Annotated in this window: 50 protein-coding genes and 2 pseudogenes (1 of these 52 running past the window's edge); 30 read left to right on the forward strand and 22 right to left on the reverse strand. The window is 59.9% G+C overall.

The genetic code is table 11. The features are described 5' to 3' along the window. Positions 1-6: 6 nt before the first annotated feature. The 3 genes and pseudogenes from EC915_RS00005 to istB all read left to right on the forward strand — a co-directional run bounded on the left by EC915_RS00005 (position 7) and on the right by istB (position 3102). Entirely contained in the window at positions 7-1707 is a 1701-nt protein-coding gene (locus EC915_RS00005) for an IS66 family transposase (RefSeq protein WP_133749375.1), read from the forward strand. A gap of 40 nt (positions 1708-1747) precedes the next feature. Beyond that, positions 1748-2326 (forward strand): annotated as a pseudogene (locus EC915_RS00010) (IS21 family transposase); the annotation flags it as partial. 20 nt (positions 2327-2346) lie between these two features. After that, a complete protein-coding gene (istB, locus tag EC915_RS00015) occupies positions 2347-3102 on the forward strand; it encodes an IS21-like element ISPsy14 family helper ATPase IstB (RefSeq protein WP_133748490.1) in 756 nt (251 codons plus the stop codon). 1921 nt (positions 3103-5023) lie between these two features. On the opposite strand, the gene EC915_RS00035 is transcribed toward istB, so the two are convergent. Both EC915_RS00035 and EC915_RS00040 read right to left on the reverse strand, forming a co-directional pair. Beyond that, on the reverse strand, positions 5024-5383 hold the full coding sequence (locus EC915_RS00035) for a type II toxin-antitoxin system RelE/ParE family toxin (protein ID WP_133748491.1): 360 nt from the start codon (positions 5381-5383) through the stop codon (positions 5024-5026). A gap of 20 nt (positions 5384-5403) precedes the next feature. Next, a complete protein-coding gene (locus EC915_RS00040; protein WP_133748492.1) occupies positions 5404-5649 on the reverse strand; it encodes a type II toxin-antitoxin system Phd/YefM family antitoxin in 246 nt (81 codons plus the stop codon). Positions 5650-6011: 362 nt separating this feature from the next. Here EC915_RS00040 and EC915_RS00050 point away from each other — a divergent pair. From EC915_RS00050 to EC915_RS00060, 3 genes and pseudogenes are all read left to right on the forward strand, one after another. Then, positions 6012-6465, forward strand: a pseudogene (locus tag EC915_RS00050) (DNA polymerase V subunit UmuC); the annotation flags it as partial. A 77-nt stretch (positions 6466-6542) separates the two neighbouring features. Continuing rightward, positions 6543-7037, forward strand: coding sequence for a GNAT family N-acetyltransferase (locus tag EC915_RS00055; RefSeq protein ID WP_133748493.1), 495 nt, complete (start codon positions 6543-6545; stop codon positions 7035-7037). Positions 7038-7138: 101 nt separating this feature from the next. Beyond that, positions 7139-7531, forward strand: coding sequence for a VOC family protein (locus tag EC915_RS00060; protein WP_133749377.1), 393 nt, complete (start codon positions 7139-7141; stop codon positions 7529-7531). Between the two features lie 154 nt (positions 7532-7685). Here EC915_RS00060 and EC915_RS00065 read toward each other — a convergent pair whose 3' ends face one another. Together EC915_RS00065 and EC915_RS00070 are read right to left on the reverse strand one after the other, a co-directional pair. Next, complete coding sequence (locus EC915_RS00065) at positions 7686-8126, reverse strand: TspO/MBR family protein (protein WP_133748494.1); 441 nt, start codon at positions 8124-8126, stop codon at positions 7686-7688. A 93-nt stretch (positions 8127-8219) separates the two neighbouring features. Continuing rightward, the gene (locus EC915_RS00070) at positions 8220-8543 is read right to left on the reverse strand and encodes a hypothetical protein (RefSeq protein WP_133748495.1); all 324 of its coding nucleotides are present in this window, start codon (positions 8541-8543) and stop codon (positions 8220-8222) included. A 146-nt stretch (positions 8544-8689) separates the two neighbouring features. On the opposite strand from EC915_RS00070, the gene EC915_RS00075 reads away from it, so the two are divergent. After that, positions 8690-8938, forward strand: a complete 249-nt coding sequence (locus EC915_RS00075; RefSeq protein WP_133748496.1) for a hypothetical protein — start codon at positions 8690-8692, stop codon at positions 8936-8938. A gap of 37 nt (positions 8939-8975) precedes the next feature. Here the strand turns inward: EC915_RS00075 and EC915_RS00080 are convergent, their stop codons facing one another. Next, positions 8976-9389, reverse strand: a complete 414-nt coding sequence (locus tag EC915_RS00080; protein WP_133748497.1) for a response regulator — start codon at positions 9387-9389, stop codon at positions 8976-8978. A gap of 350 nt (positions 9390-9739) precedes the next feature. Then, entirely contained in the window at positions 9740-10831 is a 1092-nt protein-coding gene (locus EC915_RS00090) for an NADH:flavin oxidoreductase/NADH oxidase (protein WP_133748499.1), read from the reverse strand. Between the two features lie 85 nt (positions 10832-10916). On the opposite strand from EC915_RS00090, the gene EC915_RS00095 reads away from it, so the two are divergent. Continuing rightward, the gene (locus EC915_RS00095; protein ID WP_133748500.1) at positions 10917-11216 is read left to right on the forward strand and encodes a helix-turn-helix transcriptional regulator; all 300 of its coding nucleotides are present in this window, start codon (positions 10917-10919) and stop codon (positions 11214-11216) included. A gap of 30 nt (positions 11217-11246) precedes the next feature. Here the strand turns inward: EC915_RS00095 and EC915_RS00100 are convergent, their stop codons facing one another. Genes EC915_RS00100 through EC915_RS00115 form a run of 4 tightly spaced genes read right to left on the reverse strand, consistent with a single transcriptional unit; the run spans position 11247 to position 16196 of the window. Continuing rightward, complete coding sequence (locus tag EC915_RS00100) at positions 11247-12239, reverse strand: ABC transporter substrate-binding protein (RefSeq protein ID WP_133748501.1); 993 nt, start codon at positions 12237-12239, stop codon at positions 11247-11249. A 53-nt stretch (positions 12240-12292) separates the two neighbouring features. Beyond that, complete coding sequence (locus tag EC915_RS00105; RefSeq protein WP_256658616.1) at positions 12293-14404, reverse strand: TonB-dependent siderophore receptor; 2112 nt, start codon at positions 14402-14404, stop codon at positions 12293-12295. An 11-nt stretch (positions 14405-14415) separates the two neighbouring features. Further along, positions 14416-15180, reverse strand: coding sequence for an ABC transporter ATP-binding protein (locus EC915_RS00110; protein ID WP_256658617.1), 765 nt, complete (start codon positions 15178-15180; stop codon positions 14416-14418). After that, the gene (locus EC915_RS00115) at positions 15177-16196 is read right to left on the reverse strand and encodes an iron ABC transporter permease (RefSeq protein ID WP_133748503.1); all 1020 of its coding nucleotides are present in this window, start codon (positions 16194-16196) and stop codon (positions 15177-15179) included. The genes EC915_RS00110 and EC915_RS00115 overlap by 4 nt, the downstream gene beginning before the upstream one ends. A gap of 295 nt (positions 16197-16491) precedes the next feature. Here EC915_RS00115 and EC915_RS00120 point away from each other — a divergent pair, with 295 nt between their 5' ends. Together EC915_RS00120 and EC915_RS00125 are read left to right on the forward strand one after the other, a co-directional pair. Further along, positions 16492-16722: a hypothetical protein gene (locus EC915_RS00120; RefSeq protein ID WP_133748504.1), complete on the forward strand. Its 231-nt coding sequence runs from the start codon at positions 16492-16494 to the stop codon at positions 16720-16722. A 106-nt stretch (positions 16723-16828) separates the two neighbouring features. Beyond that, positions 16829-17827: a bile acid:sodium symporter family protein gene (locus EC915_RS00125; protein WP_133748505.1), complete on the forward strand. Its 999-nt coding sequence runs from the start codon at positions 16829-16831 to the stop codon at positions 17825-17827. A gap of 72 nt (positions 17828-17899) precedes the next feature. Here EC915_RS00125 and EC915_RS00130 read toward each other — a convergent pair whose 3' ends face one another. Then, positions 17900-18343 carry a hemerythrin domain-containing protein gene (locus EC915_RS00130; RefSeq protein ID WP_133749379.1) on the reverse strand — a complete coding sequence of 148 codons (444 nt, stop codon included), beginning with the start codon at positions 18341-18343 and terminating at the stop codon, positions 17900-17902. Between the two features lie 219 nt (positions 18344-18562). On the opposite strand from EC915_RS00130, the gene EC915_RS00135 reads away from it, so the two are divergent. From EC915_RS00135 to EC915_RS00145, 3 genes are all read left to right on the forward strand, one after another. Next, entirely contained in the window at positions 18563-19516 is a 954-nt protein-coding gene (locus EC915_RS00135; RefSeq protein ID WP_133748506.1) for an aliphatic sulfonate ABC transporter substrate-binding protein, read from the forward strand. 15 nt (positions 19517-19531) lie between these two features. Beyond that, positions 19532-20857 (forward strand): LLM class flavin-dependent oxidoreductase, encoded by a 1326-nt coding sequence (locus tag EC915_RS00140; protein ID WP_133748507.1) that lies wholly within the window; start codon positions 19532-19534, stop codon positions 20855-20857. Between the two features lie 291 nt (positions 20858-21148). Beyond that, the gene (locus EC915_RS00145; protein ID WP_133748508.1) at positions 21149-21874 is read left to right on the forward strand and encodes an alpha/beta hydrolase; all 726 of its coding nucleotides are present in this window, start codon (positions 21149-21151) and stop codon (positions 21872-21874) included. A gap of 145 nt (positions 21875-22019) precedes the next feature. Here EC915_RS00145 and EC915_RS00150 read toward each other — a convergent pair whose 3' ends face one another. Further along, complete coding sequence (locus tag EC915_RS00150; protein ID WP_133748509.1) at positions 22020-22874, reverse strand: LysR substrate-binding domain-containing protein; 855 nt, start codon at positions 22872-22874, stop codon at positions 22020-22022. A gap of 435 nt (positions 22875-23309) precedes the next feature. Here EC915_RS00150 and EC915_RS00155 point away from each other — a divergent pair, with 435 nt between their 5' ends. From EC915_RS00155 to metC, 10 genes are all read left to right on the forward strand, one after another. Further along, positions 23310-24152: a transporter substrate-binding domain-containing protein gene (locus tag EC915_RS00155; RefSeq protein ID WP_133748510.1), complete on the forward strand. Its 843-nt coding sequence runs from the start codon at positions 23310-23312 to the stop codon at positions 24150-24152. A 40-nt stretch (positions 24153-24192) separates the two neighbouring features. Next, positions 24193-25041, forward strand: a complete 849-nt coding sequence (locus EC915_RS00160) for a transporter substrate-binding domain-containing protein (RefSeq protein WP_133748511.1) — start codon at positions 24193-24195, stop codon at positions 25039-25041. A gap of 12 nt (positions 25042-25053) precedes the next feature. Further along, positions 25054-26493, forward strand: a complete 1440-nt coding sequence (locus tag EC915_RS00165) for an FAD-binding oxidoreductase (RefSeq protein WP_133748512.1) — start codon at positions 25054-25056, stop codon at positions 26491-26493. Next, the gene (locus tag EC915_RS00170; protein WP_133748513.1) at positions 26490-27707 is read left to right on the forward strand and encodes an aminotransferase class I/II-fold pyridoxal phosphate-dependent enzyme; all 1218 of its coding nucleotides are present in this window, start codon (positions 26490-26492) and stop codon (positions 27705-27707) included. The genes EC915_RS00165 and EC915_RS00170 overlap by 4 nt, the downstream gene beginning before the upstream one ends. Continuing rightward, positions 27704-28438, forward strand: a complete 735-nt coding sequence (locus tag EC915_RS00175) for an amino acid ABC transporter permease (RefSeq protein ID WP_133748514.1) — start codon at positions 27704-27706, stop codon at positions 28436-28438. Before EC915_RS00170 ends, EC915_RS00175 begins: the two co-directional genes overlap by 4 nt. Further along, positions 28428-29216 carry an amino acid ABC transporter permease gene (locus tag EC915_RS00180; protein WP_133748515.1) on the forward strand — a complete coding sequence of 263 codons (789 nt, stop codon included), beginning with the start codon at positions 28428-28430 and terminating at the stop codon, positions 29214-29216. The genes EC915_RS00175 and EC915_RS00180 overlap by 11 nt, the downstream gene beginning before the upstream one ends. Further along, entirely contained in the window at positions 29203-30042 is an 840-nt protein-coding gene (locus EC915_RS00185; RefSeq protein ID WP_133748516.1) for an amino acid ABC transporter ATP-binding protein, read from the forward strand. Before EC915_RS00180 ends, EC915_RS00185 begins: the two co-directional genes overlap by 14 nt. A 112-nt stretch (positions 30043-30154) precedes the next feature. Further along, positions 30155-30751: a cysteine dioxygenase gene (locus EC915_RS00190; RefSeq protein ID WP_133748517.1), complete on the forward strand. Its 597-nt coding sequence runs from the start codon at positions 30155-30157 to the stop codon at positions 30749-30751. Next, a complete protein-coding gene (locus EC915_RS00195) occupies positions 30748-31404 on the forward strand; it encodes a glutathione binding-like protein (RefSeq protein WP_133748518.1) in 657 nt (218 codons plus the stop codon). The genes EC915_RS00190 and EC915_RS00195 overlap by 4 nt, the downstream gene beginning before the upstream one ends. Before the next feature lie 194 nt (positions 31405-31598). Continuing rightward, complete coding sequence (gene metC, locus EC915_RS00200; RefSeq protein WP_133748519.1) at positions 31599-34340, forward strand: cystathionine beta-lyase; 2742 nt, start codon at positions 31599-31601, stop codon at positions 34338-34340. Between the two features lie 132 nt (positions 34341-34472). Here metC and EC915_RS00205 read toward each other — a convergent pair whose 3' ends face one another. Then, positions 34473-35681, reverse strand: coding sequence for an MFS transporter (locus tag EC915_RS00205; RefSeq protein WP_372237823.1), 1209 nt, complete (start codon positions 35679-35681; stop codon positions 34473-34475). A 234-nt stretch (positions 35682-35915) separates the two neighbouring features. Here EC915_RS00205 and EC915_RS00210 point away from each other — a divergent pair, with 234 nt between their 5' ends. Together EC915_RS00210 and ligD are read left to right on the forward strand one after the other, a co-directional pair. Then, a complete protein-coding gene (locus tag EC915_RS00210; RefSeq protein WP_133748520.1) occupies positions 35916-36836 on the forward strand; it encodes a Ku protein in 921 nt (306 codons plus the stop codon). 76 nt (positions 36837-36912) lie between these two features. After that, positions 36913-39531 carry a DNA ligase D gene (gene ligD / locus EC915_RS00215; protein WP_133748521.1) on the forward strand — a complete coding sequence of 873 codons (2619 nt, stop codon included), beginning with the start codon at positions 36913-36915 and terminating at the stop codon, positions 39529-39531. A 173-nt stretch (positions 39532-39704) separates the two neighbouring features. Here ligD and EC915_RS00220 read toward each other — a convergent pair whose 3' ends face one another. The 5 genes from EC915_RS00220 to EC915_RS00240 form a co-directional block, all read right to left on the reverse strand. After that, positions 39705-40040 carry a hypothetical protein gene (locus EC915_RS00220; RefSeq protein ID WP_133748522.1) on the reverse strand — a complete coding sequence of 112 codons (336 nt, stop codon included), beginning with the start codon at positions 40038-40040 and terminating at the stop codon, positions 39705-39707. 372 nt (positions 40041-40412) lie between these two features. Continuing rightward, entirely contained in the window at positions 40413-41726 is a 1314-nt protein-coding gene (locus EC915_RS00225) for an MFS transporter (protein WP_133748523.1), read from the reverse strand. Positions 41727-42051: 325 nt separating this feature from the next. Next, the gene (locus tag EC915_RS00230) at positions 42052-42696 is read right to left on the reverse strand and encodes an N-carbamoylsarcosine amidohydrolase (RefSeq protein ID WP_133748524.1); all 645 of its coding nucleotides are present in this window, start codon (positions 42694-42696) and stop codon (positions 42052-42054) included. 106 nt (positions 42697-42802) lie between these two features. After that, positions 42803-43621, reverse strand: a complete 819-nt coding sequence (locus tag EC915_RS00235; RefSeq protein ID WP_133748525.1) for an alpha/beta fold hydrolase — start codon at positions 43619-43621, stop codon at positions 42803-42805. Beyond that, positions 43618-44784 (reverse strand): FAD-dependent monooxygenase, encoded by a 1167-nt coding sequence (locus EC915_RS00240; RefSeq protein ID WP_133748526.1) that lies wholly within the window; start codon positions 44782-44784, stop codon positions 43618-43620. Before EC915_RS00240 ends, EC915_RS00235 begins: the two co-directional genes overlap by 4 nt. A 341-nt stretch (positions 44785-45125) precedes the next feature. On the opposite strand from EC915_RS00240, the gene EC915_RS00245 reads away from it, so the two are divergent. The 4 genes from EC915_RS00245 to EC915_RS00260 all read left to right on the forward strand — a co-directional run bounded on the left by EC915_RS00245 (position 45126) and on the right by EC915_RS00260 (position 51194). Then, a complete protein-coding gene (locus tag EC915_RS00245) occupies positions 45126-46175 on the forward strand; it encodes a 2,5-dihydroxypyridine 5,6-dioxygenase (protein WP_133748527.1) in 1050 nt (349 codons plus the stop codon). Between the two features lie 212 nt (positions 46176-46387). Then, a complete protein-coding gene (locus EC915_RS00250; protein ID WP_305955369.1) occupies positions 46388-46846 on the forward strand; it encodes a MarR family winged helix-turn-helix transcriptional regulator in 459 nt (152 codons plus the stop codon). A gap of 239 nt (positions 46847-47085) precedes the next feature. Then, on the forward strand, positions 47086-47574 hold the full coding sequence (locus EC915_RS00255) for a (2Fe-2S)-binding protein (RefSeq protein ID WP_133748529.1): 489 nt from the start codon (positions 47086-47088) through the stop codon (positions 47572-47574). Between the two features lie 38 nt (positions 47575-47612). Beyond that, positions 47613-51194, forward strand: a complete 3582-nt coding sequence (locus EC915_RS00260; RefSeq protein WP_133748530.1) for a molybdopterin cofactor-binding domain-containing protein — start codon at positions 47613-47615, stop codon at positions 51192-51194. Positions 51195-51270: 76 nt separating this feature from the next. Here the strand turns inward: EC915_RS00260 and EC915_RS00265 are convergent, their stop codons facing one another. From EC915_RS00265 to EC915_RS00280, 4 genes are all read right to left on the reverse strand, one after another. Next, positions 51271-51924: a TetR/AcrR family transcriptional regulator gene (locus tag EC915_RS00265; protein WP_133748531.1), complete on the reverse strand. Its 654-nt coding sequence runs from the start codon at positions 51922-51924 to the stop codon at positions 51271-51273. A gap of 5 nt (positions 51925-51929) precedes the next feature. Next, positions 51930-53273: a CDP-diacylglycerol--serine O-phosphatidyltransferase gene (gene pssA / locus EC915_RS00270; RefSeq protein WP_133748532.1), complete on the reverse strand. Its 1344-nt coding sequence runs from the start codon at positions 53271-53273 to the stop codon at positions 51930-51932. Positions 53274-53570: 297 nt separating this feature from the next. After that, positions 53571-55769, reverse strand: coding sequence for a TonB-dependent siderophore receptor (locus tag EC915_RS00275; protein WP_133748533.1), 2199 nt, complete (start codon positions 55767-55769; stop codon positions 53571-53573). 268 nt (positions 55770-56037) lie between these two features. Beyond that, positions 56038-57042: an NADP-dependent oxidoreductase gene (locus tag EC915_RS00280; RefSeq protein WP_133748534.1), complete on the reverse strand. Its 1005-nt coding sequence runs from the start codon at positions 57040-57042 to the stop codon at positions 56038-56040. 247 nt (positions 57043-57289) lie between these two features. Between EC915_RS00280 and EC915_RS00285 the strand changes: the two genes are divergently transcribed. Continuing rightward, positions 57290-57671, forward strand: partial view of an SDR family oxidoreductase gene (locus EC915_RS00285; protein WP_133748535.1) — the 5' portion only. It continues 380 nt past the right edge of the window; 382 of the gene's 762 nt are visible here — the first part of the coding sequence; it begins with the start codon at positions 57290-57292; its stop codon lies off the right edge, out of view.

Genomic DNA, 57671 nt, shown 5'->3' on the forward strand with positions numbered 1-57671 from the left:
CCTACTGTGGCTGATCGGGTGGCTCAGACTGTTGTTAAGCTGCTTATAGAGCCGCGACTAGACTGTCTTTTTCATTCGGATTCCTATGGATACCGGCCAGGAAAGTCAGCCAAACAAGCAGCTGAGATCACTCGCAGGCGCTGTTGGAATATGAATTGGGTGGTGGAGTTTGATATCAAGGGAGCTTTTGATCATATCGATCATAAGTTGCTGCTCAAAGCGGTAAGGCATCATGTGAAGGATGACTGGATTCTGTTGTATATCGAACGGTGGCTTAAAGCGCCGTTTGAGACTGCTGACGGCGTTCGGGTATCGTTTGGCCGAAAATCAGAGCAGGCCGTCGATCCGGCAACGCCTCAAATGGCGTTGTTCAATGAAGCGGAGCACGAGGTCGAGTTGGCGTGCGAGACCACTCAAGAAGAGGTCGTCCCACCCGCCAAGCGCCGTGGCAAGCGTAACCCATTGCCTGCCGATCTACCGCGCATCGAAGTCATCCACGAACTGCCCGAGCATGAACTGAACTGCATCTGCGGCTGCCGCAAACACGCCATTGGCGAGGAAATCTGCGAGCAACTTGAAATTGTCCGGATGCAGATACGGGTGATCAAACACGTTCGTAAAGTGTACGGTTGTCGCGACTGCAAGACAGCACCGGTCACTGCGGACAAACCGGCTCAGGTGATTGAAAAAAGCATGGCCAGCCCGAGCGTTCTGGCGATGCTGCTGACCACTAAATATGTGGATGGTTTACCGCTGCACAGCTTTGAAAAAGTACTGGGCCGCCACGGCATCGATATCCCTCGCCAGACCCTGGCACGCTGGGTTATCCAGTGTGGTGAACACTTCCAGCCGCTGCTGAATTTAATGCGCGATAGCCTGTTGGCCAGCCGCGTCATCCACTGCGATGAAACGCGGGTGCAGGTATTGAAGGAGCCTGATCGCGAGCCGAGCAGCCAATCATGGATGTGGGTGCAAACCGGCGGGCCACCGGATCAGCCGGTCATCCTTTTTGACTACTCCACCAGCCGAGCGCAGGAGGTGCCTACGCGCCTGCTCGATGGCTATCGTGGCTACGTCATGACCGATGATTATGCCGGTTACAACGCGTTGGGCGCCCAAGCCGGGGTTGAGCGTTTAGGATGCTGTGCCCATGTGCGTCGCAAATTCGTTGAAGCACAGAAAGTGCAGCCCAAAGGTAAGACGGGACGCGCGGATATCGCGCTGAATCTGATCAACAAGCTTTACGGCATCGAACGCGACCTAAAAGCTTGCGGCGACGCTGAACGTAAGATCGGTCGTCACGAACAAAGTCTGCCGGTACTGGCTCAGTTGAAAAGCTGGATCGAAAAGACGCAGCCACAGGTAACCGCTAAGAATGCCCTGGGTAAAGCCATCAGTTACCTCGCAAGCAACTGGAGCAAGCTGGAACGATACGTCGAGGAAGGCTACCTGCCGATCGACAATAACGCCGCAGAGCGCGCGATCCGCCCCTTCGTGATTGAAAGGAAGAACTGGTTGTTCAGCGATACGCCCAAAGGCGCAACGGCCAGTGCTCAACTGTACAGCCTGGTCGAGACCGCCAAAGCCAACGGCCAGGAGCCTTATGCGTGGCTGCGCCACGCACTTGAGCGCTTGCCACTGGCATCCTCGGTTGAAAATTACGAAGCCTTGCTGCCGTGGAACTGCGCACCCCAACCTCACGGCTAAACGCTCTGCCTGCCTTTGGCTAGGTGGGGTTTATGGAGCGCTTACGGAGCATCCGTACGTCTACGCCGAATGGAAAAAAGTGCGAGTCCATATCGACTACCACGTTGAGGTCGACGGCCACTTTTACTCGGTGCCGTACCAGTTAGTGAAACATCAACTCGAAGTGCGGCTCACCGGCCAGACCGTCGAGTGCTTCCACGCCAACCAGCGCGTGGCCAGTCATCTGCGCTCGCTGCACAAAGGCCGCCACACCACGCAAACCGAACACATGCCCAAGAGCCACCGCGAACATGCTGAGTGGACACCGCAACGACTGATCCGCTGGGCAGAGCAGACCGGGCCGAACACCGCAGGCGTCATCGCCTACATCCTCGGGCGCCGAATCCATCCGCAGCACGGCTTCCGCGCCTGCCTGGGCATCCTGCGCCTGAGCAAACAGCACGGCGAAGCGCGGCTGGAGGCCGCGTGCCAGCGTGCGCTGGCACTGGGCGCATGCAGTTACAAAAGCCTTGAATCGATCCTGCGCCAAGGACTAGAGCGGCTGCCGCTGGCCCAGCAAAACCTGCCGCTGCTGCCCGACGAGCACATCAATCTGCGCGGCCCTGGCTACTACCACTGACCTGAAAAAGGAGCTTCGAAATGCTACCGAACCCGACCCTGGACAAGCTGCAAACCCTGCGCCTGCACGGCATGATCAAGGCGCTTGGCGAGCAACACGCAACGCCCGACATCAACGATCTCAGCTTCGACGAACGCCTGGGCCTGATGGTCGATCGCGAGCTGACCGAGCGCGAAGACGCACGCCTGACGACGCGCCTCAAAGCGGCGCGGATACGTCACAACGCCTGCCTGGAGGACATTGATTACCGCAGCCCACGTGGCCTGGACAAAGCCCTGATCCTGCAATTGAGCAGCGGCCAATGGCTGCGCGACGGCCTGAACCTGATCATCGGCGGGCCAAAGGGCGTAGGCAAAACCTGGCTCGCCTGCGCGCTGGCCCACAAGGCCTGCCGCGACGGCCACAGCGTGCGTTACCTGCGTCTGCCGCGCTTGATGGAGGAGCTGGGCCTGGCTCATGGCGACGGCCGCTTCGTCAAACTGATGGCGGGTTATGCCAAGACCGACTTGCTGATCCTGGACGACTGGGGCCTGGCGCCGTTTACCGCTGCGCAACGGCGCGACATGCTTGAACTGCTGGACGACCGCTACGGCAACCGCTCGACACTAGTGACCAGCCAGATGCCAGTGGACAAATGGCACGCACTGATCGGCGATCCGACCTTGGGCGACGCGATCCTCGACCGGCTGGTGCACAACGCTTACCGGATCGAACTGAAGGGCGAATCGATGCGCAGACGCGCAACGAAATTGACGGTAACAGGGACTTCAGACTAACAATGCAAACCTGCGTCGCTGCGCTCCGACTGCCTGGCCGGATGAGCGTGGAACAGGTGGCCGGATGTTGGCGGGCTGGGTGGCCTGATGGCGTGGAATGCGCAAGCGCGACTTCATCATTAGAAAAAACAAGCATGATATTCGTTTGGTACATTACGAATTTGCTTGTACCAGCGACCCCGTCCCATAGGCGGTTGAGTGCAAGGATTCCTTCAAGCATGGCTCTTGTATGGCGAACAATCTCGTCGCGAGGCATCCCTGGATCATTTTTGACGAGGCGTCGAAGCAAACCGATGTCGCTTTGTGTATCCACATACTCTTGGATGAACTGCCGGGGAGGCATGTGTGTTAGGCGACCCTCCATGTCCTTGCTCTGGCGGACGAGATCAGCTTCTTTCTGAGAGGTGACCTTGTTTAGAGCCTGCTCACGGATAAACACGACCGTGAGTGCAACGATCGTGAGGACAAACGCCCAGATTGAATGGCTGAAGTTTCCTGTGAAATCCCATGCTGCTATGGCTTTTAGCTGATCCAGGATGGGTGTGCTGCATACTGAGATAAACGATGCGCTCACCACGCTGGTGAGAGCTAGGAAGAAAGAACCTTTAGCGGTTGCCATGAACGGCTTCGCTTCTTTCACCTTCACGGCGGGCCGGGTGTCCAAGCCCTGCGAAGCGACTTCAGGCGCCGACATTCCATCTGCATCTTTGGGGGCGTCATTGTTCATACAATCTTCCTCAGGTAGCACTCAGCGTCTACTCAAGAACGTGGGCACTGACATGCTCAGGCTCGCGTAAGCCCGGCGATAGTTGGCTGCGGTGACGGACACGCCTCAGCAACAGGGGCGCGAATCTTATCAGTGCTGGCAAGCTGATGTCATTCAGTTGGTCCACGGCAAGCTAGCCGTGGAGCCCAAAACAGCACATGCCTGATTTCTTTTTTTTCGCACTGACTGCTCGGCGCTGACGTTAACTCGAATTGTCGCGCATTGGCAGAACACTAAGGGGGGCGTGCGCATGCAGAAAAATGGACACCATCGGCACGAAGGATTGATTTGGGAGGTGAGCGCCCGGCTACATCCGACTGAACATAAGTTGTAGCCACCAGATTTTGTTCAACGATTCAACCGCCGCGTTGGCGACTGGATGGGCGGGGCTGGGCATACTCTCGGCTTATATGTTCTTGGTGAAAGCCCGTCTTGAGTCAGGTGCACTGGTGGCGGCCTGTCCTGAATGGGAGGGAGAGCGGATCCCGGCGCATATCGCGTTTTTCGAGAACCGTCATGTCGAATCAACGGTGCGAGTATTCATGGAGTGGATTCGGGAGCTGTGTTCGCGGTACCGATAGGAATGCGGGGCTTATGGTTCCAAGAAGGTCTTGAAGCATGCAGTTGGCTGCACTCTTGGAGGATTTTTGAAACTTGCGCGAAAGGCCCGGTTTGGTTACTGTTCGTGGACTGAGCGACGTAGAGCAACTGATCAAAAACTCTGCCTTTTGGGAGGGTACCTTAGATAAGGGTTCGAATCTCTGCGCCTCCGCCATACTTTTTACGCCAAAGCCCTGATTTTTCAGGGCTTTTTCGTTTCTGGCGTTTGGCGGCGGATGTCGCATGATCGGGCACCGTTTCCGCATCATCGGCATCGTTTCCGCAACTGCCCCTCAGCGAGTGGGTTCTACGACCTCACTACCCGGCGATACACGGTCTCGGTGATCCGTTTATCATCGTGGCCCAAGAGGCGGCTGGCATGGGCCAGGTCCTCTATGTCGCTTGCCGCTTTCGAACGGACGTCGAACCTGAAAGCTCCTTATGTGCACTGCAAGTTTTTTCCAGTTGAGGCCTACACCGTCGCGTGACAAATGCAAATGCTCGCCGCCTAGTGTGCAACGCTGCATTGCACGAACCACGGCGAGCGGGCAGTTATCAGAAGATGGGACCGATGAGGCAGTAGCGGATCAATGCCTGTTCTGAGCTTTGTTTATGCCTGAGTACCATGTGGACGACGACGTCGCGCTGCTCTTCATAGATCTCGAAGAAGATGCGGTACCGGCCAATGATCATCTTGCGGTACTGGAGAATTCCCAGCGAGCTGGCCTCTTCACTCACAGCCCAGCGCATGGGAAATTCGACCAGCTTGATTGATATCTCGTCCAGCAGCTCATTGATTGCGGATAAGGCTGTTGCCTGGCCATGGTACCCGGCCAGGAAAACGATCTGGTCTTCAATGCTTTGGTATGCGGCGTTGGTGAATCGTACGGTATAGCGAAGCGGGGGATTGGGCATTCAGTTTCCTTACTATCTGCCTATTGACCAAACTTTTCCGCGAGTCGTGCTTTCAGGTCGTCGGTCGTACAGTGCTTGCCTTCGCTGTACTCCCGCGATCCGATTGCAAGCAGCTTTACGAGAGCAATTGCTTCGTCGCGGCTTTTGCGTTCAGCGAAAGATTCGACGACATAGGCCGGAATGCCGTTCTGAGTGATCACCATGGGCTCTTCCAGATCAAGATCGGCAGCATGGCGTTTCAGGTAGCTAATGGTCTCAACTCTCATTGAGCTTGCCTCCGTGACCAGATTGTTGGGTATCCAGCATGTTCAGGGATGAATGCCTGAATGGGCCATCAGCTTAGCCTGGCAACGGTCTAAATTAAACCTAAATTTAGACTAGGGTGTGCATGGGCTGCGGATCGACGCTCACTGATCACTCATCAGGGAAAAGGTCCATTACGATATCCTGTTCGATAAGCTGGGGACCCTGATTTCTCACATTACCCACCGCCTTGCTGACTGTGAACCATTGGAACTCATCTGTCGGGCGGCTACCTTCTCGGGCGATTTCTTCTGCCCTTGCTGGAGCGATACACCTGGTTCAAGCCATTCTCTGGCCATCTCCGGTGACAGCACCAAAGGCCTATGGCTGCGTCATTGCGCGCAGCTTCGACGCCAAACCGTTCGTTAGGATGGGGGCGCCTTACTTCCAGATCCATGACCACCTGCGACGTAACGGCGTTGTGCATTCAGCAGCAACTACGCGTTGTACGGTCAAATGTCTGCACGCGTGATGACCATTATTGAGTCCTCAAGACTGCCATGGACCTGGCCCAGGCAGATGCGTGGACGCTGCGACAGAAATTCAGCGTAGTGATCGAGAAGGCCGCGCGTGAGCTTGCCGGAACGCCATGCCTGGAACTGAGCGAAGCCGATCCGCCAAAGCAGGAGATCTGCTGCAGCCGGATGTTTGGAAGCCGATTGACCGAAATCGAGCCGATCAAGGAAGCGGTGCCCACCTACACCCAGCGCGCCGCCGAGAAGCTGCGGGCACAGAATTCACTCTGCAAAAAAATCCGCGTCAGCATTCGCACAGGCATTCTATGCTAGCCCTTAGCTTTACCCCCAATGGCATCACGCGCAATATTCAGCACTTTGCGCCGCTTCAGGAGGCAGTCTTGACCATGTCCGAAATCAGCATCGACCGTTACACGCCCGGTGATGAGAACGCCATTGTGGAATTGATCGTGCCCATTCAACGAGAGGAGTACGGTGTTGCGATCACCGCTGAAGATCAGCCCGATTTGCTTCATATCGAGTCGTTTTATCAGGTAGGCACCGGCGATTTTTGGGTGGCGCGTAAGGATGGCGTAGTGCTCGGGAGCATTGGTTTGAAGGACATTGGCAATGGCGAGGCCGCACTGCGCAAGATGTTTGTGGCCGCTGCGTGGCGCGGGCGGGAGTTCGGTGTGGCGAGCAAACTGCTTGAGTGTCTGGTCGAGGCTTCAAGAGCGCGCGGCGTGCGCAGGATTTATCTGGGGACTACCGCACAGTTTTTGGCTGCACACCGTTTTTACGAAAAGCATGGCTTCACACTGATTGATCCGCAGGACCTGCCTACCGGTTTTCCGCTCATGGCGGTCGACACACGGTTCTATGCTTTGGTCGTGTGAAAGGGCGACGCCTGATCGCGGGGGAATCCCCCCTTGAACGTATGGTCTGTTGCTCAGGGCGCTCATAAAATTCTTCCGTACGAGCGCCCTTGGAGGAGACCATGCTTAGCTACCTGTTCATCGGCGCGAATGATATCGCCGCTTCAGCTCGCTTCTACGACGCAATCTTGTTGCCGTTGGGTTACGAGAAGGAATCGGTGGACGACCAGCACAGCTACTCGCTGGCAGGCACTGAAGATAAATCCAATGGGCCGGGTACTGTCCATGTCGCCAGGCCTTTCGATGGGCAGCGCGCCACGGCTGGGAATGGAATGATGCCAGCGTTCCGCGCAGCCTCCAGAGCCAAGGTCGACGTGGTGCACGCGGCTGGCGTGGCCAATTGCGGAACGAACGAAGGCCTTCCCGGAACACGGGCTGCTTACACGGCCGGGTTTTATGTCGCTTATCTGCGTGATCCGGTCGGAAACAAAGTGGCGGTTTTTTTCAGCGATTGAATGCGGCTGAGGTGAGTGGCGGATATGCACAAGCGAATTTTTACGAGCCGCATTCCGAGGTGTTTGGCGAGCAGGGCGTGCGTGATCTGGTGGGCCGTAAGTAGCCGATCTATACACTCGTGATCGACCAGCACGGCCCACCTTGTTCATCCACTTACCGGTTATGCCGCAGGATGGAGAAATTCAACGCGGCCGCGATGCTGAGCCAGATCAAGTAAGGGAACAGGATCAGCCCTGTCACCAGGTCCAGTTGCAGTGCCATGACCACCATGGTCGCAACAGTGAGCCAGAGGAGCGTGAGAATCGCCATACCGGCGAAGATGCGATGCGCGCCGAAAAACACGGGTGTCCACAGCGTATTGAGCGCAATCTGGGCTGCCCACAACGCCAGCACCAACTGACTGCCCGGCAACAGGGTCAGGCGATACCCGGCCCAAGCCAGAAGCAGGTAGATCGTGGTCCAAGCGACGGGGAAGACCCAGTTCGGCGGAGTGAATCCGGGTTTTTGCAGGGCAGCGTACCAATCGCCGGGCTTGAAAATAATGCCGGTACTCGCCGCTGCACAGCAGGCAATCAGGAAAATATAAAAGGTCATCTGTGGTCCTTGGCTTGAGGAGTCTGGATCAGGAGGGCCCAACGGCCGTCTGAGGATTGGATGCCGATCGCGTGGAAAAGTCCGCCCGCGCGGTCAAGTATCGGTTTCGTTCAGGGACGCGTACCACTGTGCATACAGCGTATGAGTCACCTTGTGTCTGTTGAGATCGGGCGAGCCGTCATCCCACCAGACTGGTCCACGCTCTCCTAGCGCCACTTTGGCGGTGTTGACAGCGCCCCTTGCCGCCTTGAGTTGCGCCGGGTCACCTGAGGCCTTTGCCGACTTCACCGCCCGCCGCGCAGTCATGAGCTCGTTTACCCATCGCTGACGTTCGTCGTCATTTAGCCCAGGATTGGAGCAGCGCCACAGCTGATCCTTGACGACAAAATATCGCCCGTCTGGGGTAGTAGGGTTCATTTCAGTGGCTCCTCGCGACGTCGGTGCATGCACCTTTTTAAAGATACACAGGTACTCGGCCTGATCGTCTACCCTTTGTGCCATTCGAATGAACTGTATAGCGACTGCGAGGCCTTATCCGTACATCCAGTAAGGGAGCGATTCAGATGAACAACGATCAATTCGGTCAAGACGACGTGCAGCGCTTGCATCAGCGGGTTGCGCAAGAACTGGGTATCACCCCCGACGAGCTGAAAACCTGGATGATCAACGACATCGAACGAGTAACCGAGGGCGGGAAGGACGTAGGCCATATGGTGGTGTTCCGCGAGTCGACCCCATCTGACATCCTCGACAAGCTGCAGCACCGGCAAAGCCAGTTCACCGCTATGACGGGCGTCATCCAGCTGGATTGACCTGTCCCGGCAGACCTATGTGATGACCGCCCCGGCGTTAATTAGTTGGTTCGACTGCCGGACGCTTGCCTAGCGGCAGCTTCGCTATCATCGCCAGTACATGTTCTTCGACCTGCTCAAGGGTCCACGGCTTGTCCACGCACATGACGTTGTTTTCGACAAGGCCTTCGTAGTGGTCGACGAGAACGAAGGGAAGCGTGGGATAGGCATGGGAGAGCGTGGTGGTGAGGTCTACACCATTCATTACACCGGGGAGAGTTGCACAGGCCACCACAACGCTGATTGAAGACTGCGGATGCTGCACATATTCCATGCCTCGATGGACGTCCGCGAAAGCCTCTACTCGCAGCCCCAAGCCGCGCATGGCCTCTCTGATCCGCTGCAGCATTGCCGATTCGAACACCACCACTGCCGTGCCTGGGGCGTCGGAAGTATCCGTTGAGCGTCTCATATCAGTGCCTGCCATTGTGCGTCTGGGGTTGAGCATGGCACGTGTTTGGCGAAACCGTTTTTTAATTTCAGTTAACTCATCAATCGGCCAATGTCGCACGTGCGAACCCTCAACGGGGCCCCTCGGTTCCGGAGGCACTCTGATGAATCGGATCAGGACCGCCCGCATTGGGATGAACTGCAACACAGGATCAATGCCCAACGTGATACCCAACGCAGGACACTTGTCATGAGCGAAGAAAAAGAAGCCCCAACGAAAGAAGACGTTCCAGCTCACTCCACTGAGGAGGAGAAGGAACGTCTCAAGGATTTCAACAAGGACGGCATTCCGCCCGGGTCGAGCTGATCAACTCAGCGATAGCGCTCCAGCCAGTGCGCGTAAGGTGCGGGCAGCGTCCAGGACGCGTTGTCCACGCCCAGCTCCTTGGCTGCGAAGTATGCCCAGTGCGGGTCGGCCAAATGGGCGCGTCCCACCGACACCAGGTCCAGCTGGCCGGCTTCGACTGCAGCGTGCGCGAGTTGCGGTGTGCCGAAGCCCCACGCGGAGGTGACTGGCAGTCCCGCTTCGCGTCGAACGCGCTCGGCCACAGGCCCCATGAATGCCGGGCCCCATGGGATGTTGGTGTCCGGAATCGTGAAACCTACGCTGACGCTCAGCAGGTCCAGCCCCCCCTCCTTGAAACGGCGGGCCAGTTCGATCGACTCAGTCAATGTCTGCTCATCCCGCCCGTCGTATTCGATGACCCCAAAGCGCGCGGTCAGTGGCAGGTTCTCAGGCCACACCTCACGAACAGCTGCCAGGGTTTCCAGCAGGAAGCGGCTGCGGTTTTCAAAGCTGCCACCGTAGGCATCGGTGCGCTGATTGGAATGTTCGGAGAAGAAGCTTTGACCCAGATAGCCGTGGGCGAAATGCAACTCGATCCATTCGAAGCCTGCTTCACGAGCGCGGCGTGCTGCATCGACGAAGTCCTGACGTACCCGAGCGATATCGGCCAGGGTCATTTCTTGCGGCACCTTCGGCAGGTTGGCACCGAACGCGATTGGAGAAGGGGCGATGGTTTTCCATCCACGAGGGTCGTTCTCAGCGATGTGATCATCGCCTTCCCAAGGGCGATTGGCGCTGGCCTTGCGACCTGCGTGGGCGATCTGGATGCCGGGCACGGCGCCTGCGGCCTTAATGGCTTTTACCGCCGGGACGAAGGCCTGGGCATGCTCGTCGCTCCAGATACCGGCACAGCCCGGGGTGATACGGCCCTCGGGGGAAACGGCTGTGGCCTCGACCACGATCAGACCCGCACCGCCGCGCGCCATGCTTGCCAGATGCACATGGTGCCAGTCGTTGATAATGCCGTCGTCAGCCATGTACTGACACATCGGCGGGATGGCAATGCGGTTTCGCAGGGTGACGTCTTTGAGCGTGAAGGGTTCGAACAGTGCTGACATGGGAAGATTCCTCGTGTGAGTGTTTCGCTTGTTCGATAGTATTCGAAATATAGCGTTTTTTGAACCCCCCCGCTATCATGCCCTCATGCGTGCCTTCAAACATCCCATCCCCTCCGACGTCACCCTCGAGCGCCTGCTTTATGCGCTGAGTGACCCCGTTCGGCTGGAAATCGTTCGCTGCCTGGCAGGGGTAGAGGAGGCGTCGTGTGGAGAACTGGATGGCGGTCGACCGAAGTCAACGATGTCCCATCACTTCCGTGTATTACGCGACGCAGGGCTGGTTCATACCCGCAACGTTGGCACGACGCACATGAACTCCCTGCGCGCCGAGGATCTGGATCAACGGTTTCCCGGGCTCTTGTACAGCATTCTTGCCCAAGCCTGAGCGGTCTCGCAATGGTCAGCTTGAATCGCTTTATTCTGGGGGCAATCCCTGCACTATCCGCCCGGCGTCGGAACGGGTCAGCGAGTAATCGAAAAATTGTCGATAGAAGTCCATCGTCTGGCGTTCGATATCGACGTCCCCGAACAGCGTTGGATGCAGCTGCTTCGCCGCCCACTGGATCTGTAGCGCAACTTCGGTGCCATAGCGATCCCATGGAAATACACCCGCAGGATTGCGCAACACGTGCTGATTCTTCACCGCCGTCAGTTGTTGCAGTAATGACGCTTGCGCTGCCTGATCAAGGTGACCCGCGCCGGCGGCCAGTATCAGCACGTCAGGCTGCCAGTCGAGTAGCTGCTCGGCCGAAACGATTTGCATGTTGCCCCGCAAACCAACGGCGGCATTGCGGCCACCGGCAATCTTTATCCATTCATTGATCAGCGTATCGCTGCCGTCTACCTTCAGTGGGTTGATCGAAGCGATGTGCAGCACGCGTGGACGTTGCTCCATGGACACGTGTGAAATCCTGCTGCTCACATCCGCCGCCTGTTGATCGAGGTAGCGGTTATAGGCCTCGGCCCTAGCCATCGACGTTTGTGATCCGAGCGTCTGCGCCGTGGCGAGCATCGAACGCTGCAAGCCGGGAAGGTCCGTGTAACCCATGCGCATCACGGGCAGGCCGACTTGCTCGTAGGCCACTGACTGCCGGTCTGCCAGGGCGGTAAAGACCAGATCGACATGCTGGCCGAGCAGACCTTCCACATTGAAAGCGGTGCCGTCCACGCGTGTGGCAGTGTTCAGTTCCGGGAGGACCTTGAACATCCAGGGCTGACTGCGGGGGTGGTTGACCGTTGCGACGATCCGCGAGCCGGCCCCCAGTGTCATCAGCAGGACATGATGGGCGTACCAGGCGTCGGCGATGTGCACGGGGTCATGGGGTACGGTGACCGAATGACCGCTATCGTCCACGACCTGGCGAGCCCCGGGGGTCTCAGCGGCGGCGTGTGCGAAAAGACACGTCATCAGCAGGCAGCCGGTCGTCGCTTTGGCCCAATGCCTGATGGGACGCGCCGCTTTCAAAGGTCCACCTGAATCGATGCCTGCAGCATACGCGGTGCGGCGGGCGTGGCGCTGGCCTGACCCGCCCCGGTGTAACCGTTCAGGCCTCCGGGAACGATGTTGGTCCAGTAATGCTCGTTACCCACATTGGTCATTTCCAGGCGATAAACCGTGTCGCGCTTCATCAGGCGGGTGCTGTAGCTCGCGCCGATATCGAACGTTTCATAGCTGCCGACCCAATGATCGTTGCTGTCGTCGGTGGGACGAGGGCCGACGTAACGGGCGTTCAGATTCACTGCAAGGCCTGGGACCTGATCGATGCGGTACTCCGTCAACAGGCTCGCCGTTACCCGTGACAACCCGACGATACGCGTGTTTTCGGTACTGGCATTGCCTGTCGAAAGCAGCTTGGGATCAAGCCAGGTGAGGCCGCCGTACATCTTCAGGTTCTGCGTAACGTTGCCATCGGCCAGAAACTCCAGGCCACGATTGCGCTGTTGACCGGCGATGGCATAGACATTGTCCGCCTGGGTGTAGGCGAAGGGGCGCTTGATCTGAAACGCAGCCAGCGACAGGTTGACGCCGCTGACCACCCACTTGCTGCCCAGCTCCCACATGCGGCTGCGATAGGGCGAAAGGATGCTGCCCGCGTTGCTGCTGCCTGCAGTGGCGCTGTCGCCTTGCTGCAGGCTATCGGCGTAAGTCAGGTACAGCGTCAGATCGTCGACCGGTTTATACAACAGGCTGCTGGCGGTGCTGACACCTGAGTCTTGCGATGAAGTGTGGGCGCCGGCCAGGGTGTAGTTATCGGCAGTCAGACGGCTTTGGCTGCCGCTGAGCATCAGGCTCCATTGCGGCGTGAAAGTCAGGGTGTCGCCAACGATGAACGAGCGCTGCTTGGCATTGGCCGAATGATAGCGATGGGTGAAGTCGGGATAGTCCGGCTCTGCAAAGCTCGACGGATCGCTCAGGCTGGCAGTGCCCAAGGTCTGGGCGCTGCCTGCCACCGGGTTGTAGTTGTCCCAGTTGAAACCGGTCAGGCCGAACGTCAGCTCATGTCGGACCGGCCCGGTGTAGACGCTGCCGTTGAGGTCGGCCAGATAGCTGTTGATCGTGAAGCGGCTGGCCGTCGCGCTCGACACCGAGCTGCGGTAGGTCCCGGCGTTGTTGATCAGGGTGTTGGTGACGCCGGTCGACTCACGGTCGGCGATCTGCCGCAGCGCGCCAACGTCGAGTTTCCAGTTGCCGTCGAAGTCGTGCTTGAAATGCGCGCTGGCAGTGTCGGTGGTGTTGTTGTCGCCGGCATGGTTCTGCCCCAGATTGCTGCGCGTCGGGTCCGGCGCGTGGGGCAGGGTGACGCCTGAGGCGACGGCGGACTTGCCCGGCAAGCCTTTAGCCAGGTAGTTGTAATGGCTGAAGTGGGTCTCGATGACACTGTCTTCGCTGACCTGAAAATCGGTCGCCAGGCTCACCAGCTGTCGGCGCAGGGTGCTGCCGGATGCGTAGCTGTGGCCCTGCTCGTCAGCCAGGTTGAGGCGGTATTTGATCTTGCCTTCGGGGTCGAACGGGCCGCTCAGGTCGGCGGTTTTCAGCCAGCTTAGCCCTGTACCGACACCTAGCGTCACGCGGTTGCGGGTGAAGTCGGTCGGGCGTTTGGACAGCAGGTTGAAGGTGCCCGCCGGGTTGGCCGGACCGTACAGCGACCCTGACAGACCACTGAGTACTTCCACGCCGCCGAGTTGCTCGGCCGGGTAGTCGGTGGTCGACACCACATTGAGCCCGTCCAGACGGCTGTTCTGCACCACGCTGCCTTGCAGGCCTCGGGTTTGCGGCCTGGCGCCGTCAGCTTGTACCGAAGGCAGGTAGCGAATGATGTCCTTGAAACTCTTCAGTTGCTGACTGTCGATCAGGTCACGCGGCACGACGCTGATGGAGTAGGGCGTGTCCTGAAGGCGTCGCTGGCCCATCGGCCCCAGCGAGGCTGACTTCTCACGCGCCTGTTGCATGATGGACTCATCAGCACCCACGTCGATCGGCGCCAGGGTGACTTCATCGGCATGCGCCAGGTGCACGGCACTGCTGAGCAGTAGCGGCGCAAAGGCAAAACGTGATGAGAACGAGCGTTTCATGAATAAAGAACTCAGCAAGGGATAAAAAAACGATGGCCGTCGGCATCGATCTGCCTGACCTTGACCTGATAGAGGCGCTGCATGAGGTCGCTGTCGATGACGTCCCGGGGAGAGCCGTCAGCGATCAGTCGGCCCTCGTGCAGCACCCACGCGCGATTGGCCGATGCAAGCGCCTGGTCTGGGCGATGAGTGCTGGAAACCACGCTCAGGCCTTGTTCGGCGAGTTGTTCCAGCAGCGCCAGCAGTCGAAGCTGATGACCGTAGTCAAGGCCGGTAATGGGTTCATCGAGGACAAGCACCTGCGCGCGCTGGACCAGTGCCCGGGCAATCAGCACCAGTTGCCGCTCGCCACCGGACAAGTCGGTGTAGATCCGTGCGGCCAGGTGGGCGATACCCAGATCGTGGAGAGCCTGCTCGATAAGTTCCTCATCGGCGCGGTCCGGGGCGTGCATCAGTCCGGTCGTGGGCAAGCGGCCTTGCGCGACGATATGGAAGACGCTGAACGGAAAGCCCGGCACATGGTGTTGCGGGACGTAAGCCAGATGCCGGGCAATGCTGCGTCGATTCAATGTGGGCATCGGCTGGCTTTGAAGGCTAACCTGCCCGGCAGTGGGCGCTAGCAACCCCAGCAGGATTCGAAGCAGGGTGCTTTTGCCCGCGCCATTGGCGCCGAGCAGCGCGATATTATCGCCAGGGTTAATGGTCAGCGAAATGCCATTCAGGACCTGGCGGTTGCCGATGCGATAGCTCAGCCTCTCGGCCTGCAAGCGCGTCATAGCCAGCCCTTGCGCACGCGATGCAGCACCAGCACGAACGCAATTGCGCCGAACAGCTCGGTGATGATGCCTAGCGGAATTTCGCTCGCTGAAACGCTGCGGGCGATGCCATCGGCCGCGAGCAGAAAAACCCCGCCCAGACAGGCGCTGACCGGCAGCAACCGGGTGTTGCTCGGGCCGACCAGCAATCGCGCCAGATGCGGCACCAGCAGACCGATCCAGCCCACCATCCCTGCAAGGCTGACCGTAAGCGCACAGATCAACGTTGCCAGAATGATCACGCCATAGCGGATCTTCTGTACCGGCACCCCCAGGCTCAGGGCTTCGTCATCGCTTAGCGACAGGGCATCGATGGCGCGTCCAGCCAGGCACAGCAGCGCGATAGCCAGCATCAGCACGGGCGCTGTGAGCCACAGCGTGTATCGGTCTATTGCGCTTAAGCTGCCAAGCAGCCAGTAAACAATGTTCGGCAGTTGATCGACCGGGTCGGCCAGATATTGTGTGATGGACAACAGCGAGGTGAACAGGGCATTGGCGACGATGCCGCCGAGCACCAGCAGCACAATCGATGGCGACTGAAACATATGCGCGATGCCTACGCCGACGACGACCGCGATCAGACCGGTCACGCTCGCCAACACTGCAATCGACAGTGGATGCAGATGCCAGACAATCCCCAGCGCCGCACCGAAGGCGCAGCCACTGAGTACCCCGAGCAGTCCCGGCGATACCAGCGGATTGCGAAATACCGCCTGATACGCTGCGCCCGAAACCGAAAGCCCGGCGCCCACCAGAACCCCGGCGACAATACGCGGTGCGCGGGCGTCGATCAGCAGGCTGTGGATCAACTGAAACCGTTCCGATGGCATGTCACTGACGCCACACCAGGTCGCCAGAAACCAGCCCAGATCGATGACCGAAATGGCGTAGCGACCCAGCAGCAAAGACACCAGCGTTGCGATGACGAGCAAAAGAAAACTGAGCAGGGTCAGCGGCAGGGGCGCTCGAACAGGCATCGGACACTCGGGTTGGGAAGTATACAAAACTATACAGCGATAATGCCGGATGCTCTACGTGACGGGTCGCCGCAGGATTAATCTTCATGTGTGCGAGGGTGGCGCGCTAATACCCGTTTACCGGCCGGCATACTTGACCCTAATCTGCGGGCAGGCGCGCACTTATGGTCTGAACATTGCTATGACCTTGGTGCAGGGGCCGTAACATCCGAAATTTGACGTTAAGGCATTCCTGCACCCCTCCTGTAGATATATAGCGACGCGTTCCCCGATGAGCGTGTCATGGAGCCAGCCTTTGAGTACTCTCTCGGAAATTGCAGCAAATCTGTTGAAGCGTGAACGTTTGACCGAAGGCTCCAGCGTCGAAGTATCGAGGCAGGGCGTGATGGGTTGGGAACAACTAATGGCGCTGTCGCAGGAAAAAGACGTGCACAAGTGGCAAGCGGCACTCAACGAACTCATCAGCCACACGCCCGGAAAGCGTCGCGTGACAGTATTACGGGTAATCCAGGGCGGATTGGCGTGATCGACGATGTCCGTTAGGCGCTATTATCGGGCTTGTTGGCGTTAGTCAGCACTTGATCAACGGCGTACAGTCGCAACACTGTCCTTGCCATGATCGGATTTCATCGATGAGCCGTCCTCGTTTTCTCCCTGACAACTTCACCCTGACCCTGGTTGCGGTGGTGGTCATTGCCAGTTTTCTTCCCGCCACCGGCCAGGTTGCCATCGGGTTTGGCTGGTTGACCAATGCTGCCATTGCGTTGCTGTTCTTTCTGCATGGCGCCAAGTTGTCGCGTGAATCCATCATCGCCGGCGCCGGTCATTGGCGCTTGCATCTGTTGGTATTCAGCCTGACGTTCGTGGTCTTTCCGCTGTTGGGTCTGGCGCTCAAGCCGCTGCTGTCGCCGCTGATCGGCAAGGACCTGTACATGGGCATCCTGTATCTGTGCGCATTGCCTGCGACGGTACAATCGGCGATCGCCTTTACCTCCCTGGCGCGCGGAAATATTCCGGCAGCGATCTGCAGCGCGGCGGCATCGAGTCTGTTCGGGATTTTCCTCACCCCGTTGTTGGTAACGCTGCTGTTGAACGTGCACGGCGAGGGCGGTTCAACGGTGGATGCGATCGTCAAAATCAGCCTGCAGTTGCTGTTACCGTTCGTGGTGGGGCAAATCGCTCGCCGCTGGATCGGTGCTTGGGTAGGGCGTAACAAGAACTGGCTGAAATACGTGGATCAAGGTTCGATTCTGTTGGTGGTGTACGGCGCATTCAGCGAAGCGGTGAACGAGGGCATCTGGCACAAGATTCCCTTGTGGGACCTGGCCGGGCTGGTGGTGGTCTGTGCTGTGGTGCTGGCTCTGGTGCTGTCGATCGCAACGCTGCTGGGCAAGCTGTTTGGCTTCAGCCTTGAAGATCGCATCACGATCCTGTTTTGCGGCTCCAAGAAGAGTCTGGCCACTGGTGTGCCGATGGCTCAAGTGTTGTTTGCCGGCAGCACTATCGGGGTCCTGATCCTGCCGCTGATGTTGTTTCACCAGATTCAACTGATGGTCTGCGCAGTGCTGGCCCAGCGTTATGCCAAGCGCAATGAGTCGGTGTCGGAAATGATGGCTCAGATTGATCCCTGATCGAGCTGAGGACTGGCCTGGCCTTTGAGCCTACGAAAAGCCCCGATATTTCGGGGCTTTTCGTAGGCCGCTTCAGGCCTCTGCCAGAAGCTCTTCGTATTCCTTGACGTACTCTTTGGCCAGCGACTGTTTCTCCTGCTCATCGAGCAGCTTGCCTGCCATCTGGAAAAACTTGTTTTCCTCTTCCTTGAGATGGTGATGGACTTTCTCCGACAGCTTCTTCGCTGTCGCCAGCCAGGACGGGCTGGACATCTCGGTTTCGTCCAGTGTCTCCATTAACTCGTCCATTTCATGATGCTCGGAAATGGCATGGCGGCTCAGGTCAACACCGTTGTCGTACTGCATCAGGGGAATATAGAAAAAACGCTCCTCTGCAGTTTCGTGCGCCTGCAGCTCGGCTTTGAGCTGTCCATAGGCTTCGACGCGCTCCTTGTTTTCCCCATGGGTCTTAACCAGCGCCTCGGCATAGCCGCGCTGGCGTTCATGGCTTTCTCTTAAGGCTTCGAAGATATTCACAAGGGCTTCCTCAATCGGGATCAGGTTCGGTGCATATCCTAGACCTCGACTGAGCAGCTGTCGTTCACAGGGCGAAGTGGCATAAGCATAGATCCATACGTTTCTTTCATAATTTTTGGCAGTTTTTATAATCAAAACGACTTTCATCTTTTGCGCTCATGCTTCTCAGGCCTGAACGCGTCATCTATCCAGCTCTCTCTTTTTATTCCAAGGATCGCCATGTCGCTACGCAAACTCATCGTCGCTTCTGCATTATTGCTGGCGACGGTCACGGCACACGCCGAGCAAGTCATCAACATCGGATACCAGCGCTCTTCAACGCTGTGGATCTTGCTCAAAAATGACGGCCAGCTGGAACAGCGGCTCAAGCCATTGGGCTTTACCGTCAATTGGCATGAATTCAGCAGCGGCCTGTTGAGCGCAATGAACGCGGGGAGCGTGGACCTGCACGCTGACGTGGCCGACGCGTTTGCGCTGTTCACTCAGGCAGCCAACACACCGCTGACTTATTACGCGCGAGAAAATCCATCACCGAGTGCTCAAGCGATCATCGTGCAGGACGGTTCGCCGATCCGCAGCCTCGCGGATCTGAAGGGTAAGTCGGTCGCTGTCTCCAAAGGTTCGGGCAGTCATTTCCTGCTCATCTCGGCGCTCAAGAAAGTGGGGCTGACGCTGGCCGATATCAAGCCGGTTTACCTGGAAGCCCCCGATGGTGTGGCCGCATTCTCCAGCGGCAACGTCGATGCATGGGCGATCTGGGACCCGTTTTTCGCAACCCAGCAACGCGAGCATCACGTTCGTGTGTTGGCTGACGGCACCGAGGGTATCGCCAACTACAACCGTTTCTACGTCGCCAATACCCGCTTTGCCAAGGCTCATCCTGAGGTACTGCAAGTGGTGTTCGACACCCTTCGCCAGACCGGCCAGTGGGTCAAGGGCCATCCGCAGGAAGCGGCGAAGAAACTCGCGCCGCTGTGGGGCAACATTGCGCCTGAAACCGTGGAACTGGCCAACAGTCGCCGCAGCTATGACATCGTCCCGGTCAAGGTCGACGAGTTGGCCGAGCAGCAACGCATTGCCGATGACTACTCCGAGGCCAGGTTGATTCCCAAGCCCCTGAAGATTTCCGATATTTCGGTCTGGGTTCCGCAAGCCCAACCCACATCCGAATAAGGCAGGAGAACGTTCATGAGCCGTCAAATTCACCTGTCTGCCTTTCTTTTGACCGGGCCGGTCATCCACAGTCACGCGGCCTGGCGTCATCCGGAAACGCTGGGCAATTATCTCGATCCTGATTATTACGCGCGCACCGCACGGGTGGTGGAAGAGGGGTTATTCGACTTTCTGTTCTTTGCCGATCGCCTGGCCGTCGGCGATCAAATGGGCGGTTCGCGGGATATTGCCCTGCGTTACGGCGCCCAGGATGCCACGCGGCTGGACCCGCTGCCGATCCTCTCGTACCTGGTCGGGCAGACCCGCAAGCTGGGACTGGGAGCGACCCGTTCGACCACCTACTACGAACCCGCGCATATCGCTCGGGAGTTCGCCACCCTCGATCATCTGTCCAAGGGGCGAGCGGCCTGGAATATCGTGACCTCGATGAATGACAGCGAAGGGCGTCTGTTCGGCAAGGACAAGCATCTGGAGCATGATCTGCGTTACGACCGCGCCGATGAGTTCGTCGAAGTTGCGCTGAAGCTCTGGCGCAGCTGGGCGCCGGGCGCTTTGAAGCTTGACCGCGAGAGTGGTGTGCTGGCCGATCCGGACAAGATCACATCGGTGCAGCATCAGGGCGAGTGGTTCAAGGTCGAAGGCCCGTTGAACATTCCGCGCACACCACAGGGCAGGCCGGTACTGATTCAGGCGGGTTCGTCGGGGCGGGGTCGGCGCTTCGGCGCGCGTTGGGCCGAAGCGATCTTCACCATTCATCCGCACCTCCAAGCCATGCAGGCCTTTCGCGAGGACGTGCGTGGGCAGGTGGTGCAGCAGGGGCGTGCAGCTGATAGTTGCAAGGTGCTGACCGCCGTGATGCCTTTTATCGGTGGCAGCGAGGCCGAAGCCCGGGCCAAACGCGACAGGCACAATGCGCTGGCGCGGCCAGAACTTGGATTGGTGACGCTTGCCTCGCAGCTGAACGTCGATCTTTCGCCATTTGCCCTGTCGTCCACGCTGGCCGAGGTGGCGCGTGCCCCCTCGATCCACCCGGCGGCGGCGGAGAAACTGTTGATGCAAGGGGCAGACACCACGCTGGAAGAATTGGGCAGAATCTTTGCCAGCAGCGTGCGCGTTCCGCAATTGGTAGGCACCGGCGCACAGATCGCCGATCAACTGGCCGAGCTGTTCACCCAGGGGGGCTGTGACGGTTTTGTGATTTCCCCGGCGTATCTACCGGGGTCGTTCAGCGAATTCGTCGAAAGCGTGATCCCCCATTTGCAGCGTAAGGGGCTGTTCCGTAAGGCCTACGAGGGCTCGACCTTGCGTGAGCATCTGGGGCTCGCTGCGCTGGAAGATTGATCGCACGGCATCGTGCTGTACCCAATGACGCGAGTTCTATGGGAGTGCATTCATTCGCGAAAGGACTGTAAGGCGATAGCGATATATGAGGGCACCGGCCAATGGCGAATGAATTCGCTCCACAGGTCGGCCCGCTATCGCCTGCCTGCGCTACGGTTACCCGGACAAAACGGATACGAATCTGCACCCCGTACAGCAATCCGACAGCATCCCCTGATCGATTGCGGGCTGACATCCGAAACATGCTGCGTATGATGGGCCCGACGTTTTCTCTCAAAGGGCTCGTTCTCAATGATGAAGTTTTTCGCCGCGCTGCTCTGTGTGTTCACAGGTTTCGCTCATGCCGAACCTGCACTGCTCACGGATCTGGCCTTGCCTTATCTGGCTGCCGCACCGGCAGACTGCAAAGACAAACCGCTGATCATCTTCCTGCACGGCTATGGCAGTAACGAACGCGACCTGTTCGGCATCAAGGACGAGCTGCCGCAGGATTACACCTACCTTTCCGTGCGTGCGCCCGCCGAGGTCGATGGGGGTGGCTACAAGTGGTTCACCCAGGACACCGATCAAGCCGAGTATGAAGGCGTGACCAGTGATGTGGACAAAAGCACCGACAGCCTCAGGACCTTCATCCAGCAGGCGACCGAAAAGTACGCCACGCAGCCGAACAAGGTGATTCTGGTGGGCTTCAGCCAGGGCGCGATGATGAGTTATCAGATCGGCCTGCAGTATCCGCACCTGGTGCGCGGCATTGCGCCGCTGAGCGGCAAGATCCTCGCCGCGCTCAAGGCCCGGCTGAAACCCAATGATCAGCTCAAGCCACTGAACGTGTTCATCGGACATGGTTCGGCGGATAATCGCGTACCGTTTTCCGGCGCCACCGAAGCGCAGACCCTGCTGGAAAATCTGCTCATCAGCCCCGAATTCCACGCCTATGCGGGGGCAGGGCATACCATCACGTCGGCAGAAGTGGGGGATTTGAATGTGTGGATTGAGCAGACGCTGGCGGCTCACTGACGGTCTTCTGCAGCCGCACGGCCTGCCAACGGTTTTTCGAGCGTCGCCGTCGGTAAGCCGGAAGGTTGCATGACGGGCTGGTCAGCTACGGATGTCGACAAGCCTTGTCGCAAATGCCGACAGGGTCCTGTGCCCAACCGATCGATCACAACCCCTGACTCCCCCGAATCAACTCATACGCCCGGCGCACCAGCGGGTTGACCGTGTTGGGGCGGATCCACAAGTGATACGTCACGTCCGGCATTCGCGGCAGGCCATCGGCTTCGCCCAGAACACGCATGTCCGGCCCCAGCATTTCCATACTGCGGGCCGTCACGCCCAGCCCGGCGCGAGTGGCGGCCTTGATGCCGATCAGGTTCGAGGCCAGGTACGCCTGGCGCCAGGCAATGTTTGCCCGCTCCAGCGCCTCGATGGCATGGCGCCGATAGATGCTTGGCTCGTCCACCAGAATCAATGGAATCGGCTCGCCCGGCACATGCTGGTACTGCGCAGAACAGATCCACCACACCGGCGAGGTGCGCAGGGCGAAGCCTTCAAGGCTTGGGTCTTCGCGCGTGGAAATCACCATGTCGACCTTGCCGCGATGCAGATCGTCCATCAGAAACGGGCTGCGCCCCACGTCGATTTCCAGCCGCAGCTTTGGGGCCGAACGGGCGATGTGGCTGAGAATAGGCGGCAGGATGGTATCGGCGATGTCGTGAGGCGAGCCGATCCGCAGTACCCCGCTGAGACTGTTTTCCCGCAGCGAACTGAGCGCATCGTCGTTCAGCGAGAGCATTTGCCGGGCATGACGCAGCAGTTGGCGCCCGGCCTCGGTAAGTTGCTTGTGCCGACCCTGCTTCTGGAACAGGCTGACGCCAATCTGCTGTTCCAGACGTTGCATGTGCTGGGTCACCGAGGACTGCGTGCGCGAAAGCCGGGCGCCGGCGCCCGCAAAGCTGTGGTGGTCGACGACGGCGACGAAGGTGCGTAGCAGTTCGAGGTCGAGAGTGGTGGACATAACGTGATACTCGGCAGTCAGGTCGAAGTGCAATCTCTGTAGGAGAAGTCGGAGTTTACGACGGCAGCGAACACGGCGGATCAGTTGCAGTTGAATCGCCGGCACCTTGCGTTCGTTCCAGCGCATGCCTCAACAAGCTGGGTTTAACCCCCCCCCCCGCATACGCTTCAGCAGCACCGTATTGCATCAGCTGAACAGGTTAATACATTACGTATTCTTATATTTTCTTAAACCCACATTCTCAAGCGCGCTACGTTTGACCAATGAACACGAGCTTTTGTCTTAAAGAACTAATCCTGAAAACCAGAAAGTTATAACCATATTTGATATTTGAATTTCCGTTGTCTGCGTCCTCTCCCTAGGATGCGGTTCATTACAAGGCGCTGACCCACCAACGTCGTAAGCGCCGAGCCGATGATTACTCAGGGGAAGTCCATGCCGTACACACACCCGCCCGTCACCCTTTTTCTACCTTTACTCATGGGCGCTGCGCTGACCTTGGGCGCCAGCTTCGGTGCCCAGGCCGATGCCACCCTGGACAAAATTGCCGAGCGTCATCGCGTGGTGGTCGGCGTGTTGCTGTCAGGTGGGCCGTTCGGTTCCATCGACCCAAGCGATCAAACACCCAAGGGCTTGAACGTCGACATGGCTGAAGATATTGGTCGCCAGCTTGGAGCCCAGGTCGAGCTGGTGCCGGTACTGCCAGCCAACCGCGTGCAGTTCCTGCAACAGGGCAAGGTCGATTTGCTGATTGCCAACATGGAATGGACGGCAGAACGCGGCCAGCAACTGGGTTTCGTGCCCACGCCGTTTTATCGCGTGGGCGGCACAGCGGCCGTGCTCAAGGACAGCAAAATCACCCGCTGGGAAGACCTCAAGGGCCAGCCGGTTTGCACTTCGCAAGGCAGCAGCTACGTCAAACCGCTGACCGAGTTCGGTGCACAACTCAAGGCGTTCAAGAGTTCTTCCGAGTCGCTCCTGGCCTTGCGCGGCAACAACTGCGTCGCCGCTGTGCACGACGCCACGCTGATTAACCCGTTGGTTGCCGACAGCGCTGAATGGAAGGACTACCGCGCAATCACCCCGGAACTCAATCCTGCCCCGTCGGTGATCTGGACCCGCCCCGGCGAGGCCGACACCCAGGCCCGGCTCGACACCATTGTCAAAGGCTGGCACCGCAGCGGCTGGCTGATCGAGGGCGAAAAACGCCATCACATCACCCCGGCCTCGCCAGCGCTGGTCGAGTTGCATGACAAATTCCAGGCCACCGGCGCGTGAGTCATCTTTCTCTTTCATGCACCTTTCAAGGCATTCGTTCATGAGCAGTTTCTCCTTCGGCAAGACCCTGTCCGTGCTTGGCATTTCCATCGGCCTTGCCATGGGCGCGACCCTGGCCCACGCCGACGCCACGCTGGACAAGATTCAGCAGCGCCACAAAATCAGCATCGGCGTGATCCTTAGCGGTCCGCCGTTCGGCACCATCGACCCGAAGACCGGCGAGCACTTGGGCTACAACGTCGAGCTGGCCAAGGGCATTGCGCAGAAATTGGGCGTGGACCTGGAAACCGTTTCGGTGCTGGCGCCCAATCGCGTGCAGTTCCTGCAACAGGGCAAGGTCGACATCCTGATCGCCAACATGCAGTACACCGACGAGCGCGCCGGCATTCTCGACTACGCGCCGACCCCCTATGAAGAAGTCGGTGGCGCGGCACTGATTCGCAAGGGCGCGGGCATCAGCACCTGGGAAGACCTCAAGGACAAGCCGGTGTGCGTGTCCCAGGGCAGCAACTTCATCAAGCCGCTGCAGGAAACCTATGGTGCCCAGATCAAGGCCTTCCGCAGCCAGTCCGAGTCGCTGCTGTCCCTGCGCGGCAACGGTTGTGTGGCGGCCGTTCACGTCAGCCCGACCATGCACGCGCTGCTCGATGCCCCCGAATGGGCCGACTACAACATTCCGCTGGCCAGCGACCTGATTCCGTCGAAATCGGTGATCTGGGTGCGCAAGGGTGAGCACGACACCCAGGCGAAAATCGACGCGATCATTCGCGACTGGCACCGCAGTGGCTGGCTGATCGAAGTCGGCGAGCGCACGGGCATGGCGCCTTCCCAGGCCCTGCGTGATCTGCACCAACAGTTCAGCAACGCCGCGCCTCTTGCCGCTCAATAACGGAGGCCCACGATGAGCCGCGATCTGTTCCAGACCTTGCAGCAACTGCTCGGCGCCAGTCATGTGTTGCCGGGCGACCCGTCCATCGCGCAGCTGACCGACAAGCAGGGCACTTATGTTGGCCAGGCGCTGGCGGTAGCGCGGCCGGCCAACACCGAAGAGGTCGCGGCGGTAGTCAGGGCCTGTGTCGCGCATCGTGCGCCGATCGTGGTGCAGGGCGGCAACACCGGATTGATGGGCGCGGCCACCCCGGACGCCAGTGGGCGTTCGGTGCTGCTGATTCTCGATCGCTTGAATCGCGTGCGCGAGGTGGATACCGACAATGACACGCTGACCGTTGAAGCTGGCTGCATCCTGCAGCACGTGCAAGACGTCGCCCGCGAGGCAGGTCGCTTGTTCCCGCTGAGCCTGGGCGCGGAGGGCAGTTGCACCCTCGGCGGCAATCTGGGCACCAATGCCGGAGGCACGGCGGTGTTGCGCTATGGCAATACCCGCGAACTGACCCTGGGTCTGGAAGTGGTCACGGCCGAGGGCGAAATCTGGAATGGCCTGCGCGGACTGCGCAAGGACAATACCGGATACGACCTGCGCGACCTGTACATCGGCAGCGAAGGCACGCTGGGCATCATCACTGCCGCGACCTTGAAGCTGTTTCCGCTGCCCAAAGCCCGAAGCACGGCTTTTCTGGCCTTCGATTCGCTGGCTCAGGCGGTGAGTTTCCTGTCCCACGCCCGAGCCGGTTTTGGCGCAAGCCTGACGGCATTCGAATTGCTGACCGCCGATTGTCTGACATTACTCCGCGAGCAGTTTCCAGAGGGGCCACAACCTTTTAGCAATGCGCCGCAACCCTGGTTCGCGTTGCTGGAACTGTCGGACAACCACAGCGACGCCCATGCGCGTCAGGCATTCGAGGATGTGCTGGGTAGCGCTTTCGAGGAAGGTTTGCTGTCTGACGCGCTGATCGCCGAGAGCCTGGCCCAGAGCGAGGCGCTGTGGTTGCTGCGCGAGAACATGAGCGAGGCGCAGAAGCGTGCCGGTCGCAACATGAAGCACGACATCTCGATCCCCATCTCACGCATCGTCGATTTCGTCGAACACACCGACGCCTTGCTGCAGCAGCACTTTCCCGGCGTGCGCAATTTCACCTTCGGCCATCTGGGCGACGGCAACCTGCATTACAACGTCGCGCATCCACTGAACTCGACGGTCGAGGCGCACATGGCCCGTTACGCCGAACTCAGCGAGCGGGTGCATGACAGCGCCCACGCCTTCGGCGGCTCGATCAGCGCCGAGCATGGCATCGGTCAACGCAAGCGTGCGATGTTGCCGCGCTACAAAAGCCCGGTCGAACTGGATCTCATGCGCCGGGTGAAACAGGCGCTGGACCCCCTCAATCTGCTCAACCCAGGCAAGGTCCTGGCGAGCATCGACAGCCGGAGCACCGCGCCATGAGCGTTCGTTTATCCAAGCGCATCCAGCGCGTTTCCCTGTCCGCTAATGCCGCCGCTAAATCCCAGGCCACGGCCTTGCGTGAAGCCGGTCGCGACATTCTGGACTTGACCACCGGCGAGCCGGATTTCGATACGCCCGAGCACATCAAGCAAGCGGCCTGCAAAGCCATCCACGGCGGCGCGACCAAGTACACGCCCACGCCCGGAGTGAAGGCCCTGCGCGAGGCGATCCAGCGCAAATTGCAGCGGGAAAATCGTCTCGACTATTCATTGGCTTCGATCGTCGTCGGCAACGGCGCCAAGCAGATCATCTTCAATGCCTTCGCCTCGACCCTGGATGAGGGCGACGAAGTGCTGGTGCCGGTGCCTTATTGGCCGTCGTTCCCGGACATCGTGCGGGTCAACGGTGGCGAGCCGGTGTTCATCGAATGCGGCCTGGAGCAGGGCTGCAAACTGACGCCGAGCCAGCTGGCACAACACATCAACGAACGCACCCGCTGGCTGATTCTTAACGGCCCCGGCAACCCCAGCGGCGCGGTGTACAGCGAAGCGGAACTGCTGGCGCTGGCCGAGGTGCTGCGTCGCCACCCTCAGGTACTGGTGCTGCTGGACGAGCTTTACGAACACATTCGCTTCGACGGCAAGCCGCCCCTGAGCCTGCTCAACGTGGCAGCGGATCTGCAGCCGCGCGCTTTGCTGGTGGGCGGCGTATCCAAGACCTACGCCATGACCGGCTGGCGCATCGGCTTCGGCGCAGGCCCCAGGGACCTGACCGGCGCGATGGCCGTCATGCAGTCGCAATCGACGTCCGGCGCGTCATCGGTCGGACAGGCTGCGGCGCTGGCGGCGTTTGAAGGCGGTCTGGATTTTCTGCCGGAACAGGTGCAGGCCTATCAGCAGCGGCGGGACTTGCTGGTCGCGGCATTGAATGAGGTGGACGGGTTGCAGGTGCTCAAGCCCCAGGGCGGATTCTTTGTCTTCGTGCGCTGCGCGGGTCTGTTGGGACGCCTGCGTCCCGATGGCCTGCGTCTTAACGATGACGGCGATGTGGTGAATTACCTGCTGGAGCAGGGTGTGGCCGGGGTAGCCGGCGGCGCCTACGGGCTGTCGCCGTGGTTTCGCCTGTCCATCGCCACTGCCACCCGCAGCGTGATCGAAGCCGGACGCCGTATCGCCGAAGCCTGCGCGCAGCTGCGGCTCGAGGCGTCGGCATGAGTCATTGGCTGCAAGGGTTCGTCCAGTGGACGGCGCAGTTCGGGCTGAACTACAGTTTTCTGCTCGATGCCTATCAGCGCGGCTCGATGATCGACGGTGCGCTGACCACGGTCTTGTTGTGCCTGTTCACCATCATCGGCAGCCTGTTGGCCGGTGTTGCGCTGGCGGCGATGCTCACCAGCGGCAAGGCGTATCTGGCCAAACCTGCGCGGGTGTTCATTGAGGTCACCCGCAACACGCCGACGCTGGTGCAGCTGTATTGCGCGTTTTTGGTGCTGAACATGCTGCTGACTCAGGCCGTCGGCGCGGCGAACCCGCTGACGCCGTTCGCCTGGGTGGTGATCGTGATCTCGCTGCACAAGGGCGCGTTTCATGCCGAAGCCTTGCGCGCCGGCATTGAAGCGGTGCCCGCCGTGACGCTGGAAGCCGCCAGTTCCCTGGCCTTCAGCAGCCGTCAGTTGCTGTGGAATGTGCAACTGCCATTGGCCATGCGCTTTGCGCTGCCGTCGCTGATCAACAACCTGATCGACCTGGTGAAGATGACCGCGGTCGCGTCGGCGATTGCGGTCGGTGACATCACTTACGCCTCGATCATGATCTGGACCCAGAGCGATAACGTGCTGGAATTGATGATCCTGCTGTTGACGTTCTTCGGTCTGCTCAGCTTCGCCGTCAACTGCGTGGGCCGTGCCCTTGAAGCAAAACTGAGGATGCCCGGTTATGGCCATTGATTCATCCGCGAGCCTGCCGCTGTCCTGGCCGCGTCGGCATCCGGGCAAGCTGGTGTTGCTGGCTGTGCTCGCGTGGTTAGTGATAGTTGGCGCGCCGAACAGCCCGGTCTTCGCCGCGCTGTATGAGTGGTCGCCCGCCCTGGCAGTCGGCTTTGGACAGAACATCCTGATCAGCCTGTTGGCCATTGCGATTGGCTCGTTGCTGGGGCTTTTGATCGGTGCACTGGCGGTCTCGCCGTTGTGGATCACGCGACTGCCGGCGCGCATTTGGGTGCAGGTGTTTCGCAATGCGCCATGGTTGGTGCTGATTTACTTCACCACCTACGTCTTCCCGTTCGAGTTGCACATCGGCAAGTCCTGGATCGCCTTCCCGGACTGGGTGAAAGTCACCATTGGCCTGGCGTTGCCGGCCAGCGCCAACGTCGCGGAGATCTTTCGCGGGGCTATTGGCTCTATTCCCAGCACTCAATGGGAGGCCTCGCGTTCGCTGGCCTTCACCCGCGGGCAGATCTTCCGCTCGATCATCCTGCCGCAGTGCTTCAAGCGCATGTTGCCGCCATGGATGAACCTCTACGCGGTCATCACCATGGGCACTGCGCTGGCCTCGCTGGTGGGCGTGCATGACCTGATCGACACCGCGCAGATCGCCAGTAATACGGTCAACCGCACCGGCTTCACGGTGCTGATCTACTTCAGCGTGCTGGCGTTGTTTTTCGCCTATTGCTACCCGATCTCCCGACTCACTCAATTGCTGGAGCGACGTTATGCCTTCTCCTGAAACGCGCGCCGAACAGCCCCTGATCAGCCTGCGCGACATTCATCTGTCGTTTGGCAGCAACCGCGTGCTCAAGGGCATCGACCTTGAGGTGCAGCGCGGGCAGGCGGTGTCGATCATCGGTCCGTCGGGGTCGGGCAAGTCGACCATCCTGCGTTGCATCACCGGGCTACTGCAGCCTCAGCGCGGCAGCATTCGCGTGGGCGAGACCGAAGTGCACAACCTCAACAGCGAGGCTCAGCGCATCGCGTTGCGCAAGCGCGTTGGCTTTGTCTTCCAGCAGTACAACCTGTTCCCGCATCTGTCGGTGCTGGAAAACCTGGTGATAGCCCCGCGCAAGGTGCTGGGGCGCAGCTCGGTGGAGGCTGAAAAAGAAGCCCGAGCCTTGCTGGCCAAAGTGCGCATGGAACATAAGGCCGATGCCTATCCGGGCCAGTTGTCCGGTGGTCAGCAGCAGCGCGTGGCGATTGCACGGGCGTTGGCGATGCGCCCCGAGTTGATGCTGTTCGATGAAGTGACTTCGGCCCTGGACCCGGAAACCGTGGGCGAAGTGCTGACGGTGATTCGCGAGTTGACCGAGGAGGGCATGACCTGCGTGCTGGTCACCCACGAGATGCGCTTCGCCGAAGACATCAGTGACGTGGTGTATTTCACCGAAAACGGCCTGATCGTCGAGCACGGCAGCGCCGAGCAGATTTTCCAGCGCCCGACCAGCGAGCGTACCCAGGCATTTTTGCGTCATGCCCTGGGCGATGCCGGGCGCCGCCCGGTGGTCAACGGCGATCCGTATCTGTTGAGCAATATCAGCCGTTACGGCTTGTCGGTTTGACCCGGTAAAACCGTGTGGCCGGAATGCCGATGTCCTGGCCAGCAAACCCTGCAACGTCATTCGTGTGGCCAGGATCGATTGCCAGCCCCGACTATTTATAAAGGAGCACCTGATGAGCACCGAACACCGCAGCCAAGTGATTGAAGATTTCCTTCAGCGTATCCGCGTCATCCACCAGCGCGGCGTTGACCGTCATGCGTTGAAAGAGATCGTCAGCCTGCTCGAAGGCTTGGCCGAGCGCCACGATCTGTTCAACTTCGACGCCTTCCCGGCGCCGGTACCGGGCGAGGGCGATACTGCTTTCCGTTATCGCCTGAACGACAACGGCGAAACGCCGACGCTGTACATGAACTCCCTGCTACCGGGCAAAAGCACGCTGCCGCATAACCATGAAACGTGGGCTGTGATCGTGGCCGTGCAGGGTCAGGAAATCAATTACGTCTGGGCCCGTACCGACGATGGCAGCGATCCGGCGTTCGCCAGGCTGGAACTGGAAAAAGAAGTGGTGGTACAGCCCGGCACCCCGATCAGCTTCCTCGGCGAAGATCTGCACGGGATCAAGGTCGATGGCGACACCCCGACCCTGCATTTTCATCTCTACGGCCGCCCGCTGGAGTCGTTGAACGGTCGCTACGGCGTCAACGCCGAGGGCAAGGTCCTCAACTACAACGCCTCGCAAATGGCCCCCTCGATCAAGGCCTACGCATGATCGACCTCTATTACTGGCCTACGGGCAACGGCCTGAAAATCGGCATCCTGCTGGAAGAACTCGGGCAGGCATACCGCGTGTTGCCGATTAACATCCGCACTGGCGAACAGAAGCAGGAAGGGTTCCAGGCGATCAGCGCCAACGCACGCATCCCCGCGATCGTCGATCATGCGCCCAATGGTCTCAGCGAACCTCTGAGCCTGTTCGAATCCGGGGCGATTCTGAATTATCTGGCCAATAAGGCCGGGCGCTTTTTGCCGCCTGCGGGCACAGCCGACTACCAGCAGGTTCAGCAATGGCTGTTCTGGCAAGTGGGGCATGTCACGCCCTATTTGAGCCAGTTGCAGGTGTTCAAGGAGAAGGCGCCGGAGCCGATTCCATTTGCCCTTGACCTGCTCGGCGCCGAAGCCACGCGGCTGTATGGCGTGCTGGATAAACGCTTGAGTGAAGCGCCGTTCGTGGCGGGTGAATACTCGATTGCCGACATGGCAATCTTCCCGTGGATTCAGCCGCTGCGTCAGGGGCTGGATCTGGCGAACTATCCGAACATTCACGCATGGCGCGAACGCATCAAGGCACGCCCTGCCGTACAACGTGCGTATGAAAAGGGCAGGGAAGTGGCAGCGGGCGAAAAGTCCCTGGCATTGCAGTGAGTCTGTAACGCGTTGCCCGAATTCTGAATCTGTGCCCTGTGCCCTGTGCCCTGTGGGCGTGGGACTGCTGGCGAAGACGGAAAGTGCGAACACAAAAGATGCATTGAGTGTGCTGGCCGTTCGTGAACAAGCTCACTCCCACCGGATTTCGCCAGTCTCCTGATCCAGCACTACGAAAGAACCACGAGAATTCCATGAGCCAAAACGTCACCCCGCAACACCTGCAAACCTGGCTGTTCGACGGGCAGGAAATCGCCCTGTTCGACGTGCGTGAGCATGGTCAGTACGGCGAAGCGCATCTGTTTCACGGGGTAAATCTGCCCTACAGCCGGCTCGAACTGGAAGCCCGTCGGCTGGCGCCCAACCCCGGCGTACGGCTGGTGATTTATGACCAGAGCGGTAACGACGTATCGGTCAATGCCGCGCAGCGTCTGCGTGAGCTGGGCTACAGCCGCGTTCACGTGCTTGAAGGTGGCGCCGACGGCTGGCAGGCAGCGGGTTTGCAGTTGTTCGCCGGCGTGCATGTGCCATCCAAGGCTTTCGGCGAGTTGGTCGAGGAGGCCAGCCATACCCCGCACATCAGCGCCACCGAACTGGCAGCCTGGCAGGCCCGCGGCGAGCCGCTGGTGCTGCTCGACGGCCGTCCGTTCGACGAATACCGCAAGATGACCATCCCCGGCTCCGTATGCTGCCCCAACGGCGAGCTGGCCTATCGCCTGGATGATCTGGTGACGGACGAGACCACGCCCATCGTTGTCAATTGCGCAGGTCGCACCCGCAGCATCATCGGTGCGCAGACCCTCATCGACCTGGGCGTGAAGAACCCGGTGTACGCGCTGGAGAACGGCACCCAGGGTTGGTATCTGGCTGACTTGCCGTTGGAGCATGGCAGCAGCCGACGTTATCCCGACGTCTCGTCGACCATCACGCTGACCGAGCGACGGGAGTCTGCGCAGCGTCTGGCACAACGTGCGGGCGTGCAGACAGTCAGCGCGCAGCAGGTCGTTGCCTGGGCGAGCGATGCGTCGCGCAGCCTGTTCCTCTGCGATGTGCGTACACCGGAAGAGTTCGCCCTCGGCAGTCTGCCCGGTGCACAACACACGCCTGGCGGACAGTTGATTCAATCCACCGACCTGTATGTCGGTGTGCGTCAGGCGCGTGTGGTGCTGTTCGACAACGACGGCCTGCGCGCGCCCGTTGTCGCTGGTTGGTTGCGCCAGTTGGGCCATGAGGCGTACGTGCTGGAAGGAGGTTTGCACAGTGGCCTCGCGTTGCCGGTCAGTACGCCTTTCAACGCACCGACCCTGCCTGAAATCAGTGCTGCCGAGTTGGCGGATGCGCTGCGTAACAACACCGTTGCGTTGATCGACCTGCGCAGCAGCATGGCCTGGCGCAAGGCACACATTGCAGGCTCCGTCTGGTCGATTCGTTCGCGATTGGTCGACCAACTGGTGGGTCAGTCCAAGCCGGTGGTGCTGATCGCCGATCACCCGGTCGTTGCCGCGATGGCCGCAGGTGAGTTGCCCGAGCAGCAGCGTCGACAGGTGCGTTGGCTGGAGTTCCAGGCGTGGCAGGCCGCAGGCTTCGCGGTGAGTGAAGACGCCAGCAACCCGCCAGACGAACAGTGCATCGATTTTCTGTTCTTCACCCATGATCGGCATTCGGGCAACAAAGACGCTGCACGTCAGTATCTGGCTTGGGAAATCGGCCTTTTGGGACAGATGACGGAGCAAGAGATTGCCAGCCTCAAACCCCTTGCCAGCCATGCCACTGAACATCGGGTACGCACCCGGCTGGTACATGCCGCCCGTGGCGAGAAGGGCAGTGGCGTGCGAGGCGTCAACCCGCCGGTGTCACGCATGAGCACGGTACTGTTCGACAGCCTCGCCGAGATGCGCGATGCCCGCAATCGCCGGGACACCGAGCGCGTACTGAGCTACGGCGCCCGTGGCAACCCTACGGCGTTCGAACTGGAAGACTTGGTCACCGAGCTGGAAGGCGGCTATCGCACCCGCTTGTTTGGCACCGGGCTGGCGGCGGTGGCACAGACGTTTCTGGCCTATCTGCGACCTGGCGATCACGTGCTGATCACTGACGCGGTGTATTCCCCGGTGCGGCAGGTGGCGCAAGAGTTTCTCAAGCCGTTCGGCATCGAGTACAGCTACTTCAACGCCGATGGCCGCGGGCTGCAAGCCAAACTAAAAGCCAATACCCGGATGGTCTACGCCGAGGTGCCGGGTTCATTGCTGTACGAGCTTGCCGACCTGCCAGCCATCGCAGCGCTGTGCAAGCCTCGCGGCATTCTGCTGGCGGTCGACAACACCTACGGCTCGGGCTATCAGTACCGTCCACTGACGCTGGGTGCGGACATTTCCGTCATGGCCCTGACCAAGTATCTGGCCGGTCACAGCGATGTTGTGATGGGCAGCGTTTGCACCACCCAAGCCGTATGGCAGCCACTGGCGGTGATGACCGACACCTTCGGCAGCACTGTCAGCCCGGACGACGCGTACCTGGTCCTGCGCGGCGCCCGGACCCTCGCCGCGCGCCTGGACGTACACCAGCGTCAGGCTTTACAAGTTGCTCACTGGTTGCAGCAGCACCCGCAGGTCAAGCGCGTATTTCACCCGGCGCTGCCCGATCACCCGAACCACGCCCTGTGGAAACGTGACTTCACCGGCAGCAACGGCCTGCTGACCTTCGAGCTGGCTCACAACGATCCCAAACACCAGGAGCAATTCATCGACGCCCTGCACCTGTTCGGCCTCGGCGCCTCCTGGGGCGGCTTCGAAAGCCTGGTCATCTGCGCCAACGTCCACGACCGCGAAAACGCCGCCGATAAAACCCTCAGTTCGCTGCTGCGCCTGCACATCGGTCTGGAAGACGTCAGCGCGCTGATCGAAGACCTGGAAAGGGGTTTTGCGGCGATTCAGTGATGCTGGCGCCCGGGATCACCTGCGCCCATCCGCCGCCCTCCCTTTGTCAGACGCTGGGTTGAGCCTACGGCCTGGTCCGCAACTGAGCTGTCAACATAAAACCGCCGGTTCAGGCGGTTTTTGATTCGCAGTTCACAGGTGTTGGAAAGATCGCGACTCGGACGCCCACGCCTTCAAAAACACCAACAACGCCAACAATGGGAACGCACTGCCCGCCAGTACGATCCAGATCCAGCCGCCGTGATCGTAAAGAGGGCTGGCGATGATCGACCCCGTCGCACCCCCTATGAAAATACTGGTCATGTACAGCGCATTCAGGCGGCTGCGGCTCTTGGCATCCAGGGCATACACCGCACGCTGGCCAACCACCATGTTCATCTGCACGCAGAAGTCCAGAATCACCCCGCTAATCGCCATGCCGATCACAGCGTAGGCAGGCTGGATCAGGCTTGGCAGAAAACTGATGGCTGCGAAGAGCATCGCGCCCAGGCTGGCGATCCGACTGTGACCGGCGTCGGCCAGCCTGCCAGCCATCGGCGCGGCAATGGCGCCGATGGCGCCGACCAGCGCAAACAGCGCGATCTGGCTCTGGGACAGGCCGTGATTACGTGCCAGTTCCAGCGGCACGGCAGTCCAGAACAGGCTGAAACTGGCAAACATGCAGGCCTGGTAAAACGCCCTCTGACGCAGCGCCGGCTGCTTGAGCAGCAAACCCCACAGCGACTTGAGCAGCTGGCCGTAGCTGGCCTTATGCGTCGGTTGATATTTGGGAATGGTGGTCGCCAGCACTGCGCTGATCAGCAGCATCATCACGGCGGCTGTGCCGAACACCGCGCGCCAGCCGAAGTGGTCGGCGATCAGGCTGGACGCCGGTCGAGCCAGCAGGATGCCCAAGAGTAGCCCCCCCATGATGCTACCGACCACGCGCCCACGGGTTTCTTCGGGTGCCAGATGGGCAGCCAGAGGGATCAGAATCTGTACCGCCACCGAGCTGAAGCCCACCAGTAGCGACGCCAGCAAGAACAGATTCGGCGTCTGGGCAAAGGCCGCGCCCAGCAGACTCAGGATCGCCACCGCCGTGGTCACCATCATCAGCCGTCGGTTTTCCAGCAGATCACCCAACGGCACGAGGAAAAACAACCCCAGCGCATAGCCGATCTGCGTCAGCGATACGATAAGGCTCGCCAGCGTACTCGACAGCCCGATGTCCGGGGCGATCAGGCCAATGATGGGCTGCGCGTAATAGATGTTGGCCACAATGGCGCCGCAGCAAAACGCAAACAGCATCGCCAGGCCCTTGGTCATGGTGGCAGCGGGAGGGGCGTGGGGCATTGAAGTCATGGATCACTCAACTGAGCAGCGCCGCGTCGGCAGAAGTGTGCGTAAAGGCGCGTGGAAGGACAGGCTCTGGAGGCTAACGCCTTTTCGTTGCGTTAAGAAGGGCCTGCAGACCGATAGGCTTGATGCCTGAAAACAATGTTCGGGTTGCCTGTCCGTGTACACCCGTCATCCTGCCGAAACTTTTCCACACTCTGCCCGGTCACTGCTAAACACACCCCTTGGGAATTAAACGCGATGGCTCGGGCAATCTGGAAGGGCGCGATCAGCTTTGGACTGGTGCATATCCCCGTGGCGCTGGTCTCTGCAACGTCGCAGCAAGGCGTCGACTTCGACTGGTTGGACAAGCGCAGCATGGACCCGGTCGGCTACAAGCGGATCAACAAGGTCACCGGCAAGGAGATGACCAAGGAAAACATCGTCAAGGGTGTGCAGTACGAGAAGGGCCGTTATGTGGTGATCAGCGAAGAGGAAATTCGCTCGGCGCACCCCAAGTCCACCCAAACCATTGATATCTTTGGTTTCGTGGACAGTGCTCAGATTCCGTTGCAGAACATCGACACACCTTATTTTCTGGCCCCCGACAAGCGCGGAGAGAAGGTCTACGCGCTGCTACGCCAGACACTGGTGGACACCGGTAAAGTTGCGCTGGCACATGTGGTGATCCGCACCAGCCAGCACCTGGCGGCGGTAATGCCACTGGATTCGGCCATCATTCTGGTGCTGTTGCGCTGGCCTGCCGAAGTGCGCGGAATCGACAGTCTGGACCTGCCCAAGGAAGCCACGGACGTCAAGCTGAGCAAAAGTGAACTGGACATGGCCAAGCGGCTGGTCAAGGACATGAGTACCGAGTGGTCGCCGGACGACGAAGAGTACCGAGACACGTTCCAGGACCAGATCATGACACTGGTCGAGACCAAAGCGCGGGAAGGCAAAATCGAAGATGTGGAGACCGACGCCGGCGAGACCGAGCGCAAATCTGCCGACGTCATCGATTTGACCGAGTTGCTCAAGCGCAGCCTGGGTGGCCGCAGCAGCTCAGCCAAGACCGCAGAGAAAGCCAAACCCGTCAGCAAGGGCAAAACCGCTGCCGCAGATGAGGCCGCGCCGGCCAAGCGTCGAGCCCCTGCCCGGAAAAAGACCACCAAGGCGTCCTGAAGAACGGCGTCTTGTTCAGAGCCGTTTCATTGACAACCCTTCCCCTTGAGCAGAAGCCGCAGAGGCTGAATCGATCATGGCAAAGCCCGTCAGTGAGTACACCCGCAAGCGCAACTTCGACGTCACGTCCGAACCGCCGGAGGCTTTGGCCCACCCTCGCGGCGGCAAGGGTGAGGCGCTGAGTTTCGTCATCCATAAACATGATGCGCGCAACTTGCACTACGATTTTCGGCTTGAGCTGGACGGGACCTTGAAAAGCTGGGCGGTGCCCAAGGGGCCGAGCCTGGATCCCAAGAACAAACGGCTGGCCGTGCATGTCGAAGATCATCCGCTGGGCTATGGCGCCTTCGAAGGCAGTATTCCCGAGGGGCAATACGGCGCAGGGGATGTGATCGTCTGGGATCGGGGTATTTGGCAACCCCACGGTGATCCTCTGGCTACCTATAAGGCGGGCAAGCTCAAGTTCACACTGATCGGTGAAAAGCTCACGGGCGACTGGGCTTTGGTGCGCACGCACCTCAGGGGCAACAGCGACAAGGAGCAGTGGCTGCTGATCAAGGAAAAGGATCAGGCGGTACGTTCAGCCAATGAGTACGACATCGTCATCGACAGGCCCGAAAGCGTAGTCAGCGGGGCAACGGTAGGTGAAGGACGAACATCGTCCAAGGCTGGCAAGCCCAAGGCGGCGACCTCCGTGCCTAAAGCGCCGAAGAAGCGCGACAGCAAGGCCACTGCAAAAAAAGCCGAAGTGCCGGAAAAACTCTCACCGGAGTTGGCAACGTTGATGGACGCCCCGCCAGAGGGTGAGTGGCTGTATGAGATCAAGTTCGACGGCTACCGCATCATGGCCCGTATTCTGGACGGCGAAGTACGGCTGCTCACCCGAAACGGTCATGACTGGACCGGGAAGCTGCCCCTCCAGGCCAAGGCAATCAGCGAGTTGAAGCTGGGGGATGGCTGGCTCGACGGTGAAATCGTGGTGCTTAACGACGCCGGTCTGCCGGACTTTCAGGCGCTACAGAATGCGTTCGACATTGGCCGCAGCAAGGACATTGTCTTTTATCTGTTCGACCTGCCGTTCTTCAATGGCGAGGACATTCGCGAAAAACCTGTAGAAGAGCGCCGTGCAATTTTGAAAAAACTGCTGGGCGGGCAAGGTAAGGGAACTCTGCGTTTCTCCGATGCGTTCTCGGCCAGCCATCGCGACATCATTGAAAGCGCCTCCTTGTTATCACTTGAGGGTGTTATCGGCAAACGCGCGGGTAGCGCTTACCAATCCCGTCGCAGCCCTGACTGGATCAAGCTCAAATGCAAGTTGCGGCAAGAGTTCGTGATCGTTGGTTTCACCAAACCTCAAGGCAGTCGCAGCGGTTTCGGCGCGTTGCTATTGGCAGTTAATGAGCAGAACGAAGGATTGGTGTACGCCGGTAGGGTCGGTACGGGCTTTAACCAGAAAATGCTCGTCGATATGTACGAGCAGATGAAACCTCTGCAGCAGGACCCATCGCCGCTGGCAAAAAAACTCACCGGCGCCCAGGCTCGCGGCGTGCACTGGATACAACCGACGCTGGTCGGTGAGGTAGAGTTCGGCGAATGGACGCGCGGTGGGATCATCCGTCATTCAGCGTTTATTGCGCTGCGTAGCGACAAACCCGCCAGTGAGGTGGTCCACGAGTACCCGAAAACGCCGAAAGATCTCAATGCCGAGGTCAAGCCAAAAGCCTCGAAAGCAAGCAGTCCCAAAGCCGCTACACCGGCAAAAAAAGGCGCGCCTGCGGGCAAAAGTGCCGCCAAGGACAGGGTCGACGTGGCAGGCGTATCGATCAGCCATCCCGAACGGGTGATCGATTCGCAAAGCGGGCTTCACAAGATCGATCTTGCATGGTTCTACGAATCGATCTCAGACTGGATTCTGCCTTACCTCGATCAGCGTCCCGTGGCATTGCTGCGCTGCCCGGAAGGTGTGGAAGGGGAGCAGTTTTTCCAGAAGCATTCCGAGCGCCTGGCGATACCTCACATCAAGCAGCTGGATCCCGAGCTGGATCCAGGCCATGCGCGCCTGATGGAAATCGACAGCGCTCAGGCGCTGGTCGGTGCTGCGCAGATGGGCACCATAGAATTGCATACCTGGGGCGCAACCCATGATCGGATCGAGCTGCCAGACCTCTTCGTCCTCGACCTGGACCCGGACGCGGCATTGCCGTGGCGTAGCATGATCGAGGCCACGCAAATGACTCTGGCGGTGCTCGACGAGCTGGGCCTGGATGCCTACATCAAGACCAGCGGTGGGAAGGGCATGCACATCATCGTGCCGCTGGCACGCAAGGCGGACTGGGAAACGGTGAAAGCCTTCGCCAAGGCCGTGGCGCAGTTCATCGCCCAGCAGTTGCCGGAGCGTTTCACGGCCACGTCCGGGCCAAAAAACCGGGTAGGCAAGATTTTCATCGACTACCTGCGCAACGCGCGCGGCGCCAGTACCGTGGCCGCCTACTCAGCCCGCGCGCGGCCCGGATTGCCGGTTTCGGTACCCATCGCCCGCGACGAACTGAGCGAACTCACGTCCTCGGCGCAGTGGAACATCGGCAACCTGCTCGAACGCTTGCGTAAGCTCAAGGGCGATCCGTGGGTGGGGTACAAGAATACCCAGCGCATCACCAAGCCGATGTGGAAGCGGTTGGGAGTCGAGGCGCCGTAGGGCTGTGAGTGAGTTTAGAAATAGGAAGGCAAGAGGTAAGGGCTGATGCCCGGTTAAACCGGGCTTTGCAGAATCAGATACCTGCCTATTGTTTCAGCGCCCATAGCGCGGCGGGTTAACCAATCTTTGCGGTGAGTGGATACCTCAATGTTCAAATGCACCACCGCAAACAGTCACCCCTCGGACGCATGCCCCTCGCCCACTTCCGCCGGGTAAAACTCTCCGGTGAGATCCAGCTCCACGAGTCGCTGGCGCACCCGTTGCTCAATCGCCAGTACCTGCTCTTGATCGTCGAGGTCGTCGACGTTCAACCAAATGCGCTTGAGGTTCTGGTCATGGGTGCCTTCACTCATCATGTCATGGGTAAAGGCCTCATCCGCACGCCACAGGCACAGCTCACCGTCGGTGTGGCCGCTTTCGGTCAGCGCCAGCTTGGAGGTCAGCCAGATTTCCTTGTAAGGTCTGAGGTCCGCGTCGGCGATTTCTTGCTGCGTGATCACGGTCTTCATTTCAATGGCTCCAGGGTCAGTATTTAAGTGTCTGACGCATGAGCAACGCTGAGCGTTCCCGCGATCTTTCCCTGACGGACGAAATGGCTGTTGCTGAGGTGGAGGCCACTGCAAAGTCGATACAATTGCAGCGTCTGCGTGATCGCCTCGCGAATGAATTCGCTCCTACGGGATTGGACGTGGGTTTGAGAGAAAGGGGCAGGGCTCGGCTTTTTCAGAACACCAGCAGAACCAAGGTGATGTGGCTGCCCTGCACCAACCCTGTGGGGGCGAATTCATTCGCGATAGGGCCCTTCAGGCCATACACCTGCAGTGCCTGCCCAACCGCCATCCCGAATGAATTTGCTCCCTCGGATTGGAAAATGGCGGGTCTTATCGATTTACCAATTTCGCTGGCAAAGCCACCACCAGCAGGCTGCTGAGCACCAGGCATCCGGCGAAGAACCACAAGGCGCCTGCGCTGCTGCCGGTGACGTCGATGGCAATGCCCATCATCGAATTGCTGACCAGTCCGGCAATGTTCGCCAGCGAGCAGGCCAAAGCAAAGCCCGTCGCCGCAGCACGTCCCTTGAGGAAGGTCGCCGGCAGGCTGAAGAACACCGGTACTGCGCCGATGATGGCCGCCGAAGCGATGGCGAACAGCGTGACGGTTGCCACCAGGTTATGAGTGAAGAACGGGCTGGCCGCCATGGCGACGGCACCGATCCAGAATGGCACGATGATGTGCCAGCGACGCTCGCGACGGCGGTCGGAACTGGCGCCGATCATCAGCATGCCGATTAACGCGGCGACGCTTGGCAGGGCCGTGAGCACGCCGATGTGGAAGGTGTCGGTGACCCCGGCGTTCTTGATGAAGGTCGGCATCCAGAACCCCATGGCGTAGGCGCTGAGCAGGATCGAGAAATCGATACCGCCGAGCATCCACACCTTCAGATTAAAGAAACCGTCGCGGAAACTGCGTTTGCTGTCCTTGCCTTCGGCGTCGTCCAGGCGCAGCTCCCCTTCGAGCAGGCTCTGTTCAGCGCTGTTGAGCCACTTGGCGTCTTTCGGCGCGTTCGGCAATGCCCAGAAGGTCAGTACACCGAGCAACACGCTGGGCACGCCTTCGATCAGAAACAGCCACTGCCAGCCGCGCAGTCCGGCCGTTTGATCGAAATGCGCCATGATCCAGCCTGACAGCGGGCCGCCGATGACGCTTGATAGCGGCAGACCGATCATGAACAGCGCGATGATCCGGCCACGACGGTAAGTCGGGAACCAGGTGGTCAGGTAAAACAGCACACCCGGCAGAAAGCCCGCTTCGGCGGCGCCGAGCAAGAACCGCAGCACGTAAAACTGCGTCGAAGTGCTGACGAACAACGTGCAGACCGAAAGCAGGCCCCAGGTGATCATGATGCGGGCGATCCAGAGCTTCGCCCCGACTTTTTCCAGCACCAGATTGCTGGGGACTTCGAACAGGATGTAGCCGACGAAAAACAGCCCGGCACCGAGGCCGAATGCGGTTTCGCTGAAGTGCAGTTGGTCGAGCATCTGCAGCTTGGCGAAACCGATGTTGATGCGGTCCAGGTACGCAGCCAGGTAGCAAAAACACAGGAATGGAATGAGCTTCCAGGTGATCTTGTGGTAGAGCGCTTTGATCGGGTCCGCAGCATCGGGTGTGATGCTTCCTACATTCGCAGAGGGCATGGGTGTCTCCTGGCGGTTCTTCGACCGGTGAGGGCAACGGCGGCTGATCTTGCCTGCGTTTGCTGCGTTCTCATACGGCCTGTCGTGGTTTTTGTTTGCCGCACATCAAGTGCTTTGGCAAGCACCGGTTGCGACTTCCAAAGGCAGTGTCAGAAGACCGGGCAGTGTCTCGCCCATTCAGCGCGCCAGCGTGTCCAGTGGTACGCAAGGTGTTGCAAGACCAGCGCTCTATGGCCTGGTTCTGACGGCAGAGGGTCCGTCTCTTCCCGTTTTTTTCTGTTGTGATTTATCCATCGTTCGCCGTCTTTCTGTAGCGGCGCTGGCTTTACCTGCCGCTTGCCGCTTGAAATTGCTCGATAGCCTCTCGCTTGCTCACCACATCCCCATACTTGCTGTCGATGTCGAACAGGTTCGCTTCATGGGGATCGGGATGCCGGTCGCCGACGCATTCGCGCACCACGATGGTCCGCAAGCCATGCTGCACGGCGTCCACCGCTGTTGCCCGGATGCAGCCGCTGGTGGAGCAGCCTGCCAGCACCACGGTGTCGATACCCTGTGCATGCAGCAGGGAAGCAAGTGAAGTGCCAAAGAAGGCACTGGCGTACTGCTTGCTGATGACCACTTCTTCAGGCAACGGCAGCACGGCTTCACAGAAGGCCGCCAATGGGTTGCCTTCTACCATGTCTTTCATCACCGGTGCCTTTTTCACCCAAATCCCACCGTCGGCAAAGTGGGTCGGGTGATAGCGGATGTTGGTGTGCACCACCGGGATGCCATGCTCTCGGGCACTGGCCAGCAGCTCAACGCTTTCGGCCACTGCACTGACCACTCCGGGCGCATAGAGCGGCGCACCGGGCTGGGTGTAGCCCTGCATGAAATCAATCATCAGCAGCGCCGGTTTCTGTCCGAAGCCGATGCGGTTGCCCCAGACGCCTTGGTAGTTGGCGTCGGCGGTTTGTTGATCAGTCATTGCGTTCTCCTTCGCAAGTCACAGCTTGAGCGCTGAAACCCGATTTTTCCGCTGAGAGCCACGTGGGGTGAGTTTGCTCACTGCCACAGGGCATGGACGCAGGGCGCTAGGCCAATGGCATGCCGAGGAAGTCACCCAACGCGGCGAAGAACCCCGGCAGGTTGTCCCACGGAATCATGTGCCCGGCGTCTTGCACCCGGGCGATCCGAATGCCCGGTTGCAGCTGTTGGATCTCGGCTTCGTCTTCTGCCTGGATCACCCCGCCGCGGGTGGCGACGATCAGCAGGGCAGGGGCCGGCAGGTTCGGCAGGTCCTGATGGAAGTCCACCTCATGGAAGTCATTGAAGGCCCGCACGATGGCCGGCTCAAAGCAGGTGTGCAGCCATTCGGCACGCAGTTGCAGTTGCTCATCGGTCCAGGTCGGGCAGAACGCGCGCATGTCGTCCGTGCTCATGCCGCGTTGCGATTGACGAATAGAGTCGACGTACCACGGCAGCTTCGACGGGTACTCGCGACGACCGGGGCCGGACACCGGCGGGTCGATCAGTACCAGGCTTTTCACGCCCTCGGGATGGCGTACCGAGGCCCGCGCAATGAAGCGTGCGCCCATGGAATGCCCCACCAGGTGGTAGCTGTCGATGCCCAAAGCGGCAGCAAACGCGCTGATGTCATCGGCGCAGGTATCCACGCTGTAGTTCAGGTCCGGCCCGGTAGAGGACAGGCCACGACCACGGGCATCGAGTACGTAGGTGTCGGCGTGCTGCCCCAGATGTTCAGCGACGAAGCCCCAGGTGATCGCCGGGCTGGTGATGCCGGGGATCAGGATCAGCGCCGGTTTGTCGGCATGGCGGGTGCCGCCATAGCGCAGGTAATGCTGACGAATGCCGTTGGCCGCAATGTTGCCGCCGTGAATGAACGTGCTCATGCGGCTACCCCCGATTTCAGTGGCTGGGCATAAAGGTCATAACCGTAGACCCAGGCCGGGTCTTCCTGGGTGCGCAGCCAGGTGTTGGCGTTGGACACAGCCTGCACGCGAGAGGCGCGCTCCTTGCGGTTGGCTTCGTAGAGATCGAAAGCGGTGCGGTAATCGGTCAGGCCGGTTTCCTGCAGGCAGCGGGTCAGCATCGCGGCGTCTTCGATGGCCATGCCTGCGCCTTGGGCCATGTGCGGTTTCATCGGGTGGCAGGCATCGCCCAGCAGCACCAGACGGCCACGGCTCCACAGCGGCAGCGGGTTACGATTGAGCAGCGGCCATTTGGTCACACTCTCGGTGGACTCGATCAGCGCCTGCACGGTGGGGTGATACCCGACGAAGGCTTGGTACATTTCTTCCCGGCTGCTATCGACCCAGTTGCCCTGAAAATCCCATGCCGCGTGGGGGACGCCGGTGACGTAGTAGTACTCATCGCGCTTGCCGGTGGTGTGGTAGACCATCATGTGACGGTCCTCGCTCCACCATTTCACGCAGTTCTCGAAGTTCAGGTTGTATCGGGTCAGCACCTCGCTGGGAATCAACGCGCGGTGAGCGACCCAGCCGCTGTACAGCGGTTGTTCCGGGCCCAGCAGCTCTTCACGGATTTTCGAGTTGATGCCGTCCGCGCCGATCACGATGTCGGCGTCGGCGTGGGTGCCGTCGGCGAAGTTCAGGCGCACGCCGCTTTCGCGTTCTTCAAGGGTGGTCAGGCATTTGCTGAAGTGCACGCTGCCGTGGGCCAGGGTCGACATCTGCAGCGCATGCAGGTCGCCACGGTGCACGGTGATGTAGGCCGCGCCGTATTCCTTGAGCGAAAAATCACCCAGCGCGATACGCGACAGGTAATCCCCGGTGGCACCCTCGCGGCTGAACCAGAAGTCAGGGTGCGAGCCCATGCTGCTCAACTGTTGCTCGATGCCCATGCGCCGAAAAATCTTCATGATGTTGGGACCCATGTGGATGCCCGCACCGATGCGCGAAAACTCCGGGGCCTGTTCATAGATGTCGACCTTGAAGCCGGCCTGTTGCAGCAGCGTGGCAGCGGCAGCGCCACCCAGTCCGGCTCCGACGATGGCGATTGTTTGCGAATTGGGCGTAGCGGAGGTAGCTGACATGGCGCGCTTTCCTTCGTATTTCGTGAGTCTGGGTTGAGTAGGTGACGAGGCATGGTTGTCGCCGAATTGCGTTTTTAAAGTGTATACGCTGATATTTTGAAATGTGAATAGCTAATTAGAAAAAGGCGCCGGGACGTCGCAAATAGACATGATACCCACAGTAACCTTTATTTATTGGGATTTGTGTAATGAGGTAACAGAGTGGCGCAGCTATTGCAGGTGGATATAAATTGAGGTCTTATCACTTATAATTAGCGTATACACTTGAAAAAATGCACCGGCGTGAAGCGCGACGCCTTTCGATGGTGCATGCCGCCAACGCTGGAACGAGGAGCCGAGAGATGCCGGTTAGCGATTGCGAATTGACGCAGATGTTCGAACACGTACTGAAGCTGTCGAAGGTGGACACGACCCAAAGCGTTGCGGTACTCAAGAGCCATTATTCCGATGCGCGTACCGTGCGTGCCGCGATGGACGCCGCGCAGCGTCTGGGCGCCAAGGTGTATGCGGTAGAGCTGCCGTCCTTCAATCACCCTAGGGCCATGGGCAACGACATGACCGCCTATTGCGGCGACACCGCGCTGACCGGCAACCTTGCCGCACAACGCGCGCTGGAGGCTGCGGACCTGGTCATCGACACCATGATGCTGCTGCATTCGCCGGAGCAGGAGCAGATACTCAAGACCGGCACGCGGATTCTGCTGGCGGTCGAGCCGCCGGAAGTGCTGGCGCGTTTGTTGCCAACCGAGGCCGACAAAGAGCGGGTGATGGCGGCCGAGCAGGTACTCAAAGCGGCACGTTCGATCCACGTGAAGTCCCGCGCAGGCAGTGATTTTCACGCGCAACTGGGGCAGTACCCATCGGTCACCGAATACGGTTTCGCCGACGAACCGGGGCGTTGGGATCACTGGCCCAGTGGCTTTCTGTTCTCCTGGCCGAATGAGGAAACCGCCGAGGGCACATTGGTGATTGATGTCGGCGATATCGTCTTGCCGCTCAAGACCTACTCTCGCGAGCAGATTACCCTGGAAATCGAGAAGGGCTTCATCACCGGTATTCACGGCGGGTTCGAAGCCCAGTACCTGCGTGACTACATGAAGTATTTCAACGACCCGGAAGTTTATGGCATCTCCCATATAGGCTGGGGTTTGCAGCCGCGGGCACAGTGGACCGCCATGGGCCTGCACGACAAGAACGATGGCATGTGCATGGACGCCAGGGCGTTCTACGGCAACTTCCTGTTCTCCACCGGACCGAACACCGAAGTTGGCGGAACCCGCAAGACGCCGTGCCACCTGGATATCCCGCTGCGCCATTGCGACATCTACCTGGATGATCAGGCCGTGGTGCTGGGCGGGGACGTGGTGGCGCCGCAAGCCTCCAGGGCCTGAAGAGGCCCGCTACACTCAGGCTTCACCTCTGTGGGAATGAGCGTACTCACGAAGGCGGACTATCGGGCTCTGCATCTGATGTGGATGTCCTGGCCTCTTCGTGAGCACGCTCATTCCCATGGTGTTTGACACCTTCAACGAGGGACTCCCCTTAACCCGCCGCAACCGTTAATGTAGCCAGCATTCTCTACATGCCGCAGGACGAGCCATCCGTGCCCACTGATAAACCCTCCAACACGCAGGCGTCCTATACTTTTTCCGAGCAGGTCGGCCATTTGCTGCGCAAGGCTTATCAGCGTCATCTGGCGATTTTTCAGCAGAACGTCGGAGACTCCCAGCTTACGGCGGTGCAGTTCGTCACCCTCTGCGCCTTGCACGACCACGGTCCCCGTTCACAGAGCGAACTGGTCAAGGCGACGGCAGTGGACCAGGCGACCATTCGCGGTATCGTCGACCGGCTCAAGGCCCGCGACCTGATCAGCCTGGACCCCGACCCGCAGGATCGACGCAAGGTCATTTGCAGCCTGACGGACAGCGGCCTTCAATTGGTGCAGGAAACCGTGCCCCGCGCCGCGCACATCAGCGAGCTCACCCTCAGCAAGCTGAACCCGGCCGAGCGGGTGGCGGTGCTGTTTTTACTGCGCAAACTGATTGATGAGCCCGAGGAGTAGGGCGCTCACTCTGCTCCTGTGGAGGCGAATTCCATCGCGAGGCTTAGCTGCATTCGATTCCTCTCTTGAGTCTGATCCTGTTTCGCGACTACAACGGCCCCACGGTTCGATCTCCATTGCTGAGCGATCACCCTCCATTTCTGCATCCCTTTCCCACTGGCACGCTTCCTGCTCTCTTTTCATGAAGTAATCACTTCACCAAAAGACCGAGACGGTGGGTAACAGATGGGGAGCGCGCGATGAGCGAGCAGCAGGCAACGGGCGAGAAGACTGTGACGCTTAAGGTCAACGGCCAGACCTTGTCCGTCACGGCCATGGCGGATACCCCGCTGTTGTTGATCCTGCGCAACGACTTGCAGCTCAACGGCCCCAAATACGGTTGCGGCCTGGGTGAGTGCGGCGCTTGCACGGTGATCATCGACGGCGTGGCGGCGCGCGCTTGCGTATTCCCGCTGGCCGGCGCCGAAGGGCGTGCAATCACCACGCTGGAAGGCATCGGCTCGCGCGAATGCCTGCACCCGGTGCAGCAGGCATTCATCGATGAGCAGGCTGCGCAATGCGGCTACTGCATGAACGGCATGATCATGACCGCCAAGGCCCTGCTCGACCGCAACCCGCACCCCACCGAAGCGCAGATCCGCAACGAACTGTCGGCCAACCTCTGCCGCTGTGGCACCCACATCGAAATTCTTCGCGCGGTCATGCGGGCCGCCCGTCATCCGCTTTGAACGGAGCGACTCTTTTGACAGCGCCAATGACACCTCCCATGAAAAAGCCCACACCCACTCGCGACCAGTTGTTGTCCAGCGATGGCGTTCTGCTCATCGTCGATGACATCCTGCCGCCGTCCGGGCCGGTCGCCAAAGGCGGCACGCCGACGGTCAGGCCCAAGGAGCTGGGCCTGTTCATCGCCATCGATCAGGGCAACAGGGTCTACGCGTTCAACGGCCACGTGGACCTGGGCACCGGCATTCGTACCTCGCTGGCGCAGATCATTGCCGAGGAACTCGATCTGCAGATGGATCAGGTCACCATGGTCCTGGGCGACACCGAGCGAGCGCCGAACCAGGGCGCAACCATCGCCAGTGCGACCTTGCAGATATCAGCGATCCCGTTGCGCAATGCGGCTGCCGAAGCCCGCCGCTATTTACTGCAGGCTGCGGCGCAACGCTGGTCCGTCAGCGCGGAGTCGCTGGTCATCGACCGCGGGGTGATCAAGGCGCAGGACGGTCGAAGCTGTCGATTTGGCGAACTGCTGGTGGACCAACACATTGAGCTGCGGATATCCGGCGACGCACCGCTCAAACGCCTGGAAGACTACAAGCTGGTGGGAACCGTCGCCGCGCGGGTGGACATTCCGGGCAAGGCCACCGGGGAACTGACCTACGTCCACGACATGCGCCTGCCTGACATGCTCCATGGCCGAGTGATTCGTCCGCCGTATGCCGGCTACGACACCGGCGAGTTCGTGGGCACCAGTCTGCTGCAGGTTGATGAATCGTCCATCGCCCATATTCCCGGCATCGTACGGGTGGTGGTGATTCGCGATTTCATCGGCGTGGTGGCGATGCGCGAAGAACAGGCCGCCAAGGCCGCCAAGGAACTGAAGGTGACCTGGAAGCCCTGGCAGCATCAGTTGCCGGACATGAGCGATGTCGAACAGGCCATTCGCGACAACCCTAGGGTGCAGCGTGTGGTGCTGGACAAAGGTAACGTCGACGAAGCATTGGCCGCCGCCAGTGAGCGGATGACCCGCACGTATCTATGGCCTTATCAGATTCATGGCTCGATCGGACCTTCCTGCGGGCTGGCGGATTTCCGCGATGACGGCATCCAGATCTGGTCGGGGACCCAGAATCCGCACATGCTGCGCGCCGATATCGCCTGGTTGCTGGAATACCCGGAAGAAAAGATCGAAATCATCCGCATGGAGGCCGCCGGCTGTTACGGCCGCAACTGCGCTGACGATGTGTGCGCCGATGCAGTGCTGCTGTCGCGAGCGGTGGGGCGCCCGGTCCGCGTGCAACTGACTCGCGAGCAAGAGCACGCCTGGGAGCCCAAGGGCACAGCGCAATTGATGGAGGTCGATGGCGGTCTCAACGCCGAAGGTGGGGTGGCCGGTTATGACTTCACCACCAGTTACCCCTCCAATAACTCGCCAACGCTGGCCTTGCTGCTGACCGGTCGCGTCGAGCCTGTAGCGGCGATGTTCGAAATGGGCGACCGCACCTCGATCCCGCCCTACGACATCGAACACATGCGCGTGACCATCAATGACATGGCGCCGATCGTGCGCGCGTCGTGGATGCGCGGTGTGTCGGCGCTGCCCAACACCTTCGCTCACGAGTCCTACATTGACGAACTGGCGTTTGCCGCAGGCGTTGATCCGGTGGAATATCGCTTGCGCTACCTGCACGACGAGCGCGCTTCGGAGCTGGTCCGAGCAACGGCGGCCCGCGCCGAATGGTCGCCGCGCACGCAACCGATGCAGACGCCTGAGGAAGACGGCATGCTGCGCGGTCGCGGCTTTGCCTATGCACGCTATATCCACAGCAAATTTCCTGGCTTTGGCGCAGCGTGGGCGGCATGGGTGGCGGATGTCGCGGTGGACAAGCACACCGGCGATGTGTCGGTGACGCGGGTGGTGATCGGCCATGACGCAGGGATGATGGTCAATCCGGCAGGCGTCCAGCACCAGATCCACGGCAACGTCATTCAGTCCACCAGCCGTGTGCTCAAGGAACGGGTGACCTTCGAAGAGTCGACCATCGCCAGCAAGGAGTGGGGTGGTTATCCGATCCTGACCTTTGCGCAAGTGCCCAAGGTCGATGTGATGATGATGCCGCGTCAGGCCGAACCGCCGATGGGAGCAGGGGAGTCGGCGTCAGTGCCCAGTGCGGCGGCGATTGCCAACGCCGTTTATGACGCCACCGGCATTCGCTTTCGTGAGCTGCCGATCACAGCAGAGCGTGTCTTGGCGGCGCTGAAAAGCGCGGGGGAGCAGGCCAACGGCAACCCCCCTGATTCGCCGAAAGCCAAGCGCTCGAAATGGCTTTTTGGCTCATTGTTTGCGGCGTTCGGCGCGGTGTTGGGTATGGCAGCGACTGCGCTGCCCTGGCGTACCGAAATCGCGCCGATCACGCCGCCGAGTGCAGGCACCTGGTCCGCGGCGACACTGGAGCGCGGTCGGCTGCTGGCATCGGCAGGGGATTGCGCGGTGTGTCACACGGCACCGGGCGGGGTGAGCCATGCCGGTGGCCTGGCGATGCAGACCCCCTTCGGCACTTTATATAGCAGCAACATTACGCCGGACCCCGAGACCGGGATCGGCAGCTGGTCGTATCCGGCCTTCGAGCGGGCGATGCGTGACGGCATCCGTCGCGATGGCAAACATCTTTACCCGGCGTTTCCCTACACCGCGTTCCGCAATATCGACGAGGCTGACATGCAGGCGCTGTACGCCTGGTTGATGTCGCAGGCCCCGGTCAAGCAGGTCCAACCAGCCAACGACATGCAGTTCCCGTTCAACATGCGACCGTTGATGGCGGGCTGGAATACGCTGTTCCTGCGCAAGGGCGAGGTACAAGCGCAGCCACATCAGAGCGCGCAATGGAATCGCGGGCAGTACCTGGTCAATGGGCTAGGCCACTGCGCAGCCTGTCATTCGCCACGTAATCTGTTGGGCGCCGAGAAAGGCGGCGCATCGTTTCTGGCCGGCGGCATGGTCGATGGCTGGGAAGCGCCGGCGCTGAATAGCCTATCGAAATCGCCAACGCCCTGGACTGAGGATCAGTTGTTCAACTACCTGAGCACGGGCTATTCCGATGCCCACGGTGTGGCGGCAGGACCGATGGGGCCAGTGGTGTCGGAGTTGGCGAAACTGCCCAAGACCGATGTGCGGGCAATGGCGGTGTATCTGGCGTCGTTGAAGGGGTCGGCGCAGGCGGCTTCAGCATCTGCGTTGAATGCTCAAGCCAACCCTGTGCCGCAACCCAGCCTATCGGCCCAGGCGCTGAGCAATGGCCAGCGGGTGTTCGAGGGGGCCTGTCAGGGCTGCCACGCCGATGGCCTAGGGCCGAAACTGTTTGGCGTCAGCCCCTCGCTGGCGAGCAATACCAATGTGCACAGCACATTGCCGGACAACCTGATCAAGGTGATTCAGCAGGGTATCGCCAACCCGGCCACGCAGGACCTGGGCTACATGCCGGGGTTCAAGGACAGTCTTTCCGATACGCAGATCAGTGATCTGGCGACGTACCTGCGCAGCCGATTTGCACCCAATGAACCACAATGGGCGGGGTTGCAGGAGAAAGTGGCGTACCTCAAGGCAAATCCGGGGACTCACTGACAGCCACGCACTGCCAAGATTGGTTTTGCACGCGTTGGCGTGGCATAGAGAAACGGTGGGAACGATCACGCAACGATCAAACAGGGGCTTGCGGCAACACCATCATCGCGCGCACCACCAGATCCTGTATGAACGCCAGCCAGTCCTGGCGCTGGCCCTGGCCGCCCATGTCCTGGCCGAGGAACGAGGTCAATGTGTGCAGGTTGGAGTTATAGAAGTAGCAGAGCGAGGCGATCATCAGATAGACATGATTGAGGTCGACATCGTGGCGGAAAAGTCCCTGTTGCTGCCCGGCCTCGATGATCGGTCTCAGTACGCCCACCGCTTCGCCCGACAGGCGCCGCAGCTCACTGGACTGTCTGGCGTGTTTGCCCTTGTGCAGGTTCTCGATGCTCAGGATCGCAACGAATTCCGGATGGGTCACGTAGTAGTCCCAAACGAAGGCGACCAGTTGGCGCAGCGTCGCCACCGGTGTGGAAGGGTCGAGTTGCAGCCTGTTTTCGGCCTGGTTGAAGCGCTCGTAAGTGTGCTCCAGCACCTTCACGAACAGCTTCTCCTTGCTGCCGAAGTAGTAGTAGATCATCCGGTCATTGGACTCGGCTTCGGCCGAGATCTTTTCGATCCGCCCGCCCGAATAGCCGTCGCGGGTAAAGACCGTCGTTGCCGCTTTGAGAATCCGTGCACGCGTCTCTTCGGCCTGTTGCGCGCGCACCCCGGTGTTCTTGCTCATGCTGCTTAGAGAATCCGGTACAGCAGGCGTTCAACGCGCACGCGGCTGACTCGGCGCAGGAAGGTGCGCACGCCAATCGGGTATTCGCTCAGGGTATCCAGCTCGTCGAACTTGCCGACGCGTTGAGTGTTGCGCATCAGCAGATCGATTTCCTCGGCGCGCGGTGTGAGCCATTCGCCCTTGGGGTCATCGATCAGCAGCGCGTTTTCCAGGTCGAGCTGGAAGGCGCGGGGGTTGAGGTTGTTGCCGGTCAGCACGGTATAACGCTCGTCCGCCCACAGCCCCTTGAGGTGGAAAGTGTTATCGCCGTCTTTCCACAGGTGAATGTTCAGGTGATGTCGGGCAACAGCCTCTTGATGCTTCTGCATAAAGCGACGCAGGCTGATTTCATACAGATAAGGCAGCGCGGAAATGACCTTGAACGGTTCCTGCGGCGCAATGTAGAAATCATTGGCGGTCTTGTCGCCAATGATGATGTCGATTTTCACACCGCGTTTAAGTGCGCGGTTGATCTCGCGTTTGACCACCAGCGGCATGTTGAAGTACGGCGTGCACAGCGTCAGTTGATCACCGGTCGCGGCAATCAGATCGCAGAGCACCTTGCTCAACGGGTTCTTGTTGCCGATGCCCAGCAGCGGGATCACGCGCAACTTGCCGTCTTCCCGAACGCCTTCATTGACGTCGTAGCTGGCACGTTTGAGGCGCTGGCGGAACTGACGGATTTCGCCGCGAATGCTGCGCGAACTCGGCGGGGAGGGCAGGTCAAGACGATGCACGGCATCGGACGGCAGGATGTCGTCCTGTATCAGACGCTGGAACGAGTCGGCCAGTGCCGGGCTCTCCAGCAACTGGTAGCGGTCCAGACGGTACTTGCCGAGCTTGTCCAGATAGACGTTATTGATGCTGGCGCCGGTGTAGATCACGCAGTCATCGATGATGCTGCCTTTGAGGTGCAGTACCCCGAACAGCTCGCGGGTCTGCACGGGCACGCCATAGATCGGCACTTCCTGATCGTGCTCCAGATTCTGCGCCTGATACCACGCCGAGTTACCCGCCTGCTTGCCTGCGCCAATCAGCCCGCGCTGAGCGCGGAACCAGTCCACCAGCACCACCACGTCCAGCTCGGGCCTGGCGGCCTTGGCGGCGTAAAGTGCATCGAGGATTTCCTGCCCGGCTTCATCCTCTTGCAGATACAGCGCGACGATATAAATGCGCCGGGTCGCCGAAGCAATTTTTTCGAGCAATGTGCGGCGATAGTCGGCAGCGCTCGCCAGAAGGGTAATCGCCGTGCTGGACGATTCGAAACCGCGCAGCGCTGCAAGGGTAGAACGTCGGAAGGGAGCCCGCATAAGCCTCTCGATGGATCGAATCAACAGCGCAAGAGCTTACACCAGAGTGCGCCTTGTGGTGCCTTTGTCAGCAGGAACGGCGACTTGTTCAGCATATTTTCAGTAACGCCGGGGAGGCCAGCGATCATTCTGGGTGGATTTCACAGCAACGCAGAGATGCCCCCCGTGGGGGAGCGAGTTCAGCTGCGAAAGATCGACTGGACGACAAAGGTAGGTCGGCTGTACGGCAATCGCCCGGGATGAATTCGCTCCTGCAGGGTGCCAGGCGCCATGAGGCATGGCGGTGTCAGCTGCGAATCAGAAATCAATGGTTCCGGAGAACTTCACCAGTCGCGGATCGCCCTGAGTCAGGTAGCCGCCATTGGCCGAGGCCCAATAAGCCTTGTTGGCGATGTTCTCGACGTTGACCCGCAATGTGACATCCTTTTGCGCGACCTTGAAGCCATAACGAGCCCCCGCGTCGAAGCGGTTCCAGCTTGGCAGGCTGAGGGTGTTGGCCTGATTGGCGTATTGCCCGCCAGTGCGCAGAAACCGCGTATTCAGAGCAACGCCCTGCAGCCCCGGTACCTCCCAGTCGACGCTGGCGTTCATCAGGAATGTCGGCACGCCAATGGCGTGGTTGCCATCGGTGGCGCCTCCAGCAGTATTTTCCAGTTTCGACTCAAGACGCGTTGCACCGCCCAGCAGGCGCAGCCCGTCGAGCGGTTCGCCGTAGACGCTGAATTCGACGCCACGATTGACCTGCTCGCCATCGCGCACGAATAACTTGCTCGCCGCATCCGTGTAGCCATCGGTGGGTTTTTCGATACGGAACGCAGCCAGGTTGGCACCGAACGAACCCATGTCCAGCTTGATACCGGCCTCAAGCTGCTGGGTACGGCCGGGCGGAAATGATTGCCCGGCATTCAAGACGTTGCCGCTTGCTGTCGGCCCCTGAGCGAGGCCTTCGATGCGGTTGGCGTACAACGAAACCGTGTCTATCGGCTTGTAGACGATGCCGTAGACCGGCGTGGTGATCGAATCGTCGTACAGCGCGCTCCGGCTGCCGTCGCTAGTGCCATAGGCCTTCCCGCCGGAAGTGGTGCCTTCATAGGTGTAGTTTTCCACCCGCAATTGCTGACGCCGCACGCCGTAGGTCAGTAGCAGGGTGTCGTCGAACAGGCCGAAGGTGTCGGACACGGCAAGGCTGCGATTGCGGGTTTTGCCAGTGATGCCGGGGTCACCCAGATCGCCGCCGGTTAGCGTTATGCTGGTCGGTTTGCTCAGGCTCGGGGTGCTATAGATGTTGGTTGCCCGGCTGCCGAAGAATTGGTAGGCATTCTCTTGCCAGGTCCAGAGGCTCGACGCGCCAATGCTGATCTGATGGCTGATCGGGCCGGTCTGGACCTTGCCGTTCAGGCCTGCCATGACCGTGGCATTGTCTTCGTTATGCGGGATGATCGATCCAGCGAGGGTCGCCGCACCGGTTGTCGCGTTGGTCAGGGTCGGGGTTGCGTAGAGACCCGTTTCCCGCGTGTGCTTGCCACCGCCAGCCAGGTAAGCTGTCCAGCTGTCATTAAGATCCCACTCACCGCGCATCATGCCGAACGTGTCTTCGGTCTCGGTGTAGGTCCAGTCCTGACCGTAATTGTGGTTGGCATCTGGGGCATGGGGAATCCTGGTCAGCCCACTGCCCAGTTGTACTGAATTGCGCAGGTGATTGATGCGCTCTTTCTGGTAGCCAAAATCGGTAGAGAGGCGGAAAGTATCGCTCCGATAGTCCAGACCTGCCACGAACAGCTTGCTGCGCTGGTCCTGATCATTGACTGCAGTTTCACCTTCGCGCTGACTTAGGTTGACGCGCGCGCCGAAGCGATTGTCCTCCCCAAAGCGCTGCCCCAGATCCAGGTGTTCGCCGATACGTCCGTCCGTGCTGATGTCTTGGGTGTAACGGCGAATCGGTGTGTCCTGGGCGCGTTTGGGCTGCAGGTTCACGCTACCCCCAAGGCCGGTACCGGTAGGGCTGGCGCCATTGATGAAAGCGTTGGGCCCTTTGAACACTTCCACGCGCTCTATCGCGTCGACCGAAAGGATCTGTCGAGGCAGCACGCCATACAAACCGTTGTAGGAAATATCGTCGCCACTGAGGGGCAGCCCGCGTATCACGAACACCTGAGACTGATTACCGTAGCCTGCCGACTGGCGCACTGACGGATCATTGAGCAACACGTCGCCGACGTTTTCGGCCTGCTGATCCTCGATGAGCTTCGAGGTGTAACTGGTCATGGTGAACGGCACGCTCATGTTGTCCTGATTACCAAGCACCCCCATCTGGCCGCCGCGCGCGACCTGACCGCCAGCGAACTCCTCGGGCAGGTCGCCGGGAGTTTGTTTGACAGCTTGGGCATCGACGGCGGTGGCACCCAGCTCAATGGCCTGATCGGCGGCATAGGCGTTGACGCTGATCGAGCAGCACAGTGCGAGGAGGGTCGGGCGGGAAGTGAAGCGCAGAGCCATGGGAGGTGATCCTGAAAGCGCGTGTCGTGGTTGAGCCTCCTTGGCGATGGGGAAATATCTGGATGCGAATGCTATCAGGAAGTGATTGCGAATTGTTATCACTTGCGGCGAATATTTTTACATTTTTTTCACATCAGGTTCAGCCCCGCTTTAGGGCTGAACCTGCAGGAGTGCGCCTGCCCGCGATGGTATTGAGCTAAGTAGTACCGGGTGGCAGCCGGCGACGTTGTCCAGACCAGACTCTCGCCTGCACGGGAATCGACGTTGACTACACTTTCAATACCAACTTCCCGTGGTTCTCGCCTTTGAATAGCATCTGCAAGGTTTCCGGGAAGGTCTCCAGGCCATCGACGATATGCTCCTTGCTCTTGAGCGTGCCTTGCGCAAGCCAGCCGGCCAATTCAGCGCCCGCCCTGGCGAAATTCGCGGCATGGTCCATGACCACGAAGCCTTCCATGCGGGCTCGGTTGACCAGCAGCGACAGATAGTTGGCTGGCCCCTTGATGGCTTCCTTGCTGTTGTACTGGCTGATGGCACCGCAGATCACCACCCGCGCCTTGGGTGCCAGACGCGTGAGCACGGCATCGAGAATGTCGCCGCCCACGTTATCGAAAAACACGTCCACGCCTTTCGGGCATTCGCGTTTCAGGGCTTGGTGGATATCCTCGTTTTTGTAGTCGATGGCGCCGTCAAAGCCGAAGGCCTCGATCAGCATCCGGCATTTCTCCTTGCCTCCGGCGATGCCGATCACGCGGCAGCCTTTGATCTTCGCAATCTGCCCGGCAACGCTGCCCACCGCGCCGGCTGCGCCAGAAATGACCACGGTATCGCCTGCGGTCGGCTGACCGACCTCCAGCAGGGCGAAATACGCTGACATGCCAGTCATGCCCAATGCCGCCAGATACACCGGCAGCGGCAGCAACGTTGGATCGACCTTGTGCAAGCCCTTGGGCTCACCGACAAAATAATCCTGCACCCCGAGCACACCATGGACATAGTCACCAACTTCGAATGCTGGGCTCTGCGATTCGATGACTTTACCCACGCCCAATGCACGCATGACCTCACCCAGGGCTACCGGCGCTATGTAGGATTTGCCCTCGTTCATCCAGCCGCGCATGGCCGGATCAAGGGACAGGTATTCGTTTTTCACCACGATCTGCCCGGGCGCAGGCTCGGCAACCGGCACGGTCTGGAAGGTGAAGTCTTCGCGATTGGCCGGACCTGTCGGGCGTCGGGCCAGAAGGAATTGGCGATTGTTCAGCGCAGTCATGGCAGGTTCCCTGATTGAAAAGACAAACGCCAGTGATAGCCCGGCAGCGCTGCACTCGCAAGCAAAGCCTTTGCAGCGAATGCGCGCCGATCCATTGCGCTGATGCGCCAGCCGCTTCATATCACCGCAATGCATGACCGCGTAACCGGGGCTTTGATAGTGCTGACTCGCTCAGGGCTGGCGTGACTAAACTGCCTCGCAATCAGCCGCAGGGCTTCCCTATAAAAGCACAAGACAGGATAACTTCATGAGCATGACCTTTTCCGGACAGGTTGCCCTGGTGACGGGCGCCGCAGCAGGTATCGGGCGCGCAACAGCGCTGGCGTTTGCCGCCCAGGGCCTGAAGGTGGTGGCGATGGATGTGGACTGCGACGGCGGGGAAGGGACAGTTGAGCTGATCCGTCAGGCTGGCGGCGAGGCACTGTTCCTGCGCTGCGACGTCACCCGAGAGGCTGACGTGCAGCAGATGACGAACAAGGCTGTGGAAGCATTCGGTCGAATCGACTACGCGTTCAACAACGCCGGCATCGAGATCGAAAAGGGACGTCTGGCCGAGGGCTGCGAGGCCGAGTTCGACGCGATCATGGGCGTTAACGTCAAGGGCGTCTGGCTGTGCATGAAGTATCAGT

Source organism: Pseudomonas sp. LP_7_YM, from assembly GCF_004364435.1.
In the GTDB taxonomy this organism is placed as follows: Bacteria; Pseudomonadota; Gammaproteobacteria; order Pseudomonadales; family Pseudomonadaceae; genus Aquipseudomonas.

Bases quoted from the DNA above. Each gene is read 5' to 3' on its own strand.
- istB (WP_133748490.1), top strand. From the start codon at position 2,347: ATGCTACCGAACCCGACCCTGGACAAGCTGCAAACCCTGCGCCTGCAC.
- EC915_RS00035 (WP_133748491.1), bottom strand. From the start codon at position 5,383: ATGCCCAATCCCCCGCTTCGCTATACCGTACGATTCACCAACGCCGCA.
- EC915_RS00040 (WP_133748492.1), bottom strand. From the start codon at position 5,649: ATGAGAGTTGAGACCATTAGCTACCTGAAACGCCATGCTGCCGATCTT.
- EC915_RS00060 (WP_133749377.1), top strand. From the start codon at position 7,139: ATGCTTAGCTACCTGTTCATCGGCGCGAATGATATCGCCGCTTCAGCT.
- EC915_RS00065 (WP_133748494.1), bottom strand. From the start codon at position 8,126: ATGACCTTTTATATTTTCCTGATTGCCTGCTGTGCAGCGGCGAGTACC.
- EC915_RS00070 (WP_133748495.1), bottom strand. From the start codon at position 8,543: ATGAACCCTACTACCCCAGACGGGCGATATTTTGTCGTCAAGGATCAG.
- EC915_RS00075 (WP_133748496.1), top strand. From the start codon at position 8,690: ATGAACAACGATCAATTCGGTCAAGACGACGTGCAGCGCTTGCATCAG.
- EC915_RS00080 (WP_133748497.1), bottom strand. From the start codon at position 9,389: ATGAGACGCTCAACGGATACTTCCGACGCCCCAGGCACGGCAGTGGTG.
- EC915_RS00090 (WP_133748499.1), bottom strand. From the start codon at position 10,831: ATGTCAGCACTGTTCGAACCCTTCACGCTCAAAGACGTCACCCTGCGA.
- EC915_RS00095 (WP_133748500.1), top strand. From the start codon at position 10,917: ATGCGTGCCTTCAAACATCCCATCCCCTCCGACGTCACCCTCGAGCGC.
- EC915_RS00100 (WP_133748501.1), bottom strand. From the start codon at position 12,239: ATGACGTGTCTTTTCGCACACGCCGCCGCTGAGACCCCCGGGGCTCGC.
- EC915_RS00105 (WP_256658616.1), bottom strand. From the start codon at position 14,404: ATGAAACGCTCGTTCTCATCACGTTTTGCCTTTGCGCCGCTACTGCTC.
- EC915_RS00110 (WP_256658617.1), bottom strand. From the start codon at position 15,180: ATGACGCGCTTGCAGGCCGAGAGGCTGAGCTATCGCATCGGCAACCGC.
- EC915_RS00115 (WP_133748503.1), bottom strand. From the start codon at position 16,196: ATGCCTGTTCGAGCGCCCCTGCCGCTGACCCTGCTCAGTTTTCTTTTG.
- EC915_RS00125 (WP_133748505.1), top strand. From the start codon at position 16,829: ATGAGCCGTCCTCGTTTTCTCCCTGACAACTTCACCCTGACCCTGGTT.
- EC915_RS00135 (WP_133748506.1), top strand. From the start codon at position 18,563: ATGTCGCTACGCAAACTCATCGTCGCTTCTGCATTATTGCTGGCGACG.
- EC915_RS00140 (WP_133748507.1), top strand. From the start codon at position 19,532: ATGAGCCGTCAAATTCACCTGTCTGCCTTTCTTTTGACCGGGCCGGTC.
- EC915_RS00145 (WP_133748508.1), top strand. From the start codon at position 21,149: ATGATGAAGTTTTTCGCCGCGCTGCTCTGTGTGTTCACAGGTTTCGCT.
- EC915_RS00150 (WP_133748509.1), bottom strand. From the start codon at position 22,874: ATGTCCACCACTCTCGACCTCGAACTGCTACGCACCTTCGTCGCCGTC.
- EC915_RS00155 (WP_133748510.1), top strand. From the start codon at position 23,310: ATGCCGTACACACACCCGCCCGTCACCCTTTTTCTACCTTTACTCATG.
- EC915_RS00160 (WP_133748511.1), top strand. From the start codon at position 24,193: ATGAGCAGTTTCTCCTTCGGCAAGACCCTGTCCGTGCTTGGCATTTCC.
- EC915_RS00165 (WP_133748512.1), top strand. From the start codon at position 25,054: ATGAGCCGCGATCTGTTCCAGACCTTGCAGCAACTGCTCGGCGCCAGT.
- EC915_RS00170 (WP_133748513.1), top strand. From the start codon at position 26,490: ATGAGCGTTCGTTTATCCAAGCGCATCCAGCGCGTTTCCCTGTCCGCT.
- EC915_RS00175 (WP_133748514.1), top strand. From the start codon at position 27,704: ATGAGTCATTGGCTGCAAGGGTTCGTCCAGTGGACGGCGCAGTTCGGG.
- EC915_RS00180 (WP_133748515.1), top strand. From the start codon at position 28,428: ATGGCCATTGATTCATCCGCGAGCCTGCCGCTGTCCTGGCCGCGTCGG.
- EC915_RS00185 (WP_133748516.1), top strand. From the start codon at position 29,203: ATGCCTTCTCCTGAAACGCGCGCCGAACAGCCCCTGATCAGCCTGCGC.
- EC915_RS00190 (WP_133748517.1), top strand. From the start codon at position 30,155: ATGAGCACCGAACACCGCAGCCAAGTGATTGAAGATTTCCTTCAGCGT.
- EC915_RS00195 (WP_133748518.1), top strand. From the start codon at position 30,748: ATGATCGACCTCTATTACTGGCCTACGGGCAACGGCCTGAAAATCGGC.
- metC (WP_133748519.1), top strand. From the start codon at position 31,599: ATGAGCCAAAACGTCACCCCGCAACACCTGCAAACCTGGCTGTTCGAC.
- EC915_RS00205 (WP_372237823.1), bottom strand. From the start codon at position 35,681: ATGACTTCAATGCCCCACGCCCCTCCCGCTGCCACCATGACCAAGGGC.
- EC915_RS00210 (WP_133748520.1), top strand. From the start codon at position 35,916: ATGGCTCGGGCAATCTGGAAGGGCGCGATCAGCTTTGGACTGGTGCAT.
- ligD (WP_133748521.1), top strand. From the start codon at position 36,913: ATGGCAAAGCCCGTCAGTGAGTACACCCGCAAGCGCAACTTCGACGTC.
- EC915_RS00220 (WP_133748522.1), bottom strand. From the start codon at position 40,040: ATGAAGACCGTGATCACGCAGCAAGAAATCGCCGACGCGGACCTCAGA.
- EC915_RS00225 (WP_133748523.1), bottom strand. From the start codon at position 41,726: ATGCCCTCTGCGAATGTAGGAAGCATCACACCCGATGCTGCGGACCCG.
- EC915_RS00230 (WP_133748524.1), bottom strand. From the start codon at position 42,696: ATGACTGATCAACAAACCGCCGACGCCAACTACCAAGGCGTCTGGGGC.
- EC915_RS00235 (WP_133748525.1), bottom strand. From the start codon at position 43,621: ATGAGCACGTTCATTCACGGCGGCAACATTGCGGCCAACGGCATTCGT.
- EC915_RS00240 (WP_133748526.1), bottom strand. From the start codon at position 44,784: ATGTCAGCTACCTCCGCTACGCCCAATTCGCAAACAATCGCCATCGTC.
- EC915_RS00245 (WP_133748527.1), top strand. From the start codon at position 45,126: ATGCCGGTTAGCGATTGCGAATTGACGCAGATGTTCGAACACGTACTG.
- EC915_RS00255 (WP_133748529.1), top strand. From the start codon at position 47,086: ATGAGCGAGCAGCAGGCAACGGGCGAGAAGACTGTGACGCTTAAGGTC.
- EC915_RS00260 (WP_133748530.1), top strand. From the start codon at position 47,613: ATGAAAAAGCCCACACCCACTCGCGACCAGTTGTTGTCCAGCGATGGC.
- EC915_RS00265 (WP_133748531.1), bottom strand. From the start codon at position 51,924: ATGAGCAAGAACACCGGGGTGCGCGCGCAACAGGCCGAAGAGACGCGT.
- pssA (WP_133748532.1), bottom strand. From the start codon at position 53,273: ATGCGGGCTCCCTTCCGACGTTCTACCCTTGCAGCGCTGCGCGGTTTC.
- EC915_RS00275 (WP_133748533.1), bottom strand. From the start codon at position 55,769: ATGGCTCTGCGCTTCACTTCCCGCCCGACCCTCCTCGCACTGTGCTGC.
- EC915_RS00280 (WP_133748534.1), bottom strand. From the start codon at position 57,042: ATGACTGCGCTGAACAATCGCCAATTCCTTCTGGCCCGACGCCCGACA.